At 70.4% G+C, this 55,485-nt stretch carries 58 protein-coding genes and 1 pseudogene (1 of these 59 cut by a window edge); 27 read left to right on the top strand and 32 right to left on the bottom strand.

The annotated features are described in order from the left end of the window. Nucleotides 1–52: 52 nt before the first annotated feature. From JKJ07_RS20870 to JKJ07_RS20860, 3 genes are all read right to left on the bottom strand, one after another. Nucleotides 53–1,324, bottom strand: a complete 1,272-nt coding sequence (locus JKJ07_RS20870; protein WP_236029361.1) for an HNH endonuclease signature motif containing protein — start codon at nt 1,322–1,324, stop codon at nt 53–55. A gap of 108 nt (nt 1,325–1,432) precedes the next feature. Further along, entirely contained in the window at nt 1,433–2,083 is a 651-nt protein-coding gene (locus tag JKJ07_RS20865; protein WP_202993247.1) for a response regulator, read from the bottom strand. Continuing rightward, the gene (locus tag JKJ07_RS20860; RefSeq protein ID WP_307834333.1) at nt 2,080–3,285 is read right to left on the bottom strand and encodes a sensor histidine kinase; all 1,206 of its coding nucleotides are present in this window, start codon (nt 3,283–3,285) and stop codon (nt 2,080–2,082) included. Before JKJ07_RS20860 ends, JKJ07_RS20865 begins: the two co-directional genes overlap by 4 nt. Nucleotides 3,286–3,372: 87 nt before the next feature. Between JKJ07_RS20860 and JKJ07_RS20855 the strand changes: the two genes are divergently transcribed. The 4 genes from JKJ07_RS20855 to JKJ07_RS20840 are packed head-to-tail and all read left to right on the top strand — an operon-like array spanning nt 3,373 to nt 6,697. Beyond that, entirely contained in the window at nt 3,373–4,077 is a 705-nt protein-coding gene (locus JKJ07_RS20855) for a beta-ketoacyl-ACP reductase (RefSeq protein ID WP_202993246.1), read from the top strand. 27 nt (nt 4,078–4,104) lie between these two features. After that, complete coding sequence (gene fabI / locus JKJ07_RS20850; protein WP_202993245.1) at nt 4,105–4,872, top strand: enoyl-ACP reductase FabI; 768 nt, start codon at nt 4,105–4,107, stop codon at nt 4,870–4,872. A gap of 20 nt (nt 4,873–4,892) precedes the next feature. Further along, the gene (locus tag JKJ07_RS20845) at nt 4,893–5,918 is read left to right on the top strand and encodes a ferrochelatase (RefSeq protein WP_202993244.1); all 1,026 of its coding nucleotides are present in this window, start codon (nt 4,893–4,895) and stop codon (nt 5,916–5,918) included. Further along, a complete protein-coding gene (locus tag JKJ07_RS20840) occupies nt 5,918–6,697 on the top strand; it encodes an HAD-IIA family hydrolase (RefSeq protein WP_184952664.1) in 780 nt (259 codons plus the stop codon). Before JKJ07_RS20845 ends, JKJ07_RS20840 begins: the two co-directional genes overlap by 1 nt. Here the strand turns inward: JKJ07_RS20840 and JKJ07_RS20835 are convergent. From JKJ07_RS20835 to JKJ07_RS20820, 4 genes are read right to left on the bottom strand one after another with little or no spacing between them, the layout of a single operon-like run. After that, nucleotides 6,694–7,566, bottom strand: a complete 873-nt coding sequence (locus JKJ07_RS20835; protein ID WP_202993243.1) for an SDR family NAD(P)-dependent oxidoreductase — start codon at nt 7,564–7,566, stop codon at nt 6,694–6,696. The genes JKJ07_RS20840 and JKJ07_RS20835 overlap by 4 nt on opposite strands. 56 nt (nt 7,567–7,622) lie before the next feature. Continuing rightward, on the bottom strand, nt 7,623–9,842 hold the full coding sequence (locus JKJ07_RS20830; protein WP_202993242.1) for an RCC1 domain-containing protein: 2,220 nt from the start codon (nt 9,840–9,842) through the stop codon (nt 7,623–7,625). Next, nucleotides 9,842–10,396: a hypothetical protein gene (locus JKJ07_RS20825; protein WP_202993241.1), complete on the bottom strand. Its 555-nt coding sequence runs from the start codon at nt 10,394–10,396 to the stop codon at nt 9,842–9,844. The genes JKJ07_RS20830 and JKJ07_RS20825 overlap by 1 nt, the downstream gene beginning before the upstream one ends. Nucleotides 10,397–10,426: 30 nt before the next feature. Then, a complete protein-coding gene (locus JKJ07_RS20820; protein WP_202993240.1) occupies nt 10,427–10,900 on the bottom strand; it encodes a DUF6174 domain-containing protein in 474 nt (157 codons plus the stop codon). 99 nt (nt 10,901–10,999) lie between these two features. On the opposite strand from JKJ07_RS20820, the gene JKJ07_RS20815 reads away from it, so the two are divergent. Together JKJ07_RS20815 and JKJ07_RS20810 are read left to right on the top strand one after the other, a co-directional pair. Further along, nucleotides 11,000–11,419: a YciI family protein gene (locus tag JKJ07_RS20815; RefSeq protein WP_202993239.1), complete on the top strand. Its 420-nt coding sequence runs from the start codon at nt 11,000–11,002 to the stop codon at nt 11,417–11,419. Then, entirely contained in the window at nt 11,416–12,657 is a 1,242-nt protein-coding gene (locus tag JKJ07_RS20810) for an RNA polymerase sigma factor (RefSeq protein ID WP_307834332.1), read from the top strand. The genes JKJ07_RS20815 and JKJ07_RS20810 overlap by 4 nt, the downstream gene beginning before the upstream one ends. Here JKJ07_RS20810 and JKJ07_RS20805 read toward each other — a convergent pair. The 3 genes from JKJ07_RS20805 to JKJ07_RS20795 form a co-directional block, all read right to left on the bottom strand. Beyond that, the gene (locus JKJ07_RS20805; RefSeq protein WP_202993238.1) at nt 12,631–13,395 is read right to left on the bottom strand and encodes a class I SAM-dependent methyltransferase; all 765 of its coding nucleotides are present in this window, start codon (nt 13,393–13,395) and stop codon (nt 12,631–12,633) included. The genes JKJ07_RS20810 and JKJ07_RS20805 overlap by 27 nt on opposite strands. A 90-nt stretch (nt 13,396–13,485) precedes the next feature. Beyond that, a complete protein-coding gene (pulA, locus tag JKJ07_RS20800; protein WP_202993237.1) occupies nt 13,486–16,386 on the bottom strand; it encodes a pullulanase-type alpha-1,6-glucosidase in 2,901 nt (966 codons plus the stop codon). Continuing rightward, a complete protein-coding gene (locus JKJ07_RS20795; protein ID WP_202993236.1) occupies nt 16,349–16,738 on the bottom strand; it encodes a DUF6841 family protein in 390 nt (129 codons plus the stop codon). The genes pulA and JKJ07_RS20795 overlap by 38 nt, the downstream gene beginning before the upstream one ends. A gap of 159 nt (nt 16,739–16,897) precedes the next feature. Between JKJ07_RS20795 and acnA the strand changes: the two genes are divergently transcribed. From acnA to JKJ07_RS20775, 4 genes are all read left to right on the top strand, one after another. Then, complete coding sequence (gene acnA / locus JKJ07_RS20790; protein ID WP_202993235.1) at nt 16,898–19,699, top strand: aconitate hydratase AcnA; 2,802 nt, start codon at nt 16,898–16,900, stop codon at nt 19,697–19,699. 171 nt (nt 19,700–19,870) lie between these two features. Next, entirely contained in the window at nt 19,871–20,278 is a 408-nt protein-coding gene (gene coaD, locus JKJ07_RS20785) for a pantetheine-phosphate adenylyltransferase (RefSeq protein WP_202993234.1), read from the top strand. A 32-nt stretch (nt 20,279–20,310) separates the two neighbouring features. Continuing rightward, on the top strand, nt 20,311–20,589 hold the full coding sequence (locus JKJ07_RS20780) for a type II toxin-antitoxin system Phd/YefM family antitoxin (protein ID WP_202993233.1): 279 nt from the start codon (nt 20,311–20,313) through the stop codon (nt 20,587–20,589). After that, the gene (locus JKJ07_RS20775; RefSeq protein ID WP_202993232.1) at nt 20,586–20,996 is read left to right on the top strand and encodes a type II toxin-antitoxin system VapC family toxin; all 411 of its coding nucleotides are present in this window, start codon (nt 20,586–20,588) and stop codon (nt 20,994–20,996) included. Before JKJ07_RS20780 ends, JKJ07_RS20775 begins: the two co-directional genes overlap by 4 nt. A 98-nt stretch (nt 20,997–21,094) precedes the next feature. Here the strand turns inward: JKJ07_RS20775 and JKJ07_RS20770 are convergent, their stop codons facing one another. Next, a complete protein-coding gene (locus tag JKJ07_RS20770; RefSeq protein WP_202993231.1) occupies nt 21,095–21,844 on the bottom strand; it encodes a TetR/AcrR family transcriptional regulator in 750 nt (249 codons plus the stop codon). 63 nt (nt 21,845–21,907) lie between these two features. Here JKJ07_RS20770 and JKJ07_RS20765 point away from each other — a divergent pair, with 63 nt between their 5' ends. Together JKJ07_RS20765 and JKJ07_RS20760 are read left to right on the top strand one after the other, a co-directional pair. Further along, nucleotides 21,908–22,726: a hypothetical protein gene (locus tag JKJ07_RS20765; protein ID WP_202993230.1), complete on the top strand. Its 819-nt coding sequence runs from the start codon at nt 21,908–21,910 to the stop codon at nt 22,724–22,726. A 108-nt stretch (nt 22,727–22,834) separates the two neighbouring features. Further along, a complete protein-coding gene (locus tag JKJ07_RS20760) occupies nt 22,835–23,080 on the top strand; it encodes a DUF2630 family protein (RefSeq protein ID WP_202993229.1) in 246 nt (81 codons plus the stop codon). 88 nt (nt 23,081–23,168) lie between these two features. On the opposite strand, the gene JKJ07_RS20755 is transcribed toward JKJ07_RS20760, so the two are convergent. Further along, nucleotides 23,169–24,086, bottom strand: a complete 918-nt coding sequence (locus JKJ07_RS20755; RefSeq protein ID WP_438871423.1) for a serine protein kinase RIO — start codon at nt 24,084–24,086, stop codon at nt 23,169–23,171. Nucleotides 24,087–24,225: 139 nt separating this feature from the next. Then, nucleotides 24,226–24,876: an HAD family hydrolase gene (locus JKJ07_RS20750; RefSeq protein WP_202993228.1), complete on the bottom strand. Its 651-nt coding sequence runs from the start codon at nt 24,874–24,876 to the stop codon at nt 24,226–24,228. 197 nt (nt 24,877–25,073) lie between these two features. On the opposite strand from JKJ07_RS20750, the gene JKJ07_RS20745 reads away from it, so the two are divergent. The 8 genes from JKJ07_RS20745 to JKJ07_RS20710 all read left to right on the top strand — a co-directional run bounded on the left by JKJ07_RS20745 (nt 25,074) and on the right by JKJ07_RS20710 (nt 30,618). Next, entirely contained in the window at nt 25,074–25,652 is a 579-nt protein-coding gene (locus JKJ07_RS20745; RefSeq protein WP_202993227.1) for a TetR/AcrR family transcriptional regulator, read from the top strand. 67 nt (nt 25,653–25,719) lie between these two features. Then, nucleotides 25,720–26,622: a TIGR04222 domain-containing membrane protein gene (locus JKJ07_RS20740; protein ID WP_202993226.1), complete on the top strand. Its 903-nt coding sequence runs from the start codon at nt 25,720–25,722 to the stop codon at nt 26,620–26,622. Next, the gene (locus JKJ07_RS20735; protein WP_202993225.1) at nt 26,615–27,442 is read left to right on the top strand and encodes an MbnB/TglH/ChrH family RiPP precursor modification enzyme; all 828 of its coding nucleotides are present in this window, start codon (nt 26,615–26,617) and stop codon (nt 27,440–27,442) included. Before JKJ07_RS20740 ends, JKJ07_RS20735 begins: the two co-directional genes overlap by 8 nt. Further along, on the top strand, nt 27,439–27,879 hold the full coding sequence (locus tag JKJ07_RS20730) for an SCO6045 C-terminal-like domain-containing protein (RefSeq protein WP_202993224.1): 441 nt from the start codon (nt 27,439–27,441) through the stop codon (nt 27,877–27,879). Before JKJ07_RS20735 ends, JKJ07_RS20730 begins: the two co-directional genes overlap by 4 nt. Before the next feature lie 153 nt (nt 27,880–28,032). Next, on the top strand, nt 28,033–28,803 hold the full coding sequence (locus tag JKJ07_RS20725; protein ID WP_202993223.1) for a helix-turn-helix domain-containing protein: 771 nt from the start codon (nt 28,033–28,035) through the stop codon (nt 28,801–28,803). A 2-nt stretch (nt 28,804–28,805) separates the two neighbouring features. Further along, nucleotides 28,806–29,555, top strand: coding sequence for an SDR family oxidoreductase (locus JKJ07_RS20720; protein ID WP_202993222.1), 750 nt, complete (start codon nt 28,806–28,808; stop codon nt 29,553–29,555). Nucleotides 29,556–29,563: 8 nt separating this feature from the next. Further along, nucleotides 29,564–30,061 carry a G/U mismatch-specific DNA glycosylase gene (mug, locus tag JKJ07_RS20715; protein WP_202993221.1) on the top strand — a complete coding sequence of 166 codons (498 nt, stop codon included), beginning with the start codon at nt 29,564–29,566 and terminating at the stop codon, nt 30,059–30,061. Beyond that, entirely contained in the window at nt 30,058–30,618 is a 561-nt protein-coding gene (locus JKJ07_RS20710; RefSeq protein WP_236029359.1) for a TIGR03086 family metal-binding protein, read from the top strand. The genes mug and JKJ07_RS20710 overlap by 4 nt, the downstream gene beginning before the upstream one ends. On the opposite strand, the gene JKJ07_RS20705 is transcribed toward JKJ07_RS20710, so the two are convergent. The 4 genes from JKJ07_RS20705 to JKJ07_RS20690 form a co-directional block, all read right to left on the bottom strand. Continuing rightward, complete coding sequence (locus JKJ07_RS20705; RefSeq protein WP_202993340.1) at nt 30,615–32,534, bottom strand: ABC transporter ATP-binding protein; 1,920 nt, start codon at nt 32,532–32,534, stop codon at nt 30,615–30,617. The two genes, JKJ07_RS20710 and JKJ07_RS20705, sit on opposite strands and share 4 nt — an antisense overlap. Before the next feature lie 85 nt (nt 32,535–32,619). Next, on the bottom strand, nt 32,620–33,411 hold the full coding sequence (locus JKJ07_RS20700) for an enoyl-CoA hydratase/isomerase family protein (RefSeq protein ID WP_202993220.1): 792 nt from the start codon (nt 33,409–33,411) through the stop codon (nt 32,620–32,622). Then, on the bottom strand, nt 33,408–33,635 hold the full coding sequence (locus JKJ07_RS20695; RefSeq protein WP_133872162.1) for a helix-turn-helix domain-containing protein: 228 nt from the start codon (nt 33,633–33,635) through the stop codon (nt 33,408–33,410). The genes JKJ07_RS20700 and JKJ07_RS20695 overlap by 4 nt, the downstream gene beginning before the upstream one ends. Nucleotides 33,636–34,083: 448 nt before the next feature. Further along, nucleotides 34,084–35,688, bottom strand: a complete 1,605-nt coding sequence (locus JKJ07_RS20690) for an ABC-F family ATP-binding cassette domain-containing protein (RefSeq protein ID WP_202993219.1) — start codon at nt 35,686–35,688, stop codon at nt 34,084–34,086. 212 nt (nt 35,689–35,900) lie between these two features. Between JKJ07_RS20690 and ypfJ the strand changes: the two genes are divergently transcribed. Beyond that, nucleotides 35,901–36,797 (top strand): KPN_02809 family neutral zinc metallopeptidase, encoded by an 897-nt coding sequence (gene ypfJ / locus JKJ07_RS20685; protein ID WP_202993218.1) that lies wholly within the window; start codon nt 35,901–35,903, stop codon nt 36,795–36,797. On the opposite strand, the gene JKJ07_RS20680 is transcribed toward ypfJ, so the two are convergent. After that, complete coding sequence (locus JKJ07_RS20680; protein ID WP_202993217.1) at nt 36,794–37,429, bottom strand: acVLRF1 family peptidyl-tRNA hydrolase; 636 nt, start codon at nt 37,427–37,429, stop codon at nt 36,794–36,796. The two genes, ypfJ and JKJ07_RS20680, sit on opposite strands and share 4 nt — an antisense overlap. A 23-nt stretch (nt 37,430–37,452) precedes the next feature. Between JKJ07_RS20680 and JKJ07_RS20675 the strand changes: the two genes are divergently transcribed. Together JKJ07_RS20675 and JKJ07_RS20670 are read left to right on the top strand one after the other, a co-directional pair. Next, entirely contained in the window at nt 37,453–38,130 is a 678-nt protein-coding gene (locus tag JKJ07_RS20675) for a DNA alkylation repair protein (RefSeq protein ID WP_202993216.1), read from the top strand. A 16-nt stretch (nt 38,131–38,146) separates the two neighbouring features. Continuing rightward, the gene (locus tag JKJ07_RS20670; RefSeq protein ID WP_202993215.1) at nt 38,147–39,043 is read left to right on the top strand and encodes a Vgb family protein; all 897 of its coding nucleotides are present in this window, start codon (nt 38,147–38,149) and stop codon (nt 39,041–39,043) included. Nucleotides 39,044–39,134: 91 nt separating this feature from the next. On the opposite strand, the gene JKJ07_RS20665 is transcribed toward JKJ07_RS20670, so the two are convergent. Both JKJ07_RS20665 and JKJ07_RS20660 read right to left on the bottom strand, forming a co-directional pair. Continuing rightward, the gene (locus tag JKJ07_RS20665) at nt 39,135–39,737 is read right to left on the bottom strand and encodes a LysE family transporter (RefSeq protein ID WP_202993214.1); all 603 of its coding nucleotides are present in this window, start codon (nt 39,735–39,737) and stop codon (nt 39,135–39,137) included. A 148-nt stretch (nt 39,738–39,885) separates the two neighbouring features. Beyond that, nucleotides 39,886–40,185 (bottom strand): hypothetical protein, encoded by a 300-nt coding sequence (locus JKJ07_RS20660; RefSeq protein ID WP_202993213.1) that lies wholly within the window; start codon nt 40,183–40,185, stop codon nt 39,886–39,888. On the opposite strand from JKJ07_RS20660, the gene JKJ07_RS20655 reads away from it, so the two are divergent. Next, a complete protein-coding gene (locus JKJ07_RS20655) occupies nt 40,184–40,879 on the top strand; it encodes a histidine phosphatase family protein (RefSeq protein WP_202993212.1) in 696 nt (231 codons plus the stop codon). The two genes, JKJ07_RS20660 and JKJ07_RS20655, sit on opposite strands and share 2 nt — an antisense overlap. Here JKJ07_RS20655 and JKJ07_RS20650 read toward each other — a convergent pair. The 9 genes and pseudogenes from JKJ07_RS20650 to JKJ07_RS20610 all read right to left on the bottom strand — a co-directional run bounded on the left by JKJ07_RS20650 (nt 40,876) and on the right by JKJ07_RS20610 (nt 48,078). Further along, nucleotides 40,876–41,631, bottom strand: a complete 756-nt coding sequence (locus JKJ07_RS20650; protein WP_202993211.1) for a maleylpyruvate isomerase family mycothiol-dependent enzyme — start codon at nt 41,629–41,631, stop codon at nt 40,876–40,878. The two genes, JKJ07_RS20655 and JKJ07_RS20650, sit on opposite strands and share 4 nt — an antisense overlap. Nucleotides 41,632–41,664: 33 nt before the next feature. Beyond that, nucleotides 41,665–41,988, bottom strand: a pseudogene (locus JKJ07_RS20645) (metal-sulfur cluster assembly factor); the annotation flags it as partial. 17 nt (nt 41,989–42,005) lie between these two features. Continuing rightward, nucleotides 42,006–42,473, bottom strand: coding sequence for a Fe-S cluster assembly sulfur transfer protein SufU (gene sufU, locus JKJ07_RS20640; RefSeq protein WP_202993209.1), 468 nt, complete (start codon nt 42,471–42,473; stop codon nt 42,006–42,008). Further along, nucleotides 42,470–43,699 (bottom strand): cysteine desulfurase, encoded by a 1,230-nt coding sequence (locus JKJ07_RS20635; protein ID WP_202993208.1) that lies wholly within the window; start codon nt 43,697–43,699, stop codon nt 42,470–42,472. Before JKJ07_RS20635 ends, sufU begins: the two co-directional genes overlap by 4 nt. Nucleotides 43,700–43,715: 16 nt before the next feature. Beyond that, nucleotides 43,716–44,477, bottom strand: coding sequence for a Fe-S cluster assembly ATPase SufC (gene sufC / locus JKJ07_RS20630; RefSeq protein WP_202993207.1), 762 nt, complete (start codon nt 44,475–44,477; stop codon nt 43,716–43,718). After that, nucleotides 44,474–44,806 (bottom strand): non-heme iron oxygenase ferredoxin subunit, encoded by a 333-nt coding sequence (locus JKJ07_RS20625; protein ID WP_202993206.1) that lies wholly within the window; start codon nt 44,804–44,806, stop codon nt 44,474–44,476. The genes sufC and JKJ07_RS20625 overlap by 4 nt, the downstream gene beginning before the upstream one ends. Further along, entirely contained in the window at nt 44,803–45,933 is a 1,131-nt protein-coding gene (gene sufD, locus JKJ07_RS20620; protein WP_202993205.1) for a Fe-S cluster assembly protein SufD, read from the bottom strand. Before sufD ends, JKJ07_RS20625 begins: the two co-directional genes overlap by 4 nt. Before the next feature lie 4 nt (nt 45,934–45,937). Continuing rightward, nucleotides 45,938–47,359, bottom strand: coding sequence for a Fe-S cluster assembly protein SufB (gene sufB, locus JKJ07_RS20615; protein ID WP_202993204.1), 1,422 nt, complete (start codon nt 47,357–47,359; stop codon nt 45,938–45,940). Beyond that, on the bottom strand, nt 47,356–48,078 hold the full coding sequence (locus JKJ07_RS20610; RefSeq protein WP_438871427.1) for a helix-turn-helix transcriptional regulator: 723 nt from the start codon (nt 48,076–48,078) through the stop codon (nt 47,356–47,358). The genes sufB and JKJ07_RS20610 overlap by 4 nt, the downstream gene beginning before the upstream one ends. An 89-nt stretch (nt 48,079–48,167) precedes the next feature. Between JKJ07_RS20610 and JKJ07_RS20605 the strand changes: the two genes are divergently transcribed. Then, nucleotides 48,168–49,118: a COX15/CtaA family protein gene (locus JKJ07_RS20605; protein WP_202993202.1), complete on the top strand. Its 951-nt coding sequence runs from the start codon at nt 48,168–48,170 to the stop codon at nt 49,116–49,118. 737 nt (nt 49,119–49,855) lie between these two features. Here the strand turns inward: JKJ07_RS20605 and JKJ07_RS20600 are convergent. The 3 genes from JKJ07_RS20600 to JKJ07_RS20590 all read right to left on the bottom strand — a co-directional run bounded on the left by JKJ07_RS20600 (nt 49,856) and on the right by JKJ07_RS20590 (nt 52,426). Next, nucleotides 49,856–50,761, bottom strand: coding sequence for an ATP-grasp domain-containing protein (locus tag JKJ07_RS20600; RefSeq protein WP_202993201.1), 906 nt, complete (start codon nt 50,759–50,761; stop codon nt 49,856–49,858). Nucleotide 50,762: 1 nt separating this feature from the next. Beyond that, on the bottom strand, nt 50,763–51,056 hold the full coding sequence (locus JKJ07_RS20595) for a hypothetical protein (RefSeq protein ID WP_184952708.1): 294 nt from the start codon (nt 51,054–51,056) through the stop codon (nt 50,763–50,765). Nucleotides 51,057–51,460: 404 nt separating this feature from the next. Continuing rightward, the gene (locus tag JKJ07_RS20590; RefSeq protein WP_202993339.1) at nt 51,461–52,426 is read right to left on the bottom strand and encodes a heme o synthase; all 966 of its coding nucleotides are present in this window, start codon (nt 52,424–52,426) and stop codon (nt 51,461–51,463) included. Nucleotides 52,427–52,711: 285 nt separating this feature from the next. Between JKJ07_RS20590 and tkt the strand changes: the two genes are divergently transcribed. Then, nucleotides 52,712–54,844: a transketolase gene (gene tkt, locus JKJ07_RS20585; RefSeq protein WP_202993200.1), complete on the top strand. Its 2,133-nt coding sequence runs from the start codon at nt 52,712–52,714 to the stop codon at nt 54,842–54,844. 11 nt (nt 54,845–54,855) lie between these two features. After that, nucleotides 54,856–55,485 carry the 5' portion of a transaldolase gene (gene tal / locus JKJ07_RS20580; RefSeq protein WP_202993199.1) on the top strand. The gene runs 507 nt beyond the window's last position, so only the first 630 of its 1,137 coding nucleotides appear in the window; the start codon lies at nt 54,856–54,858; its stop codon lies off the right edge, out of view.

Raw genomic sequence — 55,485 nt, 5'->3', positions numbered from 1 at the left:
GGTCGGCCTGGAAACAACCCGGTGAAACCATGCGAGCGCAACGACGCAGCCGTTATAAGCGCGGGTAGTAGAGGTTTTGACGGGGAGTCCGAGCGGGATCGATGCCGGGTGGCGGGATGAACTCGGGTCGCCGGTCGGCGTCGAGGCGGATCTGCCAGCCGGCGGTCGGATGGTGGATCAGCCGGTGGTGGTAGCGGCACAGCAGCGCCATGTTGTCCAGGCTGGTGGGGCCGCCGTCTGTCCAGGCGGTGAGGTGGTGGGCGTCGGTCCAGCGGGGTGGGCGATCGCAGTCGGGGAAGGCGCAGCCGCGGTCGCGCAGGCTCAGCGCGCGGCGCAGTGAGGCGGTGGCCAGCCGCTGGGTGCGGCCGAGGTCGAGGACCTGGCCGGCGCTGCCGAGCACTGCCGGCAGGACGCGGGCGTCGCAGGCCAGCCGCCGCGCGGTGCCGGCGGACAGCCGCAGCCCGGTGTCGGTGGTGGCCGGGCCCAGGGCTCGGGTGAGCGGGTCGTAGGCGACGGTGACCGCGAGCTGGGCGGGTTCGCCGCCGGATTCGGGCAGCTCGCCGGTGCGCAGCGCGAGCCGGCACACCTCGACCAGGGCGTCGGCCCGCCGCTGGGCCGGGCGGCGCTCGTCGTCCGGGACGGGCTTGCAGAGTGGATGCAGCGCGGCCTGGAGCACGGCGGCGTCCTCGCTGCCGAGCACGCCGGAGAGGCGGACGATCCCGGCGGCCGCGGTGGACAAGGTGAACCCGCGGGCCTGATGGGCACGGGCCTCGAGCCGGGCCAGGGCGAGCTCCTCGGCGCGTTCGGCCAGGTGCGGGGCGACGTGTTCGAGGATGCGCTCGCCGACGCGGCGCAGTTTGTAGGCGGGCAGCCGGCCGGCCATCTCGATCAGCGTGGTCCTGGCCCGTTCGGCGATGTCGTCGGCCTCGGCCGGGTCGACCGCCTGATCGAGCTCGCCGAGACTGGTGGCGACAGCATCCAGGGTGGCGACGATGGTGGTGGCTTGCCGGGCGTCGATCCGGCCGTCGATCAAAGCCTGCTCGACGGCCGGGTGGCGGGTCAGGGCGGCCGCACGCTCGGCGAGCTCGCGGGCCGGGCCGTGGTCGAGCAGCAGCCGCTCGCGCAGCCAGGTGGTCGTGGTGGGCTGCCCCTGCGCGGCGGGCAGGCCCCGGGTCTCGGCCTGCCGCACCAGTCGCGCCTGCAACGCCGCCACGCTCTGTTCGAGCCGGTGGGCCGCGGCCAGGCAGTCGGTGATCTCGTCGTCGGCCAGCGACCACAGCGGAGCCGCGGCGAGCTGCGCCGCGTCCTTCCCGAGCTGAGTCATCTCCGCCAACATGGCCAGCATCTTCGTACACACGTACGACAAAAATCCAACCAGAAAACGGGCTCAGGAGATCGACATCCACCATCTGCGAAGCGGCCCGAAAAAACCTCAGGAGGGGATGACGAGGCCGGTTTCGTAGGCGAAGACGACGGCCTGGGCGCGGTCGCGGAGGTTGAGCTTGGCCAGGATGCGGCCGATGTGGGTTTTCACTGTCTGCTCGGCCACGATCAACTCCTCGGCTATCTCCTGGTTGGAGCGGCCCCGCGCGATCAGCAGCAGCACGTCGGTCTCGCGCGGGGTGAGGGCGTTGAGCGCGGCCGGTTTCGGGCGGTCGGACACCGGGCGGGCGGCGAACTCCTCGATCAGGCGGCGGGTCACCTTGGGGGCGAGCAGGGCCTCGCCGGCGGCCACGATCCGTACGGCGTTGATCAGGTCGGCGGCGGGGGCGTCCTTGAGCAGGAAGCCGCTGGCGCCCGCGCGCAGGGCCGCGAAGACGTAGTCGTCCAGGTCGAACGTGGTCAGGATGACGATGCGCGGGCCGTCGGCGGAGGACAGGCGGCGGGTGGCCTCGAGCCCGTCCATGATCGGCATGCGGACGTCCATCAGCACCACGTCGGGGCGCAGGTCGCGGGCCTGGGCCACGGCCGCCGCGCCGTCGGCGGCGTCACCGACCACGAGCATGTCGGGCTGGGCGGCCAGCAACGCGCCGAAACCCTCGCGAACCATCGCCTGGTCGTCGGCGATGAGGACCTTGATCACGACTGCTCCCCTCGGGGCAGGCTCGCCCACACGACGAAATGGTCGTCCTCGGCCGCGGCGGAGAGGGTGCCGCCGAGCAGTTCGGCCCGTTCGCGCATGCCGGCCAGCCCGTGCCCGTGGCCGTGGGCGGCCGGGACGGGGCCGATCAGCTTGTTACGCACGGTGAGCTCGATCCGCTCGGGAAAGCCGCGGGCGTCGACGGTCACCGGCCCGCCGGGCGCGTGCCGGGCCGCGTTGGCCAGGGCTTCCTGCACGATCCGGTACGCCGCCAGGCCCACCGTCTCGGGCAGGTCGGCGACGTCGGTCACGGTGAGCTCGACCGTCAGCCCGGCGCCCCGCGCCGTCTCCACCAGGGTCGCCACCTCGGCGAAGCCCGGCTGCGGCGTGAGCGGCGCGTCCCCCTCCTCGGCCCGCAGCACCCCGAGCAGGCGCCGCATGTCGGTCAGCGCCTCCCGGGCCGTGCCCGCGATCGTGGCCAGCTCCTCCTTCGCCGAGTCCGGCAGGTCGCCCACGCGATAGGGCGCGGTCTCGGCCCGTACGGCGATCATCGACATGTGGTGGGCGACCACGTCGTGCATCTCCCGGGCGATCCGCGTCCTTTCCTCCAGGACCGCCCGTTTCGCGCGCTCGAGCTCGGTGAGCTCCTCTTTCTCGGCGAGCAGGGCCCGCGTACGCCGTCGCCGGGACACGATGTCGCCGAGCGCGGCGATGGCCACGAGCAGCACGGCCGCGCCCCAGGCGTTCGCGTACGGGGAGTAGACGAAGACCGGGATCAGGCTGAACGCGACGGCCCAGATCGTCAGGGCCGACTCCTCGCTGACCGCCAGCCGGCCCAGCACGACGAGGAACCCGAGGAGCTGGACGGTGTTCCACGGCCAGGACTCCTTGGGGTCGGCCTGCAACGAGCCGAGGAAGAGCATGAGGAAGCCGGCCCGCCACGCGAGCACGGGCAGGCGGAAGGTGATCACGACGGGCAGCACCGAGCCGACCGCGATGATCACGACCCACAGCCTGTCGAGCCCCCGGCCGTCCAGCGCCGCGCCGGCCGCGAAGCCCAGGCCGATCAGCCCGAGCAGGCCCAGCGGGATCGCGTACGTCCAGAATTGTCCCTGGAGGGCGGGACGGGCCTTTTCGCGTGACCAGAACAGGCGTCTGAGCGGCCCCGTGGCGTTGCGCCGGGTCACTGGGCCGATAGTCTCCACCCCGGCAGGTTACGGCGGTATCACGTCGCCGTCGTGCCCCCGTGGTGCCAGCCGGCACCCCCTACCTGGGTATGAGGAGCGACGTTCGTGGCGCGCACGGTTTTGGTGACAGGCGGCAACCGGGGCATCGGTCTCGCGATCGCGCGGGCGTTCGCCGAGCAGGGCGACCGGGTCGCGGTCACCCACCGCGGCAGCGGCGCGCCCGAGGGGCTGTTCGGGGTGCAGTGCGACATCACCGACCCGGCTCAGGTCGACGCGGCGTTCACCGAGATCGAGAAGGAGCTCGGCCCGGTCGAGGTGCTGGTGGCCAACGCCGGCATCACCGACGACACGCTGGTGCTGCGGATGAGCGAGGAGCAGTTCGAGCGGGTGATCGACACGAACCTGAAGGGCTCGTTCCGGGTCACCAAGCGGGCCAGCTCCAAGATGCTGCGGGCCAAGTGGGGCCGCATCATCTACATCTCGTCGGTGGTCGGGCTCTACGGCGGCCCCGGTCAGGTGAACTATGCCGCGAGCAAGGCCGGCCTGGTCGGCATGGCCCGCAGCATCACTCGTGAGCTGGGCAGCCGCAACATCACGGCGAACGTGGTGGCGCCCGGCTTCATCGAGACGGAGATGACAGCGGTCTTGTCGGAGGCCCGGCAGGCGGAGATCATCAAGGCGGTTCCGGCGGGCCGGCTCGCCAGCGCCGACGAGGTCGCGGCCACGGTCACCTTCCTGGCCAGCGATGGCGCCGCCTACATCAACGGTGCGGTCATCCCGGTCGACGGCGGCCTCGGTATGGGCCATTAAATCCCTACAAAAGGAGCTATAACCACTGTGTCTGGATTGCTGGCCGGCAAACGGCTGCTCATCACCGGCGTGATCACGGACGCTTCCATCGCGTTCTCGGCGGCCAAGATCGCTCAGGAAAGCGGCGCAAAGGTCGTCCTCACCGGCTTCGGCCGCCTTTCCCTCGTCGAGCGCATCGCCAAGCGCCTTCCGGAGACGCCGCCGGTGATCGAGCTCGACGTGACCGACCCCGAGCACCTGGCGGGCCTGGCCGACCGGGTGCGCGAGCACATGGACGGCATCGACGGCCTCGTCCACTCGATTGGAAATGCGCCGCAGAGTGCTCTCGGCGGCAACTTCCTCCACGCGCCGTGGGAGGACGTGTCCAAGGCGATCCACGTCTCGACGTACTCATACCAGTCCCTGGCCGTGGCCTGTCTGCCGCTCATGCAGTCCGGCGGCAGCATCGTCGGGCTCACCTTCGACGCGACCAAGGCGTGGCCGGTCTACGACTGGATGGGCGTGGCCAAGGCGGGCCTCGAGTCGGCCAACCGCTACCTCGCGCTGCACCTGGGCAAGCAGGGCATCCGCAGCAACCTGGTGTCGGCCGGCCCGCTGCGCACGATGGCGGCCAAGTCGATCCCCGGCTTCGAGCAGTTCGAGAACGCGTGGGCCGACCGGGCCCCGCTGGGCTGGGACCTGCACGACACGTCGGCGGCCGGCAAGGCGATCTGCGCCCTGCTCTCGGACTGGTTCCCGGCTACTACGGGTGAGGTTGTGCACGTCGACGGGGGCTACCACGCGCTCGGCGCCTGACGCGGTGGAATAGTGGACGAGTGGTTTACGACGCCTTCGTCCTGCTGTCCTTCGGCGGCCCCGAGAAGCCCGATGACGTGATGCCGTTCCTGCGCAACGTGGTGCGGGGGCGGGGAGTTCCGGACGAGCGCCTGGCCGAGGTGGCGGAGCACTACTACCACTTCGGCGGCGTCTCGCCGATCAACCAGCAGTGCCGGGATCTCCTCGCCGCCGTCCGCACCGAGTTCGCCGCGGACGGGATCGACCTGCCGGCGTACTGGGGGAACCGGAACTGGCAGCCGATGCTGGCCGACACCGTGGCGCAGATGCGCGACGACGGCATCACGCACGCGCTCGGGTTCGCCACCAGCGCGTACGGCGGCTATTCGTCGTGCAAGCAGTACTGGGAGGACATCGCGAACGCCAGGGCCAAGGTCGGTCCGGGCGCTCCCGTGATCTCCAAGTTGCGCCAGTTCTGGGATCATCCCGGTTTTGTCGAGCCACATTCCGACGCCGTACGGTCGTCGCTGGCCACCCTCGACGAGAGCCGCCGCGCCACCACTCGGCTGGTGTTCACGGCGCATTCGATTCCGTCGTCGATGGCGAGGACGGCCGGCCCGACCGGCGGGCGATACGAGGCCCAGCTCGACGAGACGGCCCGCCTGGTGCACGCCGCCGCCGCGCCCGAGCTGGAGTGGGATCTGGTCTGGCAGAGCCGCTCCGGCCCGCCGCAGGTGCCGTGGCTCGAGCCCGACATCAACGATCACCTCGAGAAGCTCGCCGAGCAGGGTGTGACCGACGTAGTAGTGAGCCCGATCGGGTTCGTCTCGGACCACCTCGAAGTGATCTGGGATCTCGACAACGAGGCCGCTGACACGGCTAAACGGCTCGGCCTCGGGTATGCCCGCGCGGCCACCCCCGGCACGGACCCGCGCTTCGTCGCCATGGTCAAAGACCTCGTGCGTGAGCGGACCGACAGCGTCCCGTCACGCCGGCTCGGTACGCTCCCGGTCTGGGACGACTGCCCGGTCCCGTGCTGCCCACCCCCACAGCGACGAGGAGCATGATGCCTGAGCGCAAGGCCATCGAGAGCTGGCTCACCGACATGGACGGTGTGCTCGTTCACGAGGGCGTGCCGGTTCCAGGCGCGCCCGACTTCGTGAACCGGATGAAGACGTCCGGCAAGCCCTTCCTGATCCTGACCAACAACTCGATCTACACGCCCCGCGACCTGCAGGCCCGGCTCAACCGCATGGGCTTCGACGTGCCGGAGCAGTCGATCTGGACGGCCGCCCTGGCCACGGCGCAGTTCCTTTCCGATCAAAGGCCCGGCGGTACGGCGTACGTGATCGGCGAGGCGGGCCTGACCACGGCCATGCACGCGTCGGGTTACGTGCTGACGGAGTTCGACCCGGATTACGTGGTGCTGGGCGAGACCCGCAACTACAGCTTCGAGCAGATAACCAAGGCGATCCGGCTGATCGGCGGCGGCGCCAAGTTCATCTGTACGAACCCCGACGCGACCGGCCCCTCCAACGAGGGCGCGCTGCCCGCCGCCGGCTCGGTAGCGGCGATGATCTCGAAGGCGACCGGCGTCGAGCCGTATTTCGTGGGCAAGCCGAACCCGATGATGATGCGCTCGGCGCTCAACACGATCGAGGCCCACAGCGAGTCCACCGCCATGATCGGCGACCGGATGGACACCGACGTGCTGTGCGGGCTCGAGGCGGGTCTCGAGACGATCCTCGTGCTGACCGGCATCAGCACCCGCGAGGAGGCCGACCGCTACCCGTTCCGCCCGTCCCGCATCGTCAACTCGGTGGCCGACCTGATCGACGAGATCTAGCCGGCTCGTCGCTCGGCTGGAAGCCAGGGCAGGTTGAGACCGGTCAGCTGGGCCGAGAGGTGCCAGAGCTTGGCCGCCTCGGGGGCGTCGGCCGGGAACTCCTCGGTCAGCGCCAGGTCGCGGCAGTAGGCGCCGCCGCGGGTCACCGGGGTCACCGCGGCCCAGACCGGGGTGGCCGCGCCCTGCTCGGGGGTCAGGAACAGGCCGGGGATCGCCTTGCCGTCCTCGTCGATCCAGCCCGCGTCGACCATCTCGGCCGATGTCAGGTGGCGTTGCAGCGGGGTCAGCACCCAGCCGGGGCTGGCCGAGAACGCCCGGACGCCGAACGGCGCGCCCAGCAGGTCGAGCTGGTAGGCGAACAGGATGGTGGCCAGCTTGGACTGGGTGTAGGCGGCCCACTTGTCGTAGCCGAGCTCGAACTGCACGTCGCCCCAGCGGATGCGGTCGTCGGGCGACCGGCCCGAGGCGACCATCACCACCCGGGCGTCGCCGGCCGCCAGCAGGGCCGGCCACAGCTGCATGATCAGGGCGTAGTGGCCGAGGTGGTTGGTGGCGAACTGGGCCTCCCAGCCGGGGCCGACGCGGGTCTCGGGGCAGGCCATCACCCCGGCGCTGCCGATCACGAGGTCGGCCCGGTCGACCGTGGCGGCGAAGGCGCGCACCGAGTCGAGGTCGGTGAGGTCCATCGGGCGGACGTCGAGGCCTTCCCCCGAGAAAGGCCGGCGCGCGGGCACGATCACGTGGGCGCCGGCGGCGGCCAGGGCCCGGGCGGCGGCCCGGCCGATGCCCGAGGCGCCCCCGGTCACGACGGCGGTCTTGCCGGTCAGGTCGGTTCCTGCGAGCACATCACTGGCGGTGGGAGCGGTCATGACACCGCACGGTAGGGGTTCGAGCGCGCTCGAAGTCAAGCGTGAACAAGCGGAAGTCAGTAGGCGATCAGCGTCATGATGTTCGAGCCCGGCCCACCCACCGCGGGCCGCCCCGACAGCCCGAGCGGCACCGGGCTGGTCTGGTCCCCGTAGGCGCTGCCCAGGCCGAGCTGCCCGCGGGCGTTGCCGCCCCAGCACCAGACGGCGTTGTCGGCCCGGACCCCGCAGGTGTTGGGGTTGCCGCCGCCGATCCGGCGCCACGCGCTCGACCCGGTCACCTGGGTGGGCAGGTATTTGTCGGCGGTCGAGCCCACGCCGAGGCGCCCGTTGGCCCCGGTGCCCCAGCACCACAGGGTGCCGTTGTCGCGGATGCCGCAGCTGTGGTCGGTGGCGATCCCGATCGTCAGGTAGCCGCCGGGCCCCGAGATCACGGTCGGGACGAGCGCGGCCGCGCTGGTGCCGAAGCCGAGCCGGCCGCTGCCGTTGCTGCCCCAGCAATAGACCTTGGTGTCCGTACGCAGCGCGCAGGCGTGCTGGAAACCGGCGCTGACCTGCACCCACCCGGTCGCCGCGGGGGTGGTCACGGGCACCGGCGTGCTCTGCGGGGTGCTCGTGGCGCCCTGGGCCAGCTCGCCGAAGACGTTGTTCCCCCAGCAGTACATCGTGGTGTCGGCGCGGATGCCGCAGCTGAACAGGGCGCCGGCCGACACGCTGGTCCAGCCGGTGGCCGGGCTGGTGACCTGCGCGGGGCCGTTCTGCTGGGTGCTGTTGCCCTGCCCGGTCTGCCCGTAGGTGGCCGACCCCCAGCACCACAGCGTGGTGTCGGCGCCGACCGCACAGGCGTGGTACTGGCCCGCGGTCACCTGGCTGAACGCCGTACCGGCGGTGGTGGTGACCGGGGTCGGGCCGAAGTGGTTGGCGGTGTCGCCCGCGCCCAGGCGACCGGCGTTCTGCTGGCCGAAGCAGTAGAGCGCGCCCGCGTCGCGGACGGCGCACACGAACTGGTCGCCGGCCGCGGCCTGATGCCACGTGGTGCCGGTGCCGATGCGCAGTGGCTTGAAGAGCGGCAGCCCGGTCGTCCCCCAGCACCACAGCGTCCCGTCGGTGCGGATCGCGCAGGTCATGGCGGCGATCTCGCCGGGCGCGACGGCCGACCACACCGAGGCGCCGATCTTGACCGGCGACAGCTGGTCGGTCACTGTGCCGTCGCCGACCTGCCCGTACGTGTTGGTGCCCCAGCAGTAGAGCGAGTTGTCGGTCTGCGTGCCGCACGTGTGCGCCTGGCCGGCCGCGATCGACCGCCACGTGTCGCCGGCCCCGCCGATCGGCACCGGCCCGTTGGTGGTGCTGTTGGTGGTGCCGCGCCCCAGCCGCCCGTTGCCGCCCGCACCCCAGCAGTAGAGCTGGCCGGTCAGGGTGATTCCGCAGGCGTGGTCCTGCCCGACGGCGAGCGTGGCCCAGGAGCCGGCGACCGTGGCCGGCGACGGGTACGAGGTGCTGTTGGCCTGCCCGAGCCGGTTGCTGCCACCGTTGCCCCAGCAGCTCAGGACCGTGCCCTGCAGACCGCAGGCGTGTTGCGAGCCCAGCGCGACGGAGGTCCACCCGCTTCCGGACACCGCCAACGGCACGCTGGACGGGTTGGGGACGGTGAGCCCGATCCCGAGCTGGCCCTGGCCGTTGCGCCCCCAGCAGTAGAGGGTGCCGTCCGTACGGGTGGCGCAGGTGAACTCGGTTCCGGCCGACACCGTCGCCCACCCGGTCAGGCCCGGGAACGTCACCTGCACCGGCACCCGGGACGTGGGGGTGGCGGTCGGGTCCTGGGCGAGCTGGCCGTAGGCGTTGGCGCCCCAGCACCACAGCGTGCTGTCGGTCTGGATGCCGCAGGTGTGGTTGGACCCGGTCGCGACGGTGGTCCAGTCGGCCGAGCCCACCTGCACGGGTGTGTTGTGCGCCGACACGTCGTTGACGCCCTGCTGCCCGCTGCTGTTGCCGCCACCGAAGCAGAAGAGCTTGCCGGCCGAGATCGCGCAGGCCATGCGGTCGCCGGCGGTGGCCGAGGTCCAGGTGGTCGCGGTGCCGACCTGCGACGGGCCCAGCTGGACGCCGCCGGTGTCGCCCCAGATGTGCAGGGCGCCGTTGATCGTGAAGTCGGCGTCCGCGGTGACCGTGTTGCCCGTACGGGAAATGGTCGAAGTGAAGACCGCCCAGGCCGGCACAGCGCCGAACCCGGCCAGGATCACCACCACGGCGACCCCGGCCGCGAGGGCCCGCCGCATCAGCGCGCGTCCCAGCTGAACGTCTGCGTCACCGACTGCCCGAGCGCGGCCGCGGGCTCCAGCACGTCGACGCTGAGCCGATACCAGTGGGCCTCGTTGGTGGCCCAGGTGCCGCCGGGGTCGGTGAGGGTCGGGTAGCCGGCCAGCACCCCGCTGTAGAGCACGCCCGGCCCGAGCAGGTTGTAGTCGGTGGCGTCCGGGGTGAAGCCGGTGCAGCCGGGAAACGAGCCGGTCACCCCGGAGCCGCGGGTCACCGAGAGCATGAGGTAGTTCTCGAGGCCCGTGCCGCCGGTCGTGGCGCCGGACATGCGCACGGTGGCGGGCAGCGAGCCCTCGTAGGCGACCCGGACGCACCGGCTGGGCGCGACGCCGGGCCGCAGCGCCGCCACGGTGAACATGGTCTGACCGGCGGAGTTGTCGGTCAGGAGCACCGAGCCCGCGGCGAACCGGTTGCCCGGGCTGCCGGTGCTGCCGCCGAACGCCGACCAGGCGGCCTTGGCGGTGCACAGGCCGGCGAGCACGAGACCGACGACCAGGAAGGCCTTGGTCCTCACCTCAACAACATCGACAGCCCGAGGCGAAACTTAAGGCTTGTAGTCGCTGACGCTCCAGCACTCGGGGCCCTCGCCGACGTCGATGCTGACCTTGACCGGGTGCCCGTCGGCGGTGTCGTACGTGGTGGCGACCTCGGCCCCGTCGTCGGTGGCGGTCTCGGCCATCTCGACCAGCTCGCTGAGCGTGAAGGCCTCGATCTCCTCCCCCGTCTGACCGGTGGCCGGGCCCAGATCCTCGTCGGCGCCGGCCGAGGGCACCACCGAGGTCACGTCGAGCCGCTCGGTCGCCGAGACCGCCCCGGACGCCACCGTCACCTGATAGCGGCCGAGCGGCTCGGCGTCGTCGCAACCCCGGCTGAGCACGTACGAATACGAGGCGGGCTCGGTCCACGCCGGGGGCGACCCGGCGCTGGTCGGAGCGGGGGCCGGCGACGGGTCGGACGACGTGCACCCGGCGGCCAGCGCCACCAGCGCCACGGCCCAGGGAAGCTTTCGGAGCAGCACGCGGAAAAATTTAGCGCACCGTGTCGATCCCCGGCGCGGGCGTTCGACCTGGGGGTGAGAAGGTCGGCAAGCGACCGGACACCAGAGGGAGAAGCCACCATGGCGAAGTACATGCTGATCATGCGGAGCAGCGACGAGGTGCTCGAGGCGATGGCCACCGCGTCGATGGACGAGATGCTCGAGACCGTCGGCCGCTACAACGACGAGCTGATCAAGGCCGGCGTGCTGGTGGCCGCCGAGGGCCTCGACGACGCGGCCCAGGGCGTGGTGGTCGACTTCTCGGGCGAGACGCCGGTGGTCACCGACGGCCCGTACGGGGAGACCAAGGAGCTGTTCGGCGGGTTCTACATCATCGACGTCAAGAGCAAGGACGAGGCGATCGAGTGGGCCAAGCGCCTGCCGTCCTTCCCGGGCGGCAAGTGCGAGGTGCGCCGGGTGCCCGGCATCGACGAGTTCCCGCAGGACAACGAGTGGGTGCAGCGCGAGCGGGCCTGGCGCGAGCAGACCGGCCAGCTGTGAGCTCGGTCGAGGCCGTCTGGCGGATCGAGTCGGCGCGCATCGTCGGCGCGCTGACCCGGTACGCCGGGGGTGATCTCGACCTGGCCGAGGACGTCGCGCAGGAGGCGGTGGCCGAGGCCCTCGAGAAGTGGCCGCGCGACGGCGAGCCGGACAACCCCGTGGGGTGGCTGCTGGCCACCGCCCGGCGGCGGGCGATCGACGCCTTCCGCCGCCGGGCGGCCCGCGACCAGAAATACGCCCTGCTCGCCGAGGAGGACACCGACGGCGGGGACGGGCACCTGTGGGACCCGGACCGGATCGACGACGACGTGCTGTCGCTGATGTTCGTGGCGTGTCACCCGGTGCTCTCCCCCGAGGCCCGGGTGGCGCTCACCTTGCGCACGGTGGGCGGGCTGTCGAGCGAGGAGATCGCCCGCGCGTTCCTGGTGCCGGTGCCGACGATCCAGGCCCGCATCACCCGGGCCAAGAAGACGATCGCGGCCGCGCGGGTGCCGTTCGAGGTGCCCCCGGCCGACGAGCGGCGGCGGCGATTAGGCGGCGTGCTCAGCGTCCTCTATGTGATCTTCACCGAGGGCTCGACTGCCACCGCGGGCGACAACCTGCTGCGCAAGGATCTCGCGTACGAGGCGCTACGGCTGGCCCGCACCCTGGCCGCGCTGCTACAAAAAGCCGGAAGGCCGGGCGAGGCCGAGGTGTTCGGGCTGATCGCGTTGTGCGAGCTCACCGCGTCGCGCTTCGGCGCCCGTACGGGTCCGGACGGCGAAGCGATCCTGCTCGAGCAGCAGGACCGGCGGCGCTGGGACCGATCGGCGATCCGGCGGGGGCTGGCGGCGCTGGGTCAGGCCACGGCGGCCGGGCACGGTCTCGGCCCGTACGGGTTGCAGGCCGCCATCGCCGCGTGCCACGCGAGCGCCGGGTCGGTCGCCGAGACCGACTGGGAGCGGATCGTGCTGCTCTACGAGGCGCTGGGCCGGGTCGCGCCGTCGCCGATCGTCGAGCTGAACCGGGCCGTGGCCGTGGCGATGGCGAGCGGCCCGGCCGAGGCGCTGCCGCTGGTCGACGAGCTGGTGGCCACCGACCGGCTGCCCGGCTCGCACCTGCTGCCGACCGTACGCGGGGAGCTGTTGCTGCGACTGGGCCGCCGGGAGGAGGCACGGGCCGAGTTGGAGCTGGCCGCCCGGTTGTGCGGCAACGCGCGGGAACGAGAGGTGCTACTCCGCAAGCTCGAGGACCAGTAGGTCGCTCTCCTCCTCGACCGGGCGCGGGCTGCGCTCGGCCCGGACGGCCGCCTCGAGGGCCTCGAAGCCGACCGCGATCTCCTCCTCGGTCAGCCGCTCGAACGCCGACGAGCCGCGCAGCTTCAGCCTGTCCTCGTATTCGCCGAGGCTGGTGGCGATGGTCTCCTGCACCCGCTCGACGGTGACGAAGCGCAGCCCGGCCGCCTCGAACGTCTCGAGCAGCGGGTCGAGCCGGGGGAAGACCTGCTCGTCGATCAGCCGGATGCCGGGAAAGTAGTCGTACCACGGCAGGGCGGGCATGCGGTCGGGGAACAGGCTGCGGATCAGCACCCGGCCGCCGGGGCGCAGCACCCGGGCGATCTCGGCCGCGGCGACGGCGTGGTCACGCACGTGATGCAGCACGAGGAAGGCCAGCACCAGGTCGCAGCCGCGGTCGGGCAGCGGGATCTCGGTGGCCGAGCCGGGCAGGTAGGTCACGTTGTCGTGGGCGGCGTGCGCCTCGGCCGCGGCCCGCATACGGTCGGACGGCTCGACACCCCAGACCGGGCCGCCGAACTCGCCGGCCAGCGCGGGCGTGAAGCGGCCCGTGCCCGAGCCCAGGTCGAGCACGGCCAGCGGCCGCCGCGGCGGGGCGTGCCGCGCGAAGACGTGCACCCATTCGGTAAGCGTCTCGGGCGGCAGCGCGCGGGCACGCGCATAGACCCGATGCTGTCTCTCGTCGTAGTTCACCTCGCGCACAATCCCCGCCTCCCTGGGGTCATTCTTCGCCGTCGACGCCGTGAGGGACACCCCTCCACACCGGGTCGGGATCGGACTCACAGCAGAGGCTCAGGTCGCGTCGAGCACGAATACAGCCACCGATCGGGACGGAACGGTCAACTCGGCGCCCGACGCGGCCGCCGTCCGCAGGAGCGGGTCGGCCGACTCGGTCAGCTCGGGATGCAGCCGCAGACCCTCGGCGCCGCCCGGAAGGGTCTGGACCGTCTCGGTGCCGGTCGCGTTGAAGACGACCACGAGCCGGCTCCACCGCGGGTCGAGGCCGGTGCCGTCGAGACACATCACGATCACGCCGGGCGTCTCGCCGGGACCGCCGAGCGGGAACGTGAGGCGGCGCTGCACCTCGTCGGCAGTCGGCAGCCCGAACACCGGCGACGAGCGGCGGATGCGCAGCAGCTCGCGATAGCGCTCGGCGGTCAGCTCGATCACCTCGGCCGGGGGCACCAGCGCGGGGTCGGCCAGCAGCGGACCGGCCAGCGGCCAGCGGTCCTCGTTCTCGCCGGCGGGCGGCAGGCCCAGGCCGAAGCCGTTGCCGAGCCGCGGGTCCCAGCGGATCTGGTTGAACCAGTCGCCGGAGTCGAACGAGTTGCGGTCGAGCGACTTGGACCGCAGCCGCTCGCTGCCCAGCGCCACGAAGCCGGCGCCCTGGCTCAGCACGACCAGCGCCAGCGCCAGCACCTGGAGCCGGGCCCGCTCGACGGCGGGCGTGGCGATCGGCAGCTTGTACGCCATCGCGTCGTACAGGATCTCGTTGTCGTGGGCGTCGACGTAGTTGACGACCTCGCCCGGGGCCGTCGCGTAGCCGCTGGGCGCGCCGTTGTAGTCGACCTGGGCGCCGCTCTGCTCGGCGCCGAGGTGGTTGACGAACCGGTACGCCGCGAGGCCGCCGGACAGCCCCACCTTGATTTGGTCGTGCACGATCAGCGGGGTCAGCGAGCCCAGCCCGGTGGCGAAGCCGGGCGTGGTGGGGTCGCCGAACGAGTGGCCGCCCCGGACGGCGTCGCGCAGCCGGTCGTTGAACGTGCCGATCCCGGTGCCGGCCATGTTGATCTGCGTGGCCTGGGCGAACCGGGCGTCGTCGGCCACCTCGCCGAAGTTCCAGCCCTCGCCGTACAGGTAGATCTGCTTGCCGTCGACACCCTCGACGTCGGCCGTCAGGTGGTCGAGGTTGACCCGCACCTCGAGGATGTTGGCCCGCGGGTGGTGGCCCATGAGGTCGAACCGGAACCCGTCGATCTTGTATTTGCGGGCCCAGGTGACCACCGAGTCGACGACGAGCTTGCTCATCATCATGTGCTCGGGCGCGGTGTTGGGGCAGCAGGTCGACTCGGCCGTGGAGCCGTCGGCCAGCTGCCGGTGGTAATAGCCGGGCACCAGGCGGTCGAGGACGCTGAACCGGCCGGTGCCGTCGGCCATCGTGTGGTTGTAGACGACGTCGAGCACGACGCGCAGCCCGGCCTCGTTGAGCGCGGCGACCATGCGGCGGAACTCGAGGATGCGGGCCGGGCCGGCCGGGTCGACGGCGTAGCTGCCCTCGGGCGTCGTGTAGTGCCACGGGTCGTAGCCCCAGTTGAAGCCGTCGCGCTCGGCGATCGCGGCCACCTCGCGCTGCGGCTCGGGCGAGTCGGGCGGGAAGGCGGCCAGGTCGCAGGCGGGGGTGGCCTGGTCGGAGCGGCGGTCGGGCACGCTGGCGAAGTCGAACGCGGGCAGCAGGTGCAGGTGGGTCAGCCCGGCATCGGCCAGCGAGCGCAGGTGGCTCATCGAGGCCGACTCGGGATGGGTGAAGGCGGCGTACGTGCCGCGCTCGGCCGGCGGCAGCGAGTGGTCGAAGATCGAGAAGTCGCGGATCGACACCTCGCTGATCTGCATCCGGGCCGGCGCGACCGGAGCCGGCTTCTCGAGCGTGGCCCAGCCGGGCGGGGCCAGCTCGGGGTCGTCGAGGTCGACCAGCAGGCTGTGCGTGGAGTCGGTGGCCAGGGCCAGCGAATACGGGTCGGTGACGCCGGTGGTGATCACGCGCTGGGCCGCCGGGTGCCACACCTCGACGCGGTAGCGGTAGTAGCGGCCCATCCACTTCGGCTTGATCCCGATCGACCAGACGCCGGTCAGGTCGTCCCGCTCCATGGGCAGGACCTTGGGCTCGTCGGCGGGGGTCTTGAACAGCTCGAGCTCGACCGTACGGGCGGTGGGGGCCCACACGGACAGGCGCGGACGGTCGTCGTCGAGGACCAGGCCGAGGTAGGCGTCGGCGGCATCGGCGTACAGGTCGTCGATGACTCCCGCGATCTGCACACCGGTCAGCACGGTGCGCTCCCCCGCGGCGTCGCGCCCGGTCACCAGCAGCCGATCACGCAGCAGCTCGCCGAGGGCCGCATCACCCATTTCCCGTACGGAGAAGGCTTTGTATGCCCGGAGGTGGGGGAAGCGGCGGCTCTGGGCCTGGAAGAGGCCACCCGGGCGCGGGGTGAGCGGGTGCTCGCCGAGGAAGAAGGCCTCGGCCACGAGCCAGGCGGGCAGGGCGATCGTGGTGCGGTCGACGAAGACGGCCAGCGAGCGGGCCGGGTCGAGCTCGGGGCCCAGGCTGCCCAGCTCGGGCTTGACCGGCTCTTTCTCCCCGGCGCGCAGCCAGATCTCGCGCGCCTGAGTGAGGTCGAGGCGCTGGTCGTCGGGCAGATCCTTCTCGTCGCCGCGATGAAGCACGTAGCGCAGGCCGATCGCGCCCTCGCGTACGGGAATGTCGAAGACCGCGCCGAAGTCGTCGAACGAAACTGGAGCGAGCGGCTTGACCCAGTCAGGCTTGCCGAGAGCGCCCTCCCAGGCGTGCACACCCCAGCCGTCGTAGTCCTCGTCCGGGCGCTGGTAGTGGATCACGACGCTGCTCACCAGGCCATAGTGGCAGTTAGGCGAAACGGATTCAGTGCGTGGCAACCACGGTGGTGATCTTTGGCCCATCTGCGTCGACCCGCAAAAGGTATGAATACCGCTCTCCGGGCACCGCGTTGCCGAGCGAGTCCAGATACTCCCATTCGACCGATACGAGACTGAGCGCCGGTGACAGCCGCTGCACGTCCAGCAACTGAGCGTGCGCGGCGACGACCTGTTGCTCCTCGTACGCGGGGGCCGCGCCCAGGAACGACAGGGCCACCGCGGCCGGCGACGTGAAGGTGAAGCTGTACGAATCGGCCACCACCATTCCCGGCAGCGCGTAGCACCGGCTGATCGCCGCAACGTCCCCGCTGGTCAGCGCGGTGCCGTAGCGATCGAAGAAGTCGGTCAGCTCGGCCAGATCCGTGGGCGCCTTCACGGTTCGACGTGTGCCCGAGGCGCAACCGGAGTAAACGTGGGAGGAACCGGCCCCCGCCTTGCGCCGCCTTACAAGACGGACGTACGGTTTACGAGAAACGTGAACCGAGAGTTAGGTATGCCTAACCAGAAGGCCGCCCTTTCGGTGCGAAAGACTTGAATGACAGTCGCTGGGTGTGAAGGAGATGACGTGGCCAGCCTCGACACCTTTGGTGCGAAGAGCGAACTGCGCGTCGGAGACGCGAGCTACGAGATTTTCACGATCGACAAGGTGGAGGGGCACGAGCGTCTGCCCTACTCCTTGAAGATCCTGCTGGAGAACCTGCTCCGCACGGAGGACGGCGCCAACATCACCGCCGACCACATCCGCGCGCTCGGCGGCTGGGACCAGACCGCCGACCCGAGCGTGGAGATCCAGTTCACGCCCGCGCGGGTGCTGATGCAGGACTTCACCGGCGTTCCCTGCGTGGTCGACCTGGCCACCATGCGCGAGGCCGTGAAGGATCTGGGCGGCGACCCGACCAAGGTCAACCCCCTCGCCCCGGCCGAGCTGGTCATCGACCACTCGGTCATCGCCGACCTGTTCGGCCGCGAGGACGCCTTCGCCCGCAACGTCGAGCTGGAGTATCAGCGCAACCGCGAGCGCTACCAGTTCCTGCGCTGGGGCCAGACCGCGTTCAACGAGTTCAAGGTCGTGCCGCCCGGCACCGGCATCGTGCACCAGGTCAACATCGAATACCTGGCCCGCACGATCATGGAGCGCAACGGCCAGGCGTATCCCGACACGGTCGTCGGCACCGACTCGCACACCACGATGGTCAACGGCCTGGGCGTGCTGGGCTGGGGCGTCGGCGGCATCGAGGCCGAGGCGGCCATGCTGGGCCAGCCGGTCAGCATGCTCATCCCGCGGGTCGTCGGCTTCAAGCTCAGCGGCGAGATGCCCGCGGGCACGACGGCCACCGACCTCGTGCTCACGATCACCGAGATGCTCCGCGAGCACGGCGTGGTCAGCAAGTTCGTCGAGTTCTACGGCCCCGGCGTGACCGCGGTGCCGCTGGCCAACCGGGCCACGATCGGCAACATGTCACCCGAGTACGGCTCGACCGCGGCGATCTTCCCGATCGACGACGAGACCATCAAATACCTCAAGCTGACCGGCCGCTCCGAGGAGCAGGTCGCGCTGGTCGAGGCGTACGCGAAGCGGCAGGGCCTCTGGCTCGACCCCAACGCCGAGCCCGACTACTCCGAGAAGCTCGAGCTCGACCTGTCGACGATCGTGCCGTCGCTGGCCGGCCCGAAGCGCCCGCAGGACAGGGTCCCGCTGAACGCGGCCAAGCCGATGTTCCGCGACGCGCTCACCAACTACGTGTCCGGTCAGGGCCCGGCCGACGAGGCCTCCGAGGAGTCGTTCCCGGCAAGCGACCCCCCGGCCAACCACGCGGACTCCGAGGCGGACAAGCCGCACGTCTTCAGCGCGGCCACCGGCTCCGAGGGCCGCCCCTCCAAGCCCACCCGCGTGGTCGGCGAGGACGGCGTGGAGTACGAGCTCGACCACGGCTTCGTCGGCATCGCCGCCATCACGTCCTGCACCAACACGTCGAACCCGCAGGTCATGATCGGCGCGGCGCTGCTGGCCAAGAAGGCGGTCGAGCGGGGCCTGACCCGCAAGCCGTGGGTCAAGACCACGCTGGCCCCCGGCTCCAAGGTCGTCTCCGACTACTACGACCGGGCCGGCCTCACGCCCTACCTCGACAAGATCGGCTTCAACCTCGTCGGGTACGGCTGCACGACCTGCATCGGCAACTCGGGCCCGCTGCCCGAGGAGATCTCGGCCGCCGTCAACGAGGCCGACCTGACCGCGGTCAGCGTGCTCTCCGGCAACCGCAACTTCGAGGGCCGGATCAACCCCGACATCAAGATGAACTACCTGGCGTCCCCGCCCCTGGTGGTGGCGTACGCGCTGGCCGGCTCGATGGACATCGACATCACCACCGAGCCGCTCGGCACGGGCTCGGACGGCGAGCCGGTGTACCTGAACGACATCTGGCCCAGCGCCAAGGAGATCGACGACGTCATCGCGTCCGCGATCGGGGCCGAGGGCTTCAGCACGGCATACTCCGACGTGTTCGCGGGCGACGAGCAGTGGCAGTCGCTGCCCACGCCCGAGGGCAAGACCTTCGAGTGGGCCGACGAGTCGACGTACGTGCGCAAGCCCCCTTACTTCGAGGGCATGGAGCAGTCGCCCAAGCCGGTCACCGACATCTCGGGCGCCCGGGTGCTGGCCAAGCTGGGCGACTCGGTCACGACCGACCACATCTCGCCCGCGTCGTCGATCAAGGCCGACTCCCCCGCCGGCAAGTATCTGGCTGAGCACGGTGTCCCCCGCCACGAGTTCAACTCGTACGGCTCCCGCCGCGGCAACCACGAGGTCATGATCCGCGGCACGTTCGCCAACATCCGGCTGCGCAACCAGCTCGTGCCGGGCGTCGAGGGCGGCTTCACGGTCAACCACCTCACCGGCGACCAGACCACGATCTACGACGCCAGCGTGGCCTATCAGGAGGCCGGCGTCCCGCTGGTCATCCTGGCCGGCAAGGAGTACGGCTCCGGTTCGTCGCGTGACTGGGCGGCCAAGGGCACGATGCTGCTGGGCGTGCGCGCGGTCATCGCCGAGAGCTACGAGCGCATCCACCGCTCCAACCTGATCGGCATGGGCGTGCTGCCGCTGCAGTTCCCGCCCAAGACCAACGCCGAGTCGCTCGGCCTCACCGGTTCCGAGACCTTCACGATCACCGGCGTGACGGCCCTCAACGACGGCGAGACCCCCGCGACGGTCAAGGTCCGCACGGACACCGGGGTCGAGTTCGACGCCGACGTCCGCATCGACACCCCCGGCGAGGCCGACTACTACCGCCACGGCGGCATCCTGCAGTACGTCCTCCGCAAGATGCTCAACAGCTAGGTTTCCCGGTTCACAGCACCCCCGCCTTCCGCTTACGGAGGGCGGGGGTTCCGCTTTCCTGCATTCCGTACGCTCGTCGGCCGCGACAAAAGCAATGGCGTGAACCGGGGTTCCCTGCCGGCCCAGCTGCAACTCGAGGCCGAAGCGCACGACCGGCCTAAGCTGTCGGCCATGACGCGCGCCGTCTTCCCCGGCACCTTCGACCCCGTCACGCCCGGCCACCTCGACATCGCCGGCCGGGCCCGCCACCTCTTCGACGAACTGGTCGTCCTGGTAGCCGTGAACGGCGACAAACAACCCACCCGAGCCGGCGAGACCAGAGCCACCGCCGTACGGGAGGCCCTGCCCCCGGATTGGCACAACGTCACCGTCACCGCCTGGCGCGGCCTCACCGCCACTTACTGCCACCGCCACGACATCGCAGTAATTGTCCGCGGCGTCCGCAACCCCACCGACGTGCGCCACGAGCAGGAACTGGCCGCCATGAACGAGTCCCTCGGCATCCCCACCCTGCTCCTCCCCACCCGCCCCACCCTGGCCACGATCTCCTCCACCGCCGCCCGCGAACTCCGCCCCTGACGCTGTAGAACATTTAGTTCTACACTTCAGGAATGGACACCATCGGTATCCGCGAACTGAACCAGAACACGAGCCAGGTCCTGGCCCGCGTCAGCGGTGGCGAGACTGTCGAGATCACCGATCGCGGGCGCCCGATCGCCCGTCTCGTCCCCGTCGGCGACGATCGGTCGACCCTGACCAAGCTTGTGGCGGCCGGCCGAGCAGTGCCCCCGACCAGCACCGGCCCTGTACCGCTGCCCCCGTCCCTCGGCGACGAGGACGTCGACGTGGCCGCGGCACTGACCGAGATGCGGGACGAGGAGCGCTGGTGATCTATCTGGATTCCGCCGCCGTCGTCAAACTGGTTCGGCAGGAGGCCCACAGCGCCGACCTGGTCGCCTGGCTCAACGCCCACGAGGACGTACCCCTGATCTCTTCCGCGCTGATCGAGGTGGAGGTGCCACGGGCCGTCCGCCGATCGGCGCCGCAATCCCTGATCGGCGTGCCGGCTGCCGTCGGCCGCGTTTACCGGCTCGAGATCGACAGCACGGTTCGCGCGACCGCAGCGACCTTTTCCGAGCCGATGCTGCGGAGTCTCGACGCCATCCACCTCGCGACCGCTCAGGTTGTCACCAACGAGGCCGGCGCGCCGCTCACCGCCTTTGTGACGTATGACCGGCGGCTGCTCGATTGCGCCAAGGCCGTCGGACTACCGGTGGCCAGCCCCGGCCAGGACTGAGGAGACCCGGTCACCGGGGCGAGGCCGTTCGCCGCCGACGGTCAGGGCCAGATTGCCGGAGCACCGCTGACCGATCTAGTGCTTTTGCGGCGAGAGCTCTAGAACTTCAGGTGGGCGCGGAGCTGACGTTCCAGCAGGCCGGCGATCGACTCCCCGGTGATCAAACCGAGGGCGCGACGGCTTGCCAGCACGGCCAGGCCATGGACCCCGGCCCAAAGGTCGACAGCTGCCAACTGCGGTTCCCGTACGCCGGTGCGTGCCACCAAATCGGACGCGGCCTCAAAAATCGGGGTGCTGTGCTCGCGGAGGTGCTCCCCCGAGCCCTCCAGCAGGTCGTGGCGGAACATCAGCTCGAACATGGCCGGCCGCTCCCGCGCGAACTCCACATACGCCCGCGCCAGCTCCGCCAGCCTCGCTGCCGCCGCCCGCCGCCCGGGTAAGTGAGCACTCACATCGCCAGCCGGCCCGCCGCCTGCCACACCTCCCCCCGGTAAGTGAGCACTCTCATCACTGACCGAGCCGCCGACCGCCTTGCCTTGCGTTGGTAAGTAAGCACTCACATCACGCTCAGGGCCGATGTGAGTACTCACTTCCTTGCCGGAACCGCCGGAACTGCCGCTAGGCGTGCCACCCGTCGCGGCCTCCATCCGGGAGCGCAGGTCGGCGAACCCCGTGGCGGCCACGGCCGACAGCAGCGCGGCCAGCGTCGGGAAGTAGCGCCGCGGCGCCCCGTGCGACACGCCGGCACGGCGAGCGACTTCGCGGCCCGTGAAGCCGGCCAGCCCCTGTTCGTCGAGCAGCAGCGCGCCGTGCCGCACGAGAGCGGCCTTTACATCCTCACCCGCCATCACGTAGACAGTGTCTACCAGATAGACACTGTCTACGCGTACGGGGGAACGATGGTTTTGGGTGTGGCTCTTGCCCTGGGGTCGGCGATCGCGCACGCGGGGTGGAACACGACGGCCAAACGCACCGCCATGGACGGCCTGCCCGCGCTCTGGGCCTCCAGCCTGGTCGCGTTCGTGCTGGTGGCGCCGCTGGCCATCGCGCATGCCGGGGCGGCGGCGGGGCGGCTCATGCTGCTCACCCCGATCAGCACGCTGTTGCACACGGCGTACGCGGTCTGCCTGCAACGCGCCTACAAGCGGTTCGACGTCGGGCAGGTCTACCCGCTGTCCCGGGGGCTGGCGCCAGTGCTGGTGGCGTTCGCGGGGGCGGCCGCGCTGGGTCAGTGGCTGGGGGCGCCGCAGTGGATCGCGGTTCTGTTGCTCGCCGCGGCCGTGGCGCTGCTGCTGGGCGAGCGGCCCGAATCGGGCGGGGCGGTGTTGTGGTCGGCCGCGATTGCCGTGACTATCGCCGCGTACACCACGTTCGACGGGTACGCCGTGGTCGAGCTGGGCGCCGACCCGTTGTTCTTCTACGGGTTCGGGTCGCTGCTGCAGTTGGTGCTGCTCACTGTCCTGCTGCGCCGGCGGCTGCCCGAGGGCATGACCCAGTTCCGCCGCCACCCGAGGGCGATCGCCCTGCTCGCGGTGCTGATCCCGGCGTCGTACCTGCTCGGGCTGTTCGCCACGCTGCACGCCCCGCTCTCGCTCGTCGCCGCCGTGCGCAGCTCGAGCCTGCTGTGGGCGGGCCTGATCGCCGTCCTCGTGCTGCGCGAGCCGTTGGGCCCGCGCCGGGCCGCCGCCACTCTGCTGGCGGCGACCGCAGTGGTGATCATGCTGGGCTGAAGCGGCGATGATCACGCCGAGACAAAACAGTGGTGATCATGCTGAGGCAAAAGCGGTGGTGACCATGCTGACCTAACAGGCGGCAGCACTTGCGAATAGGCTTCGCGCATGGATGACAAGACTGTGCTGAGCCGGATCCACGGCCTGGTCGATGAGGAGCACAAGCTGCGCACGCAGCTGGGCAAGGGCGAGATCTCCTCGGACGAGGAGCACGCCCGGCTCAAGGATCTGGAGGAGGCCCTGGACCAGTGCTGGGACCTGCTCCGTCGTCGGCGCGCCGCCCGTGAGGTGGGCAACGACCCCAACGCCGAGCAGGCGCACAGCGTCGGCGAGGTCGAGGGCTACCTGCAGTGACGCGGCCCCGGCCGCGGCCGCCGGGTCTTCGGCGGCCGCGGTCCGGGCTTCGTACGGCGGGTCATCTCAAGCCGGCTTCGTTGAGCGGTCATCTCAGGCCGGCTTCGTAGAGCAGCCTTTCCAGCAGCTCGTCCGTGTCGACCTGAAGGCCGCGCTGGGTGAACCACGCCCCGACGTTGCGCACGTCGCGGGCGATGAAGTCGGCCCCTTGCGGGTTGGCCACCACGTCCACGATCTGCGGCAGGTCGATCAGCACCAGCCGCCCCTCGTGCACCAGGATGTTGTACGGCGAGAGGTCGCCGTGCGCCACCTGCGCGCGGGCCAGCACCGACAGCGCGTCGGTCATCTGTCCCCACAGGCCGGCCAGCTCGTCGCGGTCGGCCCGCACCTGCGCGAGCCGGGGCGCCGCCTCGCCGGTCTCCCAGTCGCCGATGAATTCCAGCATCAGCTCGGTGCCGATCAGCTGCACCGGGTAGGGCACGCGCACCAGGCCGCTCTCCTGGCCCACCTGCCAGAGGTGGCTGAGCGCGCCGAACTCGGCCATCGACCACTGGCCGGCGATCATCTCCTTGCCGAACGAGGTGCGATTGGTCATGGCCCGCATCTCGCGCGAGCGGCGGACCCGGCGCCCCTCGAGATAGCCGGCGTCGCGGTGGAACAGCCGGTGGTCGCCGTCGCGGTAGCGCTTGGCGGCCAGCATGCTGACCTTGTCGGTGTCGGGAACGGCCCGGCGCACCAGATAGACGTCGGCTTCCTTGCCGGTCTTGAGCATGCCGAGCTCGGTGTCGACCGCGCCGTATTCGGTGCGGACCCAGTCGGGGCGGGGCTCGGGGCCCTTGAGAGAGCCGTCCCACGTCGACCAGCGGTCGCCGACTTCGGGCAGGTCGGGGTCTTCCTTCAGCTGCGGCTCGGGCCGTCCGCGCTTCAGAAAGTCGGAGTCGTCGTCATCGAACTTGCGGCGGCCGCGGCGCATGGTGGACGGGCCGAAAGAGTCGTGCTCGCGCACTGGAGGGTCTCCTTGGAGAGAGGAAGAAGAAGGACAGCGGGCATCGCAAAGACAGCCATCGGTCCACACCCCCTCTTCTCTCGGAGCCCATTGCGGGCACGCGAACACTCTCCCGAACGGCGCCGGGCAGCGCAACCGATTATTTAGCGGCGGCCATGATGGCCGAGATCCCCTGGATCACATTGCCCACGACCTGGGTCGGGGCGAACCGGTTGTCGACCCATTCGCGGCCCCGGTGCAGCCAAACGCTGGGCAGCCCCATCGCCGCGGCCCCGCCGATGTCGGCCTCGGGGCTGTCGCCCACCACCCACGCGCCGCCGAGCCGCATCCGCACCCGCTGGGCGGCCAGCGCGAAGATCCGCGGGTTGGGCTTGCTCACCCCGGCCCGTTCCGAGATCACCCAGTCGGCGACATACCGATCCAGCCCCGTACGCCGGATGCGGCTGTCCTGGATCTCGGCCTTGCCGTTCGTCACCACTACGGGGACGAGCCCGGCGTCGCCGGCGATCTGCAGCGCGCAGCCCACCATGGGGTCGAGCTTCTCGAACGCGGGCGGCCCCGCGTGCAGCTCGTCGACGAGGTCGATCGACGGGACGGTGAGCTGATAGCGGTCGCGGATCAGGTCGGCCAGGTCCCAGCGGGAGGTCAGGCCGTCGGCATCGACCGAGAGTAACCAGTCGAGATCTTCCGGTGGCGCCCCGATCTCATCGAGAAAACCCTTCGCCCACAGCCTGAACGCACCGCTGCGGTCGAGCAGGGTGTCGTCTAGAGCTATCAGGACGAGGGGCACCCGGGCACTTTACGTGAGCGGAAGGGGCAACGAGTAGTCCAGTGTTGTAAACAACTTACGGCCGGGTTGGGGGAATTCGCGCCATCCGTCCGGTCGCTGCTGCTCACTAGCGTGCCGCGCTCCCCCGCGCTGCCCCGAACTTGCCAAGACGTACGTACGGATTGCATGCGAAAGGGGCACGTGACACGATCCAGTGCGTGCCCCGAGTAAGTCAGGACCAGCTGGACGCCCGCCGCCACGAGATTCTCGCGGCGGCGCGCGACTGTTTCGCGCGGTTCGGCTACGAGGGTGCGACAGTGCGGCGGCTGGAGGACGCAACCGGGCTGTCCCGCGGTGCGATTTTCCACCATTTCCGTGACAAGGAGTCGCTGTTCCTGGCCGTGGCCGAGGACGACGCGGCCGCGATGGTCGAGACGGTCGCCCGCAACGGTCTCGTCCAGGTCATGCGCGACCTGCTGGCCCGGGCCGGCGGCAGCGAGGGCGACACGGCCGGCTGGCTCGGCACCCAGCTCGAGGTGTCGCGGCGGCTGCGCACCGACCCGGCGTTCGCCAAGCGGTGGACCGAGCGCGCCGCGGCCATCGCCGACGCCACCCGCGAGCGGCTCCAGCGCCAGCGTGAGGCCGGTGTGCTGCGCGACGACGTGCCGGTCGAGGTGCTCACCCAGTTCCTCGAGCTGGCGTACGACGGCCTGGTGCTGCACCTGGCCACGGGCCGCCCGCCGGGCGAGCTGAGCCGGGTCCTCGATCTGGTCGAGGAAGCCGTCCGAAGGGCCTGATCACAACCGTTGCGCCGGTCTGCACAATGAGGCTCATAGACGCCACATCTGCAGGGAGGTCCAGCCCGTGAACGACACCTGGGGAATCTCCGGCCCGACCTTTCTCACTTACTTCATCACCGCCGGCCTGGCGATCGCGATCCTGGCCGCGGTCCACCGCAAGGCGCTGTTCCGGGGCACTCGCGGGGCCACGGTCGACAACCTGGGCCCGCAGCAGGTGGCCTATCTCAACGGGGGCGACCGCCTCGCCGTCTACTCCGCGCTGGGCGGCCTGCGGGCGGCCGGCGCGATCGGCACCGGCTCCGGGCGCACGCTCGTGCAGTCCGGGCCGCTGCCGGCCGGGGTCACCCCGCTCGACAGCGCGATCTACAACGCCGCCGCCCGCGGGGTCCGCACCCGTGACCTGCAGGGCGACCAGTGGGTCGCGTCGGCGCTGGAGCAGCTGCGCGACGGCCTCGAGCGCAACGGGCTGGCGGTCAGCGCGGGCCAGATGCGCGAGGCCCGGCTCTGGATCATCGGCGGCCTGGCCCTGATCGTGGTCGGCGTCGCCCGGGTGATCGCCGGCGCGAACAACGACAAGCCGGTCCTGTTCATGGTCTTCGCGACGATCGGCGCGTTCGTCCTCACGCTCACGCTGCTGCGCTCGCGCCGCTGGGCGACCGACGTGGCCAACCGGTCCATGCGCGACTTCCGTTACAAGCACAACTACCTGGCGCCGAGCAACAGCCCCTCGTACGCCACGTACGGCGCGACGGGCGCGGCGATGGGTGTCGCCCTCTACGGCGGCGCGGCCCTCTACACGATGGACCCGGCGTTCGCGGCCGAGGCCGAGGTGCAGCGGATCGCGGCGACGGGCGGCGCGACCGGGGGCAGCAGCGGGGGCGACGCCGGCAGCGGCAGTTCGTGCTCCAGCTCCTCCTCGTGCGGCGGCGGCAGCAGCTGCGGCGGGGGCGGCGGTTGCGGTGGCTGACACGCCACCCCCGTACGGCGTGGGGATCGGCTGGCGGCCCGAGATCGCCGGTTTCGTCGAGGGCCTGCCGGGGCTGCGGTTCGCCGAGGTGGTCGCCGAGTCGGTGCACGCGCACGGCGAGCTGCCGCCCGGCCTGCAGGTCCTGCTCGACCGGGGAGTCACGGTCGTCCCGCACGGCGTCCGCCTGTCGCTGGGCGGCGCCGAGCCGGTCGACCCGGAGCGGGTGACGCACTTCGCGGCCGTGGCCGAGCGGCTCGACGCTCCCCTGGTCAGCGAGCACATCGCGTTCGTGCGGGCCGGGGGCGTCGAGGCCGGCCATCTGCTGCCCCTACCCCGTACGAGGGAAGCTGTCGACGCCGTGGTGGCGAACGTGCGGCGGGTCCGGGAGCAGATCCCGGTGCCGATCGCCCTCGAGCCGATCGCCGCGCTGTTCGACTGGCCCGACGAGGAGCTGACCGAGGCCCAGTTCATCGGCGAGATCCTCGACCGTTCGGGGGCGCTGCTGCTGCTCGACATCGCGAACGTCTACGCCAACGCGCGCAACCGCGGCACCGACCCGCTCGAGCTGCTCGACCAGCTGCCGCTCGACCGGGTCGCCTACGTGCACGTGGCCGGCGGCGCCGAGCATCAGGGTCTCTATCACGACACGCACACCGACGCGGTCCCGCAGCCGGTGCTCGACCTGGTGGGCGAGCTGAGCGCCCGGCAGCGCCCGCCGGCCCTGATGCTGGAACGCGACGGCGACTATCCCCCGGCCGCGGCGCTGACGGCGGAGCTGGACGCGATCGCCCGGGCCTCCGGCTATCCGTCGGTGACATGAGCGGCCTCGCCGACCAGCAGGCCGCCCTCGTCGCGGCGCTGACCTCCGGCGGAGCCGTCCCGGCCGGAATCGACGGCGCCCGGTTCGAGGCGGCCCGGGTTGCGCTGCTGCGCAAGCGGGCCGGCGAGGTGGCCCGCCAGTGGCCGATGCTCGCGGCCGGTCATGGGACGCGGTGGAAGCTCACGTTTGCCGAGTGGGCGGCCACCCGCCCGAGCCAGGGGTCGCTGCGGGACGGCTGGGACCTGGCGCGCGACCTGGCCGCGCGGGACGCGCTGCCCGCCGTGGCGGCCGTCGAGCTGGCCGAACGGGAGGTCGCGTGGCACTACAACGGCCGGAACGCGCCCAGCTCCCGCAGGGGCCCGGCCCTCCGCGCCACCGGCGGCGCCGTCGCCGTCCAACTCTCCGGTCGAGTGTGGACCCTCCGCCGTCCTTCATGATCACCCCCACCAGCCCCGGCCCGCCCGACCAGGGGGCCACCACCCTAAAACAGTGCCCGGCAGCGGCGGCCGGTTATCCACAGGCACCTCGGTTGTCCACAGGCCCGGGCCACGCGGCGGAAAATGTCAGGGCCGGACGATAGCGTCCCGGCCATGAAGATCGGGGTCGAGGTCGTGAGCGGCGTCGGGCAGCTGCTGCGCGAGTGGCGGACCGGGCGGCGGCTCAGCCAGCTGGAACTGTCGGTGCGGGCCGGAGTGTCGGCGCGGCACCTGTCGTTCGTCGAGACCGGCCGTTCCCGGCCGACCCGCGAGATGATCCTGCGGCTGGCCGAGGAGCTGGCGGTGCCGCTGCGCTCGCGCAACGAGCTGCTGCTGGCCGGGGGCTTCGCTCCGGCGTACGGGGAAACCGCTCTCGACGGCCCGCGGCTGGCGAGCGTGCTGGCCGCGCTGCGCGACGTGCTGGCGGGTCACGCGCCCAGCCCGGCGCTCCTGGTCGATCGCCATTGGACGATGGTGGACGCGAACCACGCCGTCGGGCGGTTCACCGCGGGGTGCGCCGGGTGGCTGCTCGAGCCGCCGGTCAACGTGCTGCGGCTGTCGCTGCACCCGGAGGGCATGGCGCCGCGGATCTGCAACCTGGCCGAGTGGCGGGCGCACGTGCTGCACCGGCTCGACCAGCAGGCCGCCGCGACGGCCGACCCGGTGCTGCGAGAGCTGCGCGCCGAGCTGGCGGGCTATCCCGGCGGGACGCCAGGCCCGGCTGTGCGGCCGGACGGGCTGGTGGTGCCGCTGCGCTTCGACGACCTGGCCTTCTTCAGCGTGACGTCGGTGCTCGGCACGCCGCTCGACGTGACCCTCGACGAGCTGGCCATCGAGACGTTCCTGCCCGCCGACGCGGCCACCGCGGACGCCCTACGATCCTAGGCATGGATCTCGGACTCGCCGGCCGCGTCTACGTTCTCACCGGAGCCTCGCGCGGGCTCGGGTTCGCCACGGCCGAGGCGCTGGTCGCCGACGGGGCCCGGGTGGTGCTCTCGTCGCGCGACGAGAAGAACGTCGAGGCGGCGGTCGAGCGGCTCGGCGGTGGCAGTGTCGCGGCCGGGGTGGTGGCCGACCTGGCCGGCCCCGCGGCGGCCCGGGTGCTGGCCGACACCGCGGTGGAGCAGTTCGGACGGTTCGACGGCGCGCTGATCTCCGTGGGCGGTCCCGCGCTGGGCACGGCGGCCTCGATGACCGACGACCAATGGCGTACGGCGTTCGAGACGGTGTTCCTGGGCTCGGTCCGGGCGGCGCGGGTGTTCGCGTCGGCTCTGCCCGAGAGCGGGGCGATCGGGCTGGTGCTCTCCACGACGGTCAAGTCGCCGTCGCCCGGCCTGGGTCTGTCCAACGGCCTGCGGCCCGGTCTGGCGATGGCGGCCAAAGACATGGCGGACGAGTACGCGCCCCGGGGCGTGCGCATCGTGGGCCTGCTCCCCGGCCGCATCCTCACCGACCGCAACCGTGAGCTGATCAAGAGCTCGGGTGACGCCGCCGCGGTCGCCGACTCGATCCCGATGCGCCGTCTGGGGGAGCCCGCCGAGTTCGGGCGGGTGGCCGCGTTCCTGCTCTCCCCCGCCGCGAGCTACGTCACCGGCGTGACCGTGGCCGTCGACGGCGGCGTCCTGCGCACCCTGTGATCTCCGACATGATCGGGCCCGATCTGCGGGTCCTCTTCTCCGGTATCAACCCGAGCCTGTACTCGGAGGCGACGGGTCACCACTTCGCCCGCCCGGGCAACCGCTTCTGGCCCGCCCTGCATCGGGCCGGCTTCACCGAGCGGCAGCTGCACCCGTCCGAGCAGTCCGAGCTGCCGGCGCTCGGCCTGGGCATCACCAACGTGGTGGCGAGAGCGACCGCGAGGGCCGACGAGCTCTCCCGGGCCGAGCTGATCGAGGGCGGGGCGATCCTGGCCGCCCTGGCCGCCGAGCTGAAGCCCCGCTACCTGGCCGTTCTCGGCGTCACGGCGTACCGGAGCGCGTTCGCCCGCCCGAAGGCCGCGATGGGCTTGCAGACCGAGACGGTCGGCGGCGTGCCGGTCTGGGTGCTGCCCAACCCGAGCGGCCTCAACGCCCACTACACGGTGGACACGCTGGCCGCGGCCTATGCCGAACTGCGCGAGGCTTCGCTACGGTCGACGCCATGACTACCGAGATCAGCACGTTGATGGCGGCGGCGGCTGAGCGGACGGTCCCGATCGTCCAGGGCATCCGCGACGAGCAGCTGGCCGACGCGACTCCGTGCGCCGAGTATCAGGTTCGTGACCTGCTCAATCACCTGTTCCAGGTGGTCGTCGCCTTCCAGGGGGCCGCGAAGCGGGAGCCGCTCGACATGAGCGACACGCCCGACTCGATCGCCGGCGGCTGGCGGGAGCGGTTCGCCCGCGAGACCGAGCTCATGATCGACGCCTGGTCGGAGCCGGCGGCCCTCGACGGCGTCGCGCCCGGCTCGGGGCTGCCGCAGGCCGTGGTCGGCAACCTGGCCCTGGCCGACCTCACGATCCACGGGTGGGATCTGGCCACCGCCACCCGCCAGCCCTACGCCCCCGCCGACGGCGCGGTCGAGGCCCTGCTGCCCTTCATGGAGCAGATGGCGCCGATGGGCCGCAAGATGGGCGCCTTCAAGGACGAGGTCGTCGAAGCCCCGGCCGGCGCCGGGGACTTCGAGCGCCTCTTGGCGTTCAGCGGCCGCAAAGCCGCCTAAGGCTCAATCTGCCCGGCCGGCACCGTCACGATTTCGACCTCGTCCTGGAAGACCGGCGACCCCGCCGCGAACTGGGTGCGATAGAGCTCGGCATAGAGCCCGCCCGCAGCCACCAGCTCCTCGTGCCGGCCTCGCTCGACGATGCGCCCGTGGTCGAGCACGAGGATCTGGTCGGCCTCGCGCACCGTGGAGAGCCGGTGCGCGATGACCAGGGCCGTGCGCCCCTCGAGCGCCGTGGCCAGGGCCCGCTGGACGGCGGCCTCCGACTCGCTGTCGAGGTGGGCCGTGGCCTCGTCGAGCACCACGATCGACGGTTTCTTGAGCAGCAGTCGAGCGATGGCCAGCCGCTGCTTCTCGCCGCCCGAGAACCGATAGCCCCGCTCGCCGACCACCGTGTCGAGCCCGTCGGGCAGGGCGGCCACCAGCTCGGCCACCTGGGCGCCGCGCAACGCCTCCCACATCTGCTCGTCGGTCGCGTCGGGCCGGGCGTACCGCAGGTTTTCGGCGATGCTCTCGTGGAACAGGTGGGCGTCCTGCGTGACGACGCCGATGGTGTCGCGCAGGGAGTCGAGCGTCGCGTCACGCACGTCGACGCCGTCGATCCGTACGGCTCCTGAAGTGACGTCGTAGATGCGGGAGACCAGCATCGACGTGGTCGACTTGCCCGCGCCCGACGGCCCGACGAGCGCGACCAGCTGACCGGGCTCGACGGTGAAGTCGACGCCGCGCAGCACAGGGGCGTTCTCCGTACGGTCGAGGGTTGCCACGTCCTCCAGGGTCGCCAGCGACACCTCGCTCGCGCTCGGATAGCGGAAGTGCACGTCGTCGAACTCGACGCGCCCCGCCCCGGCCGGCAGCGCCACCGCGTCGGCCCGCTCCTCGATGCCCGGCTTGAGATCGAGCACCTCGAAGACGCGGTCGAACGAGACCAGCGCGCTCATCACGTCGACCCGCACGTTGCTGAGCGCGGTGAGCGGGCCGTAGAGCCGGGTCAGCAGCAGGGCCAGCGTGACGACCGTGCCCGCGGTGACGCTGCCGGTGACCGCCAGCCAGCCGCCCAGCCCGTATGTCAGGGCCTGGGCCAGCGACGCCACGAGCAGCATGGCCACGAAGAACGTGCGCGAATACATCGCCTGCTGCACGCCGATGTCGCGGACCCGGGTGGCGCGCTCGCCGAAGCGGGACGCCTCGGAGCCGGGGCTGCCGAACAGCTTGACCAGCATCGCGCCGGCGACGTTGAACCGCTCGGTCATCGTCGCGTTCATCTTGGCGTCCAGGTTGTACGACTCGCGGGTGATCTCGGCCAGCCGTTTGCCGACCCGGCGGGCCGGGATGATGAACACCGGCAGCAGGAACAGCGAGAGCGACGTGATCTGCCAGGACAGGCTGAACATCACGGCCGCGGTGAGCACCAGCTGGATGACGTTGCTGACCACGCCGGAGAGCGTCGACGTGAAGGCCCGCTGGGCCCCGGTGACGTCGTTGTTGAGCCGGCTGACCAGGGCGCCCGTCTGGGTGCGGGTGAAGAACTGCAGGGGCATGCGCTGCACGTGGTCATAGACCCGGGTGCGCAGGTCGAGGATGATGCCCTCGCCGATGCGGGCCGAATACCACCGCTGGGCGAGGGAGAGGAACGCGTCGGCGACCGCCAGCACGGCGATCGAGACGGCGAGCCGGATGATCGTGGCGGCCGCGTCGGCGCCGCCGCCGGTGATGGCGTTGACCACGTGACCGGCCAGCAGCGGGGTCGCGACGCCGATGCCGGCCGCGAGCACCACGGTGAGCAGGAAGACCACGATGTCGCGGCGATAGGGCCGGGCGTAACGCAGGATCCGCCGGGTCGTGCCCCGGCGCAGGCTGTGCTTGGCCACCCGGTCCGAGTTCTCGATCGAGCGCAGCATCATCCAGCTGGACATGCTCATCTCGTCACCTCCCGGGTGTCATGGAGCGGGCAGAGAGGAGTCTGCCCGCCGGGTATGACAACTCCGGGAAGTGAGGGGGCTATTCCGTTTCTGTCAGGTCGCGCAGGCGGCGGGTCTGCGCCTCGCGCTCGGCGCGGTCCTGCTCGTCGTACGACCGTTGGCCGGCCCCGGCCAGCAGGGCCTTGATCTCGGCGACGGCCCCGCGGTCGGCGGCGAGGACAGCGGCCGTGAGGTCGGCGACGGCCCCGTCCAGGTCGGCCACCGGCACCACGGCCGTGGCCAGCCCGAGGGCGAGCGCCTCGTCGGCCGGGATGCGCCGGCCGGTCAGGCAGATCTCCAGCGCCCGCGACGGGCCGACGAGCTCGGTGAGCCGTTTTGTGCCGCCCAGGTCGGGGACGAGCCCGAGGGTCACTTCGGCCATCGAGAACCGCGCGTCATCGGCGAGAACGCGCATGTCGCAGTTGAGCGCCAGTTGAAAACCGGCGCCGATCGCATGGCCCTGTACTGCCGCGATCGTCACGATGGACGGGTTACGCAGCCAGGTGAACGCCGACTGGAAGCCGGCAATCCGATCCGCGCACTCGTCCGGTGACAACTGCGAAAGCTTGACGAGTGAAGAATCGCCTTCACCGCGCGCGACCGACAGATCCAGGCCGGCGGAAAAGGAACGTCCGGCGCCCCGGACAATGACTACTCGCACGTCCCCCGGTAATTTCCGGGAAATGTTCGAGAGCTCGGCCCACATCGCCGGGGTCTGCGCATTGAGCACCTCGGGCCGGGACAACGTCACCGTTGCCACCGGCCCGTCCAGGTCGTAGCGAACGCCCGACTCGTCGGCGGGGAGGCCGGGTGCGGCGTCGCCGGTCGTCACGCCTTCTTGCGGCGACGCGCGCCACCACGCTGGCGGAGCTGCACGCCGGACTCGGTGAGCACGCGATGCACAAATCCGTAGGAACGACCGGTCGATGCGGCGAGAGCGCGAATGCTCTCCCCGCCGGTGTAACGCTTGACCAGATCCTTCGCTAACGACTGGCGCTCGCTGCCGACGATTCGGCGACCCTTCTCAGTGCTGGTGGCTGTGCCCGTGGCTGGCATCTTGAATCCTCACGTCCCAGACTGTGCGGTTCATACGGTCTCACCTATTAGACCGCCTCCAACGATCATGCGCTAGGTATCCAGGCCTAGCCAACGTGCCCATTTATCACTGTCAGGAACTTGACGATGACCACGGCCATCAATGTCAGACAGTTAACAGACGTATGGGCGACAACGTTTCAACACGAAGTGCGTACTCACTGGTTCGTTTCCCCAAGACCATCGATCACCTGCGCAAACACTCGATCGAGGACGGCCGTGGGCCAGACATGACGCAGCGTCGATGCGATGCCTACCGTGCGCTGCGGCCCCTCGCGTGCCAACTTCGGCGTGCCCGCCGTGATGTCCGGCCTGACCGCAAACGCCCGAACGTCGCACTGTCTGTGTGGGCACTGGTTGACAACAAACGATGGTGATGATTCGCGGATCACGCACGTCCGCGCGGTCTTTACGCGAGTTCGACGAGCTCCAGCAGGTCGTCGCTCCACGCGTCCTCGTCGCCGTCCGGCAGCAGGATCGCGCGATCCGGCTTGAGCGCCTGCACCGCGCCCGCGTCGTGCGTGACCAGCACGATCGCGCCCGGATAGTTGGCGATGGCGTCCAGCACCTGCTCGCGGCTGATCGGGTCGAGGTTGTTGGTCGGCTCGTCGAGCAGCAGCACGTTGGCGCCCGAGCAGACCAGGGTGGCCAGCGCGAGCCGCGTCTTCTCGCCGCCGGAGAGCACCCCGGCCGGCTTGTCGACGTCGTCACCCGAGAAGAGGAAAGCGCCCAGGATCTTTCGCAGCTCGGTGTCGGTCTGCTCGGAGCCGGCGCTGCGCATGTGCTCCAGGATCGTGCGGTCGACGTCGAGCGTCTCGTGCTCCTGCGCGTAATAACCCAGCCGCAGGCCGTGGCCCGGGCGCACCTCGCCGGTGTCGGGCTTGAGCAGGCCGCCCAGCATGCGCAGCAGCGTGGTCTTGCCGGCGCCGTTGAGGCCGAGGATGGCCACGCGCGAGCCCCGGTCGACGGCCACGCTGACATCGGTGAAGATCTCGAGCGACCCGTACGACTTGGAGAGGCCGCTCGCCGTGAGCGGCGTCTTGCCGCAGGGCACCGGGTTGGGGAAGCGCACCTTGGCCACCTTGTCGGAGGTGCGCACCTCTTCCAGGCCGCCCAGCATCCGCTCGGCCCGGCGGGCCATGTTCTGCGCGGCGACGGTCTTGGTGGCCTTGGCCCGCATCTTGTCGGCCTGGGCCATCAGGGCGCCGGCCTTCTTCTCGGCGTTGGCCCGCTCGCGGCGACGGCGGCGCTCGTCGGTCTCGCGCGACTCGAGGTATTTCTTCCAGCCCAGGTTGTAGATGTCGACGACCGAGCGGTTGGCGTCGAGATACCAGACCTTGTTGACCGCGGCCTCCAGCAGCTCGACGTCGTGGCTGATCACCACGAGGCCGCCCTTGTGCTGCGCCATGTAGCCGCGCAGCCAGGCGATCGAGTCCTGGTCGAGGTGGTTGGTCGGCTCGTCGAGCAGCAGGATGCCCTTGCCGTTCTGCCCGGAGTTGGCGAACAGGATGCGGGCCAGCTCGATGCGGCGGCGCTGACCGCCGGAGAGGGTGCCGATCGTCTGGGCCAGCGCCCGGTCGGGCAGCCCCAGGTTGGAGCAGATGCGGGCGGCCTCGGCCTCGGCGGCGTATCCGCCTAGCGCGGAGAACTGGTCCTCCAGGGCGCCGTAGCGCCGGATCAGCTTGTCGTCGGCGCTCTCCTCGAGCTCGACCTCGAGCTTCTGCATCTCGGCGATGATCGAGTCGAGGCCGCGGGCGCTGAGCACCCGGTCACGGCCGGTCACGTTGAGGTCGCCGGTGCGCGGGTCCTGCGGCAGATAGCCGACCTCGCTGGTGCGCTCGACGGTGCCCGTGTAGGGCTGGCCCTCGCCGGCCAGGACCTTGAGCGTGGTGGTCTTGCCCGCGCCGTTACGGCCGACCAGGCCGATCCGGTCGCCCGGCTGCACCCGCAGGGTGACCGGGGACAGCAGGATGCGGGCGCCCGCGCGCAGTTCGAGTCCGGTGGCGGTGATCATGGCTGAAAGCTCGCTCTCGGGAAGATAAGGCTGACTCCGGGCACACGAAAACGCCGACCACGTGGAGAGGGTCGGCGCGGGACAGGTCAGTCTTCGCAGAGCAGCACCCCGCCATACTACCGGGCGGCCCCGAGTACCTCCCACTCGATTAACGATCAAGATCATCGGGTACGCAGCGCACACCTTCGCCGCACCGGCTCAGTGAGGATGAGATGGAACTCAACGAGAACGCCGATATCGATACCAGTCAGGTCGAGGATCGACGTGGCTCCGGCGGTGGTGGCGGGGGCCTGGGCGGCCTGCCCATCGGCGGCGGGGGCCTCGTCGGCATCATCATCACGATCGTCGTGGCGGTGGTCGGCGGCTACTTCGGCATCAACCAGATCGGCGGCGGCAGCGAGACCGGCGACAACACGAACATCAACCAGGAGTGCAAGCAGGAAGGCGCCCTCGACAAGCTCGAGTGCCGCAATGTGCTCTACATCAACTCGATCCAGGCGTACTGGCGGACGGCCGCGCCCGAGAACTTCAACATCGACTACCAGCCGGCCAAGACCATCATCTTCTCGCAACGGGTGAGCACGGCCTGCGGCGCCGCCGACTCGGGCGTCGGACCGTTCTACTGCCCCGGCGACAACAACGTGTACATCGACCTGACCTTCTATCAGGTGCTGGCCAAGCAGCTCGGCGCGCCGGGCGAGTTCGCCCAGCCGTACGTGCTGGCCCACGAGTACGGCCACCACATCCAGGACATCACCGGCACCGAGGCCAAGATGCGCCGGGCCCAGCAGGGCGCCTCCGAGGCGGAGCAGAACGCGCTCTCGGTCAAGCTCGAGCTGCAGGCCGACTGCTATGCGGGGGCCTGGGCCAAGTCGGCCACCGAGACCACCGACAAGGACGGCGACAAGATCTTCAAGAGCCTCACCCAGCAGGACATCCAGGAGGGCATCCAGACGGCCGGCCAGATCGGCGACGACGTCCTGCAGAAGCGCGGCGGCAACCCGGTCAACCCCGAGGAGTTCACCCACGGCACGGCGGCCCAGCGCCAGCAGGCGTTCAGCACCGGCTACGACTCCGGTTCGCCGAAGAGCTGCGCCCAGTCCTTCTAGGCGGGTTCCCGCACCAATACCGAAACGGCCCGGGCCCCGGCGATCGCGGACACCAGAACCGCGTGCCGGGGCTCGGGCACGTCCAGGAACCGGTCGGCTTTCACGGCGGCCAGCGGGGCCAGTTGCGGGACGGCCAGAATCGCCTCCACCGCGGCGCGATCGCCGCCGGTGACGAGCGCGGTCAGATCCCGTACGGAGGGAAGAAGAATGCGCCCCACAATGCCGGCGCCATCGGCAATGGCCGCCTTGGCCTGATTGTCCCGGCGACGCGCGAAGCGCTGCTGCGACCAGCCACCCGCGGCCGTCCGCCCCTGCACATAGTTGCGGTCCACCTTGGAGCCGAGCAGCTCGGTCCCCTCGGCGATTCCCGCCGCGACCGCACCTTTACGCGCCAGCAGCAACCCAATCTTCCGGGGCCGTGACGCTTCGACGATCAGCTCGCCGATGGTCGCCACCTCGGGCGCCCCCGGCGGCGTTTCCCAGGTCGCGGTGGCGCCGTCCTCGGCGATCAAGGTCAAGCCCGTTTCCCGGTACGGGCCATGCCGGCGCTCGAAGTTCTCGAGCCACCGCGGCAGCCGCTCCGGCGCGACATCCACCCATTTCCCGCCGCCCGCGGCCGCCCGTTCACCCATTCCTGTCACACTACGGTGGCAGGATGCCAGCCATGAACGACCTGCTGATCCGGCTCGACGAACGCCTCCGGCCGGCCGCCGACCCGACCCGGGCGGCGGGCATGGCGGCGTACATGAAAAACCAGTTCGAATTCCTCGGGCTCCCCGCTCCCGTGCTGCAAAAACTCGCCAAAGCGGCGCAGACCGGCCTGCCCCGCCCCACGCCGGAGGAATTGCGCACGATCGCGCTCGAGTTGTGGTCCCGCCCCCAGCGCGAATACCAATACGTGGCCTGTTCCTATCTGGTGCGCCACGTCGACGTGCCCGGCGCCGATTTCATCACGACAGTGCGCACGCTGGTCACGACGAAGTCGTGGTGGGACACGATCGACCCGCTGGCGACCCGATTCACCGGCGGCCTCGTGAAACGTCACCGCGCACTGGTCGACGCGATGGACGAATGGTCCCGCGACGACAACATGTGGCTGGTCAGAGTCGCGATCCTGCACCAGTTGCACTACGGCGCCGACACCGACGAGGAACGATTGTTCGCCTATTGCGCGGCGCAGGCCGGCCATCGCGACTTCTTCGTCCGCAAAGCCATCGGCTGGGCCCTCCGCCATTACGCGCGCACGGCCCCGCACGAGGTCCGCACCTTTGTGGAGGCTCACCGTTCCGTGCTGTCCGGCCTGTCGATTCGAGAAGCAACAAAACACCTCTGACGGGTAGCTTGACCGGATGCGCGAGTTTCCCGTCTCCGAGCCCGCCGCCGGCCCGTACGGCATCGTCCCCGGCCCCGACGACGCCCTCTGGATCACCCTGGTCCACGCCGGCGCGATCGCCCGCCTGACCCCCGACGGCGCAGTCGGCACATTCTCGCTCGACGCCCCCGAGAGCGGCCCCTCGATCATCACCACCGGCCCCGACGGCGCGCTCTGGTTCACCCGCAACCGCGACGACCGCATCGGCCGCATCACCACCGACGGCAAGCACACGTCGTTCACCGTGCGCGGCGCCCCGTTCGGCATCACGACCGCGCCCGACGGCGCCCTCTGGTTCACCGAGATGAACACCGACACGATCGGCCGCATCACCACCGACGGCACCGTGACCGAGTTCCCCCTGCCCACCACGGGTGGCTTCGCCTCAATGATCGTCACCGGCCCCGACGACGCCCTGTGGTTCACCCTCAACCAGGCCAACGCCATCGGCCGCATCACCCTCGACGGCGAAGTCACCCTGCATGAGCTGCCCACCCCGGCCGCCGCCCCCGTAGGCATCACCCGCGGCACCGACAACGCCCTGTGGTTCGTCGAAATCGGCGCCGGCCAGGTGGGACGTATCACCGTCGACGGCACCGTCACGGAGTTTCCGCTCCCCGACCGCACTGCCCGCCCCCACGCGATCACGGCCGCCCCGGACGGCGGTTGCTGGTTCACGGAATGGGCCGCGAATCGCCTGGCCCACATCACCTCGGACGGCCAGGTGACGGAACACGACCTGCCCGCACCCGGGTCCGAACCACACGGTTTGGCAGTCACCACGGACGGCACGGTGTGGACAGCTCTGGAAACCGGCTCGGTCGCCCGCCACATCCCTGTGGACAACCCGCACCACCACCTTGACAGCGAGTAGTGTCCCCACCAGTTCCCGTGGTGGGCGGGGGAGGCGGTGGCCGTACAGGAGCAAGTCGTTCATTTCGGATGTGTGCAGTGATGAGAAGTTGCTAACTCGGTAGTAGCAGCCGGATGGCCAGGTAGGCGATCACAAGGCTGGACACCAGGGCGGTCACGGCCCTCCCCCGCGGTCCGGTCAACCAGCGGCCCACCAGCGAGCCGCCGCCGGCGATCACCAGTTGCCAGCTCGCCGAGGCCAGCAGGACGCCGAGGACGAACAGGATGCCGCCGCCTTCGCCGCCGCGGCCCAGGACCAGGGCGGCGAAGTAGACGACAGTGGCCGGGTTGAGCAGGGTCAGGCCGAGCACGCCCAGGTAGGCCCGCCACGGCGTGGCCGGGCGCTGGTCGACGGCTGCAGAGCCGGGTTTGCGGAAGGCGGCCCGCGCGGTCAGCACGGCGATGGCCAGCAGCACGACGGCCGCCACCCACCGCAGCGGCGTGGCGATCGGGGCGATCACCCCGGCGACGGCGGCGCCCCCGGCCACGGCGATCGCGGCGAAGACCCCGTCGGCGGTGGCCGCGCCCAGGCCGGCCGCCGCCCCGACGCGCAGGGAGGTGCGGGCGCTGAGACCGGCGATAAGCACCCCGATGGCGCCCATGGGCAGCGCGACTCCGTAGCCGGCGGTGAGGCCGGCCAGAAACGCCGCGCTCATGACAGCTGCTGCGGGACCGCCGTTTCGTCGAGCGCACGCTTCTGCTGTCGCGCGGCCCGTTCGGCCACAGCGACAGAGACAGCGGGATGCGGATACGGCGTAATCACGCGCTCATCGTGCCGTTCCCCGGGGCTTCCCCGCGACTCATTTAGACGCGCGGCGCGGCGGGCACGTGCAAGGGCTCCCTCAACCCGGCCGCCTCAAGAGCTTCCCGTACGTCGTCCAGGCCCTCGGTGAAGTGCTCCCAACTGTCCACATGGGCCGGCACGACCACCGACGCGTCCAGGATCTGTGCCGCCGTCGCCATGTCCGCGGCCGACAACGTCAGGTTCACGTCGCCGACCGACGGCGTGGCCCTGCGCCCGCATTTCCGCCGGCTGGTCGGGGTGCCGCCGCAGACGTATCGAGCGAGTTTCGCGGCCGCCTGACCGGATAAGGTGCTGATCATGGGTGTTGTCGCCGAACTTGTCCTCGTCCGGCACGGGCAGAGCCTGGCCAACGTCGCTTTTCCCGCCGCCGACGCGGAGGGCCTGCTCGAGGCGGAGGTCAGCGGTCGCGACGCCGAGGTCCCGCTGACCGAGTTCGGCGAGAAGCAGGCCCGGGCGCTGGGTGAGTGGATCGGCGCCCGGCCCGAGAACGAGCTGCCCCAGGTCGTGATCACCTCGCCCTATCTGCGGGCCCGCGAGACGTGGCGGCTGGCCGCCGAGGCCGCCGGCGTCGACCTGCCCGCGCCGACCACCGACGACCGGCTCGTCGACCGCCTGCTGGGCGAGCTCGAGATGCTCACCCGGGCCGCGATCGCCCAGCGCTACCCCGGCGAGGCCCAGCGCCGCACAGACGCCGGCGAGCACCGCTACGCCCCGCCCGGCGGCGAGTCGTTCGCCGACATCGAGGTGCGGCTGGGCGCCTTCCTCGACGACCTGCACCGCGACCACGCCGGCCGGCGCGTGATCGTCGTGGCGCACGACGCCGTCGTCCTGATGATGCGGGCCGTCATCGAGCAGCTGACCTGGGAGCAGGTGCTGGCGGCCGAGCGCGAGGCGGGCAGCGTCCGCAACGCCTCGCTGAGCCGCTTCGTCGCCGTCGAGGACCACCTGGAGCTGGCCTACTACAACGTGGTCGACCACCTGCCGACGAACTAATCGGGGTTGGACCACGCGCGCAGCCGGGTCAGCACCTCCCGGTCGCCGTCGATGGCCAAGGCTTCGAGCGGAAGGCGGCCGTAGAGCACCAGCACCAGGTCGCTCGACGTCCCTCGGATCACCGTCGTCGGCTCGCCCGCGGCAGCCTGCTCCAGCAGCCGGCCGCCGCTGGGCGTGAGATCGAGAGTGTGCGGCTGCCCGTCGCTCGCGTCGAACCGCACGCGCGCCGGCTGGTGCGGCCATGCCCCGAGCGATCCGACGCCGACCTGCAAGAACTCCGCCACGCCGTCAGCGGCGACCGCCACGGGCAAGGGCTCCGGCACACCGGCCTGCCCCCGAGCCTCCTGCGCGTCGTACGCGTGCACTGCGGCTTCTTGCACCTGGTGACGAGCGATGGCGCCGACCGTGAGCGGGGCCGACGAGGCACCCCACCAGGCCCAGGCCCGCGTGCCGGCCGACGAGGCGCGCAACGCCGCCAGCAGCAGCGAGGTGGACTCGGCCGACCAGGCGAGCAGGTCACCGCTCGGTTCCCGGTCGCCGAGGGCGGAACGTGATGGAGGCCCGGTCGGGTCGGCCGCCCGCACCACCACGGCCCAGAACCGTTGGACCGCGCCGAGATGCGCCACGAGATCGCGCAGATCCCAGTCGGGGCAGCCCGGCACACGGGCCCCGAAATCGGCAGCGGCGGCGACTGCGTCACGCAGCGCCGCCGACCGCTCGTCGATCAGGGTGAGGGCGTGGTCGAAATCCATGCCCTGGTTTCTAGCAAAGGGGTCCGACAGAAATCAGACGTTGAAGCCCAGCGCGCGCAGCTGCTCGCGGCCGTCGTCGGTGATCTTGTCGGGGCCCCACGGCGGCAGCCAGACCCAGTTGATGCGGAAGTCGGCGACCAGGCCGCCACCGGGGCCCTTGGTCAGCGCCGTCCGCGTCTGGTCCTCGATGACGTCGGTCAGCGGGCACGCCGCCGAGGTGAGCGTCATGTCGAGGGTGGCGATGTTCTCGTCGTCGACGTGGGTGCCGTAGACGAGGCCGAGGTCGACGACGTTGATCCCCAGCTCGGGGTCGACGACGTCCTTCATCGCCTCTTCGATGTCGTCGATGGACGCCTTGGAAACGGCCGAGTCGGTCATGCCTTCACCTCTGAGGAAGCAGCAGTTACGTCAACACCAGCGCGTGCGGCCGCGTCCTTGAACGCCATCCACGGCAGCAGCGCGCACTTCACCCGGGCCGGGAACTTGGCCACCCCGGCGAACGCGATCCCGTCGCCGAGCACGTCCTCGTCCGGTTCGACCTGGCCACGCCCCTGCATCAGCGCCACGAACGCGTCCTGGATTCCCGCCGCTTCCGCAGCCGTACGCCCCTGGAGCAGCTCGTGCAGCACGGACGCGGACGCCTGGCTGATCGAGCACCCCAACCCGTCGTACGAAATGTCGGAAAACGTGTCGGAAGAAGCGGCCACCCGGACCGTGATCTCGTCGCCACAGGTCGGGTTGACGTGGTGCGCCTCACCGTTGAACGGGTCACGCAGCCCACGCCCGTGCGGGTGCTTGTAGTGGTCCAGGATGATCTCCTGGTAGAGCCCGTCGAGCATCATCCGAACACCTTCCGGACCTGGTCGAGGCCGCGGGCGAGGGAGTCGATCTCGTCCGTGGTCGTGTAGAGGTAGAACGACGCGCGGGTCATCGCCGGCACCCCGAACCGTACGCAGGTGGGCTTGGCGCAGTGATGCCCGACCCGCACCTCGACACCGAGCGCGTCGAGCACCTGGCCCACGTCGTGGGGGTGTACCCCGTCGACGGCGAACGAAAGCGTGCCGCCGCGCCCCTCCGGGGTGGCCGGCCCGAAGATGCTCACCCCGGGCACGTCGGCCAGGGTCTTCAACGCGTACGCGGTGATCTCCTGCTCGTGCCGGTGGACGGCCTCCATGCCCAGCGCGTTCAGATAGTCGACGGCCGCGCCCAGACCGACCGCCTCGGCGATGGGCGGGGTGCCCGCCTCGAACCGGGCCGGCGGCGGGGCGTAGGTCGTGCCGGTCATCGTGACCGTCTCGATCATCGAGCCGCCGGCCAGGAACGGCGGCATGGCGGCCAGCAGGTCGTACCGGCCCCAGAGCACGCCGATGCCGGTCGGGCCGAGCATCTTGTGCCCGGTGAACGCGATGAAGTCGGCCCCGAGCTGCTGCACGTCGACCGGCAGGTGCGGCACCGACTGCGAGCAGTCGAGCAGCACGAGCGCGCCGACCTCGTGCGCCCGCGCCACGATCGGCGCCACGTCGTTGATCGTGCCCAGCACGTTCGACATGTGCACGACCGAAACGATCTTCGTCCGCTCGTTGATCAACTCGTCAATGGAGTCAAGAGCGAGACGGCCCTCGTCGGTCACCCCGAACCATCGCAGGGTCGCGCCCGTCCGCTCGCACAGCAGCTGCCACGGGACGATATTCGAGTGATGCTCCATCTCGGAGATCACGATCTCGTCGCCCGGCTTCAGCGCCAGGTGCTGCCCGAGCGAATGCGCGACCAGGTTGATCGCCTCGGTCGAGTTCTTCGTGAAGACGATCTCGTCGGGGGTCGCCGCGCCGATGAAGGCCGCGACCTTGCCGCGGGCCTCCTCGTACGCCGACGTGGCCTCGGTGCCGAGCGTGTGCACCGAGCGGGACACGTTGCCGTTGTGCCGCTCGTTGTGCAGGCGCATCGCCTTGATCACCTGCGCCGGTTTCTGCGAGGTGTTCGCGCTGTCCAGATAGACCAGCGGGTGGCCGTTGACCTCCCGCGAGAGGATCGGGAAGTCGGCTCGGATCCGGGCCACGTCGAACGTCATTGTTCTGTACCCTCCGTCAGACCCGGGCGCCGACGTAGCGCTCGTAGCCCTCGGCCTCGAGCTGCTCGGCGAGCTCCGGGCCACCCTCCTGCACGATCTTGCCGGCCACGAACACGTGCACGAAGTCCGGCTTGATGTAGCGCAGGATGCGCGTGTAGTGCGTGATCAGCAGCAGGCCGGTCTCGCCGTTCTCGCGGACCCGGTTGACGCCCTCGCTGACGACGCGCAGCGCGTCGATGTCGAGGCCCGAGTCGGTCTCGTCGAGGATCGCCATCTTCGGCTTGAGCAGCTCGAGCTGCATGATCTCGTGCCGCTTCTTCTCGCCGCCGGAGAAGCCCTCGTTGACGTTGCGCTGGGCGAACGCCGGGTCCATCTGCAGCTTCTCCATGGCCGTACGCAGCTCGCCGGCCCACGTGCGCAGCTTGGGGGCCTCGCCCTCGATCGCCGTCTTCGCCGTACGCAGGAAGTTCGCCACCGAGACGCCGGGCACCTCGACCGGATACTGCATCGCCAGGAACAGGCCGGCCCGGGCGCGCTCGTCGACCGTCATGTCGAGGACGTTGTCGCCGTCCAGCGTCACCGAGCCGCCGGTGATCTCGTACTTCGGGTGGCCCGCGATGGAGTAGGCCAGCGTCGACTTGCCCGAGCCGTTCGGACCCATGATGGCGTGGGTCTCGCCCGACTTCACGGTCAGGTCGACCCCGGCCAGGATCGGCTTCAGCTCGCCCTCGGGCAGCTTCACCGACACCTGCAGGTCGCGGATCTCCAGGGTGCTCACGGGTTTACTCCATTACTCGGGGTCGTCGAAACATAGATGTCGCCGTCGCGGATCTCGACGGGGAAGGTCGCCACCGGGGAGAACGCGGGCGGGCCGCTCGGCTCGCCGGTGCGCAGGTCGAACCGGGAGCCGTGCAGCCAGCACTCGAGCAGGCACCCCTCGACCTCGCCCTCGGAGAGCGGGACGGCGGCGTGGGAGCACTCATCGCGTACGGCGTAGAAGTTGTCGTCGTCGGCGTGGACCACCGCGATGTCGACACCGTCGAGCTCGACCGAGATCGCGGTGCCCTTGGCGACCTCGGAGGCCGCGCCGACGAGCTCGAAGGTCACGACGAGTACTCCGCCAGCCGGTTCTCGATGGCCGCGCCCAGCCGCTCGCGCAGCTCCTCGACCGGGATCTTGTTGATCAGCTCGGCGAAGAAGCCACGGACGACGAGCTTGCGCGCCTCGGCCTCGGGGATGCCCCGCGCCATGAGGTAGAACAGCTGCTCCTCGTCGAAGCGGCCGGTCGCGCTGGCGTGCCCGGCCCCGACGATCTCGCCGGTCTCGATCTCGAGGTTGGGCACCGAGTGGGCCACGGCGCCGTCGGTCAGGATCAGGTTGCGATTGATCTCGTACGTCTCCGTGCCCGTCGCCGCGGCGCGGATCAGCACGTCGCCGACCCAGACCGTCTGCGCGGACGCACCCTGCAGGGCGCCCCGGTAGCCGACGTAGCTGCGGCAGTCCGGCACCGAGTGGTCGACCAGCTGGCGGTGCTCGAAGTGCTGGCCGGCGTCGGCGAAGTAGAGACCCCACAGCTCGGCGTCGCCACCGCGGCCGGCGTATTCCACGCTGGTGAACTGGCGGACCAGGTCGCCGCCCAGCGCCACCTGCACGTGGCTGGCCCGGGCGTCGCGGCCGAGGCGGATCTTGACGTGCTGCGCCTGCACCGCGCCGGCGTCCCAGTCGGCGATCGTCACGAAGGTGAGCTGCGCGCTGTCGCCGACCACGACCTCGATGTTGTCGGCCAGGGTGGCCGTGCCGGTCTGCTCGAGCACGAGCGTGACCTTGGCGAACGCGCCGATCTTGACGAACGTACGGGCTGCCGCGGCCTCGCCGCCCTTGCCGACGAGCCGGATGACGACCGCCTGCTCGGGCTCGGTCTCGGGCGCGACCTCGATCAGCGTCACGCCGTCGGCCGAACCGAACGCCAGGGCGCTGATCCGGTCGAACGGCGTGAGCACCGGCTCGGCCGTCGCCCCGCTGGTCACGCTGACGCCGGTGGGCAACTCACCCGTCTCGAGCTGCGGCGCGGCGCCGGTCACCGAGGTGGCGGTGACCAGCTCGCGCAGCCGCTTGATCGGGGTGAAACGCCACTCCTCCTCCAGGCCGTTGACGGCCGGGAACTCGGTGACGTCGAACGACCGCAGCACCTGCGACTTGGTGCTGGGCGGGGCAATCGTTGTTTCGGTGGACATGGTTTTAGCCGACCGCGCCTTCCATCTGGAGCTCAATGAGACGGTTCAACTCGAGGGCGTACTCCATCGGCAGCTCCTTGGCGATCGGCTCGATGAAGCCGCGCACGATCATCGCCATCGCCTCGTCCTCGGTCAGGCCGCGGCTCATCAGATAGAAGAGCTGGTCGTCGCTGACCTTGGAGACGGTCGCCTCGTGCCCCATCGCCACGTCGTCCTCGCGGATGTCGACGTAAGGGTAGGTGTCCGAGCGGCTGACGGTGTCGACCAGGAGTGCGTCGCACTTGACCGTGCTCTTGGAGGACTCCGAGCCCTCCAGCACCTGCACCAGACCCCGGTACGACGTGCGGCCGCCGCCCCGGGCGATCGACTTCGAGATGATCGTCGAGGAGGTGTGCGGCGCGGCGTGCACCATCTTGGCGCCCGAGTCCTGGTGCTGGCCCTCGCCGGCCATGGCGATCGAGAGCACCTCGCCCTTGGCGTGCGGGCCGGTCATGTAGACGGCCGGGTACTTCATCGTCACCTTGGAGCCGATGTTGCCGTCGATCCACTCCATGGTCGCGCCCTCTTCGCAGGTGGCGCGCTTGGTGACCAGGTTGTAGACGTTGTTCGACCAGTTCTGGATGGTCGTGTAACGCACCCGGGCGTTCTTCTTGACGACGATCTCGACGACCGCGGAGTGCAGCGAGTCCGACGAGTAGATCGGCGCGGTGCAGCCCTCGACGTAGTGCACGTACGAGCCCTCGTCGGCGATGATCAGCGTCCGCTCGAACTGGCCCATGTTCTCGGTGTTGATCCGGAAGTAGGCCTGCAGCGGGATGTCGACGTGCACGCCCTTCGGCACGTAGATGAACGAGCCACCCGACCACACCGAGGTGTTGAGCGCGGCGAACTTGTTGTCGCCGACCGGGATGACGGTGCCGAAGTACTCCTGGAAGATCTCCGGGTGCTGCTTGAGCGCCGTGTCGGTGTCGAGGAACAGGACGCCCTGCTCCTCGAGGTCCTCACGGATCGCGTGATAGACGACCTCGGACTCGTACTGTGCGGCGACACCGGCCACGAGGCGCTGCTTCTCGGCCTCGGGGATGCCCAGCTTGTCGTACGTCGCCTTGATGTCCTCGGGCAGGTCCTCCCAGCTGGCGGCCTGCTTCTCGGTGGAGCGTACGAAGTACTTGATGTTCTGGAAGTCGATGCCGGTGAGGTCGGCGCCCCAGTTCGGCATGGGCTTGCGGTCGAACAGGCGCAGGCCCTTGAGCCGGAGGTTGAGCATCCACTCGGGCTCGTTCTTCTTCGCGGAGATGTCACGCACCACGGCCTCGGACAGACCGCGCTGAGCCGCGGCACCCGCGACGTCGGCGTCGGCCCAGCCGTACTCGTACTTGCCCAGGGCGGCGAGGTGCTCTTCCTGAGTAGCGATCTGGTCGGTCATGTATCTGTCCTTACCCGTGGGATTGACGGAATGTGCGTGGTGCACACGCCATCACCGTGCGCAATCGTGGCGAGACGCTGAACGTGCGTGCCGATGAGCCTGGAGATGACCTCGGTCTCGGCGTCACAAAGCTGAGGGAACTCGGCGGCCACGTGGGCCACCGGGCAGTGATGCTGGCACAGCTGCCCGCCGGTCGCGATCGTCGACGCGTTGGCAGCGTAGCCCTCGGCGGTCAGCGCTTCGGCGAGCGCCTCCGCCCTGGCCAGGGGGTCGTTGCCGGCCTCCTCGAGCGCGGCCCGGCACCGCTCCTCGAGCGCCACGACCTGGGCCGAGGCGAAGGCGGTGACCCCCTCGGGGCCGTGCTGCTGCGCGATCCAGCGCAGCGCGGCCGTGGCGATGCCGTCGTAGAAGTGCGGGAACGACTCGCGGGCGGCGGCGGTCAGCACGAACGTCTTGGCCGGGCGGCCGCGGCCCCGCGGGCCCTTGCGCGGGCTCTCCCGCGCCTCGACCAGGCTCTCGGCGAGCATCGCGTCGAGGTGTTTGCGGATCGCCGCCGGGCTCAGGCCGAGGCAGGCGCCGAGCTCGGCCGCGGTGGCCGAACCCCGCTCCAGTAGCAGCTGGGCGACCCGGTCACGGGTGCGGCCGTCCGTCGCGCTGGCAGACGCCACCGCTCCGGTCCGGATCAGCACCTCGTTTTTCACTACGGCAACGTTACGTATTTCGGCGGAAGCCTGCAAACCGACCCCCCGGTGATCCATGCCACCGAGGTGCGGGAGTTGCCAAAATCAAGATCAATTGCCTGCGTACGATGCCGAAGGTGAGGTTTTTGCCGCTGCGTCCTCTGGCCCTGGCGTCCCTGGTCGCCAACGTCGCGCTCGTCGTCACCGGTGCGGCGGTCCGGCTCACCGGTTCCGGTCTGGGCTGCCCGACGTGGCCCCGGTGCACCGACGAGTCGTACACGACGACGTCCGAGATGGGCGTGCACGGCGTGATCGAATTCGGCAACCGGCTCCTCACGTTCGCGCTCGGCATCATCGCCGTGGCCTGCGTGATCGCCGCCCTGCTGGAACGCCCCCGCCGCCGCTCCCGGGTCCTGCTGAGCGTCGCGGTGCTGCTCTACATCCCGCTGCAGGCCGTGATCGGCGGCATCACGGTGCTGACCAACCTCAACCCGTGGGTCGTCGGCCTGCACTTCCTGGTCTCGATCGTGATCATTGCTTTCGCGTACGCGTTGTGGCGGCGCGCCGGCGAGGGCGACGGCCTGCCCGTACGCCTGGTGCCGGCCCCGCTGCGCCACCTGGCCTGGATCCTGACCACGGTCTCGGCCTCGGTGATCGCCCTGGGCGTGGTCGTGACCGGCAGCGGCCCGCACGCCGGCGACCTCGACGCCAAACGCAACGGCCTCGACCCCGCCACGGTCTCCCAGGCCCACGCCGACGTGGTGTTCTTGCTGGTCGGCCTCACACTGGCCATGATCTTCGCGCTCCAGGCCGTCAAGGCACCCCGAGCCACCGTACGGGCGGCGATCGTCCTGCTCGCCGTCGAACTGGCCCAGGGCCTGATCGGCTTCGTGCAGTACTTCACGCACCTGCCGGTCCTGCTGGTCGGCGCCCACATGCTCGGCTCCGCCCTGGTCTGGACGTCCACGCTGGCCGTCCTGTGGTCCCTGCGCGCCCGCCCGCTGGAGCCGGCCGAGCCCCCGGTTGAGCCGGCCACCCTCTCCCCCGCCGCGGCCGAGCCCGTCCCCGCCCCGCGCTGACCCAGCTAGCCCTGCTCGCCCCTGGTGTGCTTTCTCGCGGCCTGCCCGAGCGTCTCTCTCGGACCGGCCGAACGCTCTGACCTGGACCTTCACGATCGCCGCCTGTGGATAACCGCGTGTCATCCACAGGCGGCCATTTTGTTCCGACGTTGATCGGCCGGCTCCGGCACGCTCTTCACATGCGACACACGAGCCACACCAACAGCAGCCACCACGTCGGACACAGGCAATCGCGGCGGACCGGCTGAACCATCTGGCTGCCACAGACTCGGCAGGGCTGCCGATCCGAATCCCGTCAGCCGGATCGGCTCCCGCGAGCCCTGCCGACCGGGTGGCGTCCGCCTCGAGCCGAAGGCACCGGCAACCCACCGAATCGGCTCGGCGGGCGTCACCCGCCCACCCGGCGCGCACACCCGTGGCGTCGAGATCGCTGCGCGCGCCCGAGTCGCCCGGGCCGCGCCGCCTCCGCCAGGGCAGCGTCGCCGGGTTCCGGTGAAAGCGCGTCCAGGAAAGAAGGTGAGCCTAAGGAGCACTCCACGATGCGGGCGGCCGCAATCCCGGTGTCCCTGCCGCGGCCGTCTACCAACCAGGGCGCGGGGTGGTGACTCCACTCTCTCCGGTCACCACCCCCGCCGCCGGGCGGGTAGAAGCCGGCCGAGCGCCGACCCGCGACGAGGCGTCGACGGGCGATGAGGTGTGCCGCGGGCAACGAGGTGCCGCGGGGCGCCTGGCGCGGGTCAGAGGCGGTTGATGATGGCCTCGGCCAGGCGGTGGGTGGCGCCCTCGGGCTCGCCCTCGCGGAGGAACAGGCTGGGCTCGGTCAGTTCGAGCTCGACCAGCAGCGGTTCGCCGTCGGGGCCCGGGATCAGGTCGACGCGGGCGTAGAGCAGGCGCTCGGCCCCGCCCGGGATGTGGTCGAGCACGCGGCCGGCCGTGCGGCGCTCGGCGGCGGACGGCGTGCGGGGGTCGATCTGCTCGCTGCCGGGGTCGATCGTGCCCTCGTCGGGGCCGGTCAGCATCGGGCCCTTGCGGATCGCGTGGCTGAACGTCAGCGTGCCGGTCTTGTCGGGCAGGAAGATGAGCGCCGTCTCGCCGAGGTCGTCCACCGCGGACAGGTAGGGCTGCACCATCGCCGTGCGGCCCGCGGCGGACAGGCGGGCCAGGTGGGCCTCGGCCAGGTCGAGCTGGGCGGGCAGTTGATAGCGGCCCGTGTCCTGGCTGCCGGCGCTGACCGTGGGCTTGACGACCCATTCGCCGGTCGCGGGCGGGGTCCAGGCCTGGCCGGGGGCCACGAAGACGGTCGGGGTGACCGGCAGCCCGGCCCGGGCGAGCTCGCCCAGGTAACGCTTGTCGGTGTTCCACTCGAGCACGTCGGCCGGGTTGAGCAGCCGGGGAACACTTCGCGCCCACGCGATGAACTGGTCGCGGCGGGGCACGTAGTCCCACGGCGAGCGGATCACCGCGAGGTCGTAGGCGGCCCAGTCGGCCGCGGGGTCGTCCCAGCGGACGGCGTCGGCCTCGACGCCGCGTTCGCGGAGGGTGTCGCGCAGCGGGTGGTCGTCCTCCCAGAGCTCCGGGAAGAGGTCGCACGTAACGAGAGCGACCCGGGAGTGATCCCGGGTCGCGTGGACTTGGTGGGTCACCTCAGCGGGCCATGCTCCGGCGCGACATCGAACGCCAGAGGTCGTTGCTGGGGCGCATCTGCTCCATGAGCTCGCGCTCCCACTCGTTCTCCACCTCGACCCCGGCGCTCTCGCAAGCCTTGCGGGCGACCATGGTGTCGTCGGCGAACTGGTCGGACCACTCGCCGTCCTGGCCGACGAGAACAATGCGGGCACCGCGCTTGCCGACGTACTCGATGACCGCCTTGGCGCCCCCGTGGCCGGCGGCGAAGGACTTGATCCCCGCGGTCAGTGTCGTATCGGAACCTTGAGCCATGACGGGAAGAGTAAGCACCTGGAAGCCGCGGGCAAGTACCTCCGTGGGCCATTTGTGAGAGGAATTACCTGCAGGTTTAACTGTTGGACACATCGCTATGTAGCGATTAGCCCGAAATGCGCACATCAACGGTTTTCCATCGAACGAGCGACGGACAGTAACCAGTAATCGGGCATATTGGGTCACCTTGTGCGACACCCGTAACCCTGGGCCGACACCGACAAGTACGGGCGGAAGGCGACGACGGTTCAATCCCTACCCACTCGCGCCGCGGTAAACGCAGAAGGCGCGAATCTTGGCACGAAGCCCCACTGAGCACGGAACGGGACGCCGGGGCCGGAAACGGCGACGCGCCCGGCACCGCGGAGAGCGGGCGGGCGCGTACGGGCCGGGAGTTTGAGGCGTCAGATGAGGGCGTCCACCGCGACCGCGATGAACAGGATCGTCAGGTAGGTGATGGACCAGTGGAACAGCCGCATCGGCTTGGCCGGCTCCCCCGCCCGCGTCCGCTTCACCAGCAGCAGGGCCTCGGCCAGGAAGGCCACGCCGGTGCCGATGGCGGCCAGCAGATAGATCAGGCCCAGGCCGAGGTCCCGACCCAGCGCCCAGGCCGCGATCGACGACGCCACGGTGAGCACCGTGAAGAGGATGATCTCGAAGTTGACCCGGCCCGTCGAGCGGACGACCGGCAGCATCGGCACCCCGGCCCGCGCGTAGTCGTCCTTGTATTTGATGGCCAGGGCATAGAAGTGCGGCATCTGCCAAAAGAAGACAACCGCAAAAAGCGCCCATCCCAGCGGGGCCACGGTGCCGGTCACGGCGGCCCAGCCGATGATCACCGGGGCCGAGCCGCAGATGCCGCCCCAGAACGTGTTGGCGGGCGTGCGGCGCTTGAGCCACAGCGTGTAGACGACGTCGTAGTAGAAGATCGCGCCGGCCGTCATCGCCGTGGCCAGCCAGTTGGTGAAGACCGCCATCAGGACGACCGAGACCGCGGCGAGCGTCAGGCCGAAGATGAGCACCGAGCGCGGGGTGACCGTGTTGGCCGGCAGCGGCCGCCGCTTGGTGCGCCGCATGACCTGGTCGATGTCGCGGTCGATGTAGCAGTTGAGCGCGCTCGCGGCGCCGCCCGCCATCGCCCCGCCGATCAGCACCACGGCGAGTGTGCGCAGGTCAGGCCACCCGCCCGCGGCGACCATCATGGTCGGAACCGTCGTCACCAGAAGGAGCTCGACGATCTGCGGCTTGCACAGCGCCAGATAGGCGCGGAACAGGGTTACGAAATCGCGACGCGTCTCGGGGACGGCCGCGGCCGCGGCGTCCTCAGGAACGCCGGGCGCCCGTCCTGCGACGGAACGCTCGGTGATCATGCTCACGGACTGCCACCTTCCGGCTTCGGCACTAGCCAAACTCACGACCATGACCGGCGCCAGCCGGCGGCACGCTGGGACAGCCTACGCTCAGCCATCTGCGCTGCTCCGGCGACCCACATCAAGAGCAAGGCGTCACACGTGAGGGCGCCCGGCGGCACACGTGCCCTGTCCGCTCTCAGCGTATGGGCCTCGGGCGTTCCCCGGGCGCGGGTTTAAGGCAAGTGGATAGGGTCAACCTCAAAAGAGGTTTACCGAAACCATGCCCCGAGGAGCACAACCGACGTGGCTGCCACAGATCCTGCTCTCAATTGGTCCGACCTAGACCGCAAGGCGGTGGACACTGTCCGGGTCCTGGCCATGGACGCCGTCGAGAAGTCCGGCAACGGCCATCCCGGCACGGCGATGAGCCTCGCACCCGCTGCTTACCTGCTGTTCAACCGGGTGATGCGGCATGACCCCACCGACCCGCACTGGGCGGGCCGAGACCGCTTCGTGCTCTCCTGTGGTCACTCCAGCCTCACCCTCTACATTCAGCTCTATCTCAACGGCTTCGGCCTGGCCCTGGACGACCTGGCCTCGCTGCGGCAGTGGGACTCGCTGACCCCCGGCCACCCGGAGTACGGCCACACCCCCGGCGTCGAGGTCACGACCGGCCCGCTCGGCCAGGGCATCGGCAACGCGGTGGGCATGGCGATGGCCGCCCGCCGCGAGCGCGGCCTGTTCGACCCCGAGCCCAAGCCCGGTGACTCTCTGTTCGACCACAACGTTTACGTTCTGTGCTCGGACGGCGACATCGAGGAGGGCGTCAGCCACGAGTCGAGCGCCATCGCCGGCGTGCAGAAGCTCGGCAACCTCACGGTGATCTACGACGACAACGAGATCTCCATCGAGGACGACACCCGGATCGCCAAGAACGAGGACGTCGGCGCGCGCTACGCGGCGTACGGCTGGGACGTGCGGCACGTCGACTGGCGCCAGGGCGACCCGTCGAAGGGCAGCGACTACAACGAGGACGTCGAGGCGCTGCACGCCGCGATCCTCGAGGGCCAGAAGGTCACCGACAAGCCGACGTTCATCGTGCTGCGCACGATCATCGGCTGGCCCGCGCCGAACAAGCAGAACACCGGCAAGATCCACGGCTCCGCGCTGGGCGCCGACGAGGTGGCCGCGACCAAGCAGGTCCTCGGCTTCGACCCGAACGAGAACTTCGCGGTCGCCGACGACGTCCTCGCGCACACCCGCTCGGTCGTCGAGCGGGGCAAGGCCGCCCACGCCGAGTGGACCACCAAGTTCGAGACCTGGGCCAAGGCCAACCCGGAGCGGCGCACGCTGTTCGACCGGCTGACCAAGGGCGAGCTGCCCGAGGGCTGGGAGAAGGCGCTCCCCGAGTTCCCGGCCGACCCCAAGGGCCTGGCCACCCGGGCCGCCTCCGGCAAGATCCTCGAGGCGCTGGCCCCGGTGCTGCCCGAGCTGTGGGGCGGCTCGGCCGACCTCGCCGAGAGCAACAACACCACCATGAAGGGCGAGCCGTCCTTCATCCCCGCCGAATACGCGACCAAGGCGTTCCCCGGCAACGAGTACGGCCGCACGCTGCACTTCGGCATCCGTGAGCACGGCATGGGCTCGGTGCTCAACGGCATCACCGCGAACGGCAAGACCCGCCCGTACGGGGGAACGTTCCTGGTCTTCAGCGACTACATGCGGGGCGCCGTCCGCCTCTCCGCGCTGATGAAGCTCCCGGTCATCTACGTGTGGACGCACGACTCGATCGGGCTCGGCGAGGACGGACCGACCCACCAGCCGATCGAGACCCTGTCCGCGCTGCGGGCCATCGTCGGGCTCGACGTGGTGCGCCCGGCCGACGCCAACGAGACGGCGTGGGCCTGGCGGGGCGCCCTCGAGCACAAGGACCGCCCGACCGGTCTGGCGCTGTCCCGGCAGAATCTGCCCACGATCGACCGCAGCAAGTACGCGTCGGCCGAGGGCACGCTCAAGGGCGGCTACATCCTCTCCGAGGCGTCCGGCGGCGAGCCCAAGGTGATCCTCATCGGCACCGGCTCCGAGGTGCAGTACTGCCTCACCGCGCAGGAGCGCCTCGAGGCCGAGGGCACGCCCACCCGCGTGGTCTCGATGCCGTGCCTCGAGTGGTTCTACGAGCAGGACACCGCATACCAGCAGCAGGTTCTGCCCCGTGGGGTCAAGGCCCGGGTGACGGTCGAGGCCGGCATCCGGCAGAGCTGGGACCGCATCCTCGGTGAGGCCGGCGAGCCGGTCAGCATCGAGCACTACGGCGCCAGCGCGCCCGCCAAGATCCTCTTCGAGCAGTTCGGGTTCACCGCGGACAACGTGGTGGCCAAGGCCAACGCCGCCCTGGCCAAGGTCGGCGAGATCACCGGTCACACGACCGGTAACTGAGGAGTAGGAACATGACCGACAGGCTTGGTGAGCTCTCCGCCGCTGGTGTGGCGGTGTGGCTCGACGACCTCTCCCGTCCCCGGCTGACCACCGGCTCGCTGAAGAAGATGCTGAACGAGCAGCACGTGGTCGGCGTGACGACCAACCCGAGCATCTTCCAGAAGGCGCTGTCCGACGCCGACGCGTACGACGAGCAGCTCAAGGACCTGGCCCGGCAGGGCGTCACGGTCGAAGAGGCCGTACGCCTGATGACCGGCCGTGACGTGCGGGACGCGTGCGACGTCGAGCGCCCGGCCTACGACGCCTCCAACGGTGTCGACGGCCGCGTGTCCATCGAGGTCGACCCGCGCAAGGCGCACGAGACCGAGAGCACCGTGGCCGAGGCCAAGACGCTCTGGTGGCTCGTCGACCGGGAGAACCTGTACATCAAGATCCCGGCGACCCTGGCCGGCCTGCCGGCGATCACCCAGGTGCTGGCCGCGGGCATCAGCGTCAACGTGACCCTGATCTTCTCGAACGAGCGCTACCGCCAGGTCATGGACGCGTTCCTCGACGGCATCGAGCAGGCCAAGGCCAACGGCCACGACATCACCAAGATCGGCTCGGTGGCGTCGTTCTTCGTCTCCCGCGTGGACTCGGAG

It is taken from the genome of Paractinoplanes lichenicola (assembly GCF_016785085.1).
Lineage (GTDB): Bacteria > Actinomycetota > Actinomycetes > Mycobacteriales > Micromonosporaceae > Actinoplanes > Actinoplanes lichenicola.
This window is presented reverse-complemented; position numbering and strand designations above follow the sequence as displayed.

Bases quoted from the DNA above. Each gene is read 5' to 3' on its own strand.
- JKJ07_RS20870 (WP_236029361.1), bottom strand. From the start codon at position 1,324: ATGACTCAGCTCGGGAAGGACGCGGCGCAGCTCGCCGCGGCTCCGCTG.
- JKJ07_RS20840 (WP_184952664.1), top strand. From the start codon at position 5,918: ATGCCTGAGCGCAAGGCCATCGAGAGCTGGCTCACCGACATGGACGGT.
- JKJ07_RS20835 (WP_202993243.1), bottom strand. From the start codon at position 7,566: ATGACCGCTCCCACCGCCAGTGATGTGCTCGCAGGAACCGACCTGACC.
- JKJ07_RS20830 (WP_202993242.1), bottom strand. From the start codon at position 9,842: ATGCGGCGGGCCCTCGCGGCCGGGGTCGCCGTGGTGGTGATCCTGGCC.
- JKJ07_RS20815 (WP_202993239.1), top strand. From the start codon at position 11,000: ATGGCGAAGTACATGCTGATCATGCGGAGCAGCGACGAGGTGCTCGAG.
- pulA (WP_202993237.1), bottom strand. From the start codon at position 16,386: ATGGGCCAAAGATCACCACCGTGGTTGCCACGCACTGAATCCGTTTCG.
- acnA (WP_202993235.1), top strand. From the start codon at position 16,898: ATGACAGTCGCTGGGTGTGAAGGAGATGACGTGGCCAGCCTCGACACC.
- coaD (WP_202993234.1), top strand. From the start codon at position 19,871: ATGACGCGCGCCGTCTTCCCCGGCACCTTCGACCCCGTCACGCCCGGC.
- JKJ07_RS20780 (WP_202993233.1), top strand. From the start codon at position 20,311: ATGGACACCATCGGTATCCGCGAACTGAACCAGAACACGAGCCAGGTC.
- JKJ07_RS20770 (WP_202993231.1), bottom strand. From the start codon at position 21,844: ATGGCGGGTGAGGATGTAAAGGCCGCTCTCGTGCGGCACGGCGCGCTG.
- JKJ07_RS20760 (WP_202993229.1), top strand. From the start codon at position 22,835: ATGGATGACAAGACTGTGCTGAGCCGGATCCACGGCCTGGTCGATGAG.
- JKJ07_RS20730 (WP_202993224.1), top strand. From the start codon at position 27,439: ATGAGCGGCCTCGCCGACCAGCAGGCCGCCCTCGTCGCGGCGCTGACC.
- JKJ07_RS20725 (WP_202993223.1), top strand. From the start codon at position 28,033: ATGAAGATCGGGGTCGAGGTCGTGAGCGGCGTCGGGCAGCTGCTGCGC.
- JKJ07_RS20720 (WP_202993222.1), top strand. From the start codon at position 28,806: ATGGATCTCGGACTCGCCGGCCGCGTCTACGTTCTCACCGGAGCCTCG.
- mug (WP_202993221.1), top strand. From the start codon at position 29,564: ATGATCGGGCCCGATCTGCGGGTCCTCTTCTCCGGTATCAACCCGAGC.
- JKJ07_RS20710 (WP_236029359.1), top strand. From the start codon at position 30,058: ATGACTACCGAGATCAGCACGTTGATGGCGGCGGCGGCTGAGCGGACG.
- JKJ07_RS20705 (WP_202993340.1), bottom strand. From the start codon at position 32,534: ATGTCCAGCTGGATGATGCTGCGCTCGATCGAGAACTCGGACCGGGTG.
- JKJ07_RS20695 (WP_133872162.1), bottom strand. From the start codon at position 33,635: ATGCCAGCCACGGGCACAGCCACCAGCACTGAGAAGGGTCGCCGAATC.
- JKJ07_RS20690 (WP_202993219.1), bottom strand. From the start codon at position 35,688: ATGATCACCGCCACCGGACTCGAACTGCGCGCGGGCGCCCGCATCCTG.
- ypfJ (WP_202993218.1), top strand. From the start codon at position 35,901: ATGGAACTCAACGAGAACGCCGATATCGATACCAGTCAGGTCGAGGAT.
- JKJ07_RS20680 (WP_202993217.1), bottom strand. From the start codon at position 37,429: ATGGGTGAACGGGCGGCCGCGGGCGGCGGGAAATGGGTGGATGTCGCG.
- JKJ07_RS20675 (WP_202993216.1), top strand. From the start codon at position 37,453: ATGCCAGCCATGAACGACCTGCTGATCCGGCTCGACGAACGCCTCCGG.
- JKJ07_RS20670 (WP_202993215.1), top strand. From the start codon at position 38,147: ATGCGCGAGTTTCCCGTCTCCGAGCCCGCCGCCGGCCCGTACGGCATC.
- JKJ07_RS20665 (WP_202993214.1), bottom strand. From the start codon at position 39,737: ATGAGCGCGGCGTTTCTGGCCGGCCTCACCGCCGGCTACGGAGTCGCG.
- JKJ07_RS20655 (WP_202993212.1), top strand. From the start codon at position 40,184: ATGGGTGTTGTCGCCGAACTTGTCCTCGTCCGGCACGGGCAGAGCCTG.
- JKJ07_RS20660 (WP_202993213.1), bottom strand. From the start codon at position 40,185: ATGATCAGCACCTTATCCGGTCAGGCGGCCGCGAAACTCGCTCGATAC.
- JKJ07_RS20650 (WP_202993211.1), bottom strand. From the start codon at position 41,631: ATGGATTTCGACCACGCCCTCACCCTGATCGACGAGCGGTCGGCGGCG.
- sufU (WP_202993209.1), bottom strand. From the start codon at position 42,473: ATGATGCTCGACGGGCTCTACCAGGAGATCATCCTGGACCACTACAAG.
- JKJ07_RS20635 (WP_202993208.1), bottom strand. From the start codon at position 43,699: ATGACGTTCGACGTGGCCCGGATCCGAGCCGACTTCCCGATCCTCTCG.
- sufD (WP_202993205.1), bottom strand. From the start codon at position 45,933: ATGTCCACCGAAACAACGATTGCCCCGCCCAGCACCAAGTCGCAGGTG.
- sufB (WP_202993204.1), bottom strand. From the start codon at position 47,359: ATGACCGACCAGATCGCTACTCAGGAAGAGCACCTCGCCGCCCTGGGC.
- JKJ07_RS20605 (WP_202993202.1), top strand. From the start codon at position 48,168: ATGCCGAAGGTGAGGTTTTTGCCGCTGCGTCCTCTGGCCCTGGCGTCC.
- JKJ07_RS20595 (WP_184952708.1), bottom strand. From the start codon at position 51,056: ATGGCTCAAGGTTCCGATACGACACTGACCGCGGGGATCAAGTCCTTC.
- JKJ07_RS20590 (WP_202993339.1), bottom strand. From the start codon at position 52,426: ATGATCACCGAGCGTTCCGTCGCAGGACGGGCGCCCGGCGTTCCTGAG.